The 57671-nt window shown below is 63.1% G+C and carries 49 protein-coding genes (2 of these 49 running past the window's edge); 26 read left to right on the top strand and 23 right to left on the bottom strand.

The window, feature by feature from the left end; genetic code table 11:
* The 12 genes in view from tssM to tssA are tightly spaced (at most 47 nt apart) and all read right to left on the bottom strand, a layout consistent with a single transcriptional unit that may run on beyond the window.
* A protein-coding gene (tssM, locus tag GA829_RS29625) for a type VI secretion system membrane subunit TssM (RefSeq protein WP_195176092.1) crosses the window boundary here: on the bottom strand, positions 1-3438 show its 5' portion. It extends 99 nt beyond the left edge of the window; 3438 of the gene's 3537 nt are visible here — the first part of the coding sequence; the start codon lies at positions 3436-3438; its stop codon lies beyond the left edge, outside the window.
* A 1-nt stretch (position 3439) separates the two neighbouring features.
* Positions 3440-4765, bottom strand: a complete 1326-nt coding sequence (icmH, locus tag GA829_RS29620) for a type IVB secretion system protein IcmH/DotU (protein ID WP_195176091.1) — start codon at positions 4763-4765, stop codon at positions 3440-3442.
* Between the two features lie 4 nt (positions 4766-4769).
* Entirely contained in the window at positions 4770-6104 is a 1335-nt protein-coding gene (gene tssK / locus GA829_RS29615; protein WP_195176090.1) for a type VI secretion system baseplate subunit TssK, read from the bottom strand.
* A 39-nt stretch (positions 6105-6143) separates the two neighbouring features.
* Positions 6144-6596: a type VI secretion system lipoprotein TssJ gene (gene tssJ, locus GA829_RS29610; RefSeq protein WP_195176089.1), complete on the bottom strand. Its 453-nt coding sequence runs from the start codon at positions 6594-6596 to the stop codon at positions 6144-6146.
* Between the two features lie 3 nt (positions 6597-6599).
* A complete protein-coding gene (gene tagH / locus GA829_RS29605) occupies positions 6600-8045 on the bottom strand; it encodes a type VI secretion system-associated FHA domain protein TagH (RefSeq protein ID WP_195176088.1) in 1446 nt (481 codons plus the stop codon).
* Positions 8042-9109 (bottom strand): type VI secretion system baseplate subunit TssG, encoded by a 1068-nt coding sequence (gene tssG, locus GA829_RS29600; protein WP_195176087.1) that lies wholly within the window; start codon positions 9107-9109, stop codon positions 8042-8044. Before tssG ends, tagH begins: the two co-directional genes overlap by 4 nt.
* Entirely contained in the window at positions 9073-10938 is a 1866-nt protein-coding gene (tssF, locus tag GA829_RS29595; RefSeq protein WP_195176086.1) for a type VI secretion system baseplate subunit TssF, read from the bottom strand. The genes tssG and tssF overlap by 37 nt, the downstream gene beginning before the upstream one ends.
* Position 10939: 1 nt before the next feature.
* Complete coding sequence (tssE, locus tag GA829_RS29590; protein WP_195176085.1) at positions 10940-11695, bottom strand: type VI secretion system baseplate subunit TssE; 756 nt, start codon at positions 11693-11695, stop codon at positions 10940-10942.
* Positions 11682-12143: an Hcp family type VI secretion system effector gene (locus GA829_RS29585; RefSeq protein WP_258052011.1), complete on the bottom strand. Its 462-nt coding sequence runs from the start codon at positions 12141-12143 to the stop codon at positions 11682-11684. Before GA829_RS29585 ends, tssE begins: the two co-directional genes overlap by 14 nt.
* 47 nt (positions 12144-12190) lie before the next feature.
* Complete coding sequence (gene tssC, locus GA829_RS29580) at positions 12191-13696, bottom strand: type VI secretion system contractile sheath large subunit (RefSeq protein ID WP_195176084.1); 1506 nt, start codon at positions 13694-13696, stop codon at positions 12191-12193.
* A gap of 10 nt (positions 13697-13706) precedes the next feature.
* Entirely contained in the window at positions 13707-14240 is a 534-nt protein-coding gene (gene tssB, locus GA829_RS29575; RefSeq protein ID WP_195176083.1) for a type VI secretion system contractile sheath small subunit, read from the bottom strand.
* Positions 14241-14246: 6 nt separating this feature from the next.
* Positions 14247-15413: a type VI secretion system protein TssA gene (gene tssA / locus GA829_RS29570; RefSeq protein ID WP_195176082.1), complete on the bottom strand. Its 1167-nt coding sequence runs from the start codon at positions 15411-15413 to the stop codon at positions 14247-14249.
* A gap of 339 nt (positions 15414-15752) precedes the next feature.
* Here tssA and tssH point away from each other — a divergent pair, with 339 nt between their 5' ends.
* Complete coding sequence (tssH, locus tag GA829_RS29565; RefSeq protein ID WP_195176081.1) at positions 15753-18518, top strand: type VI secretion system ATPase TssH; 2766 nt, start codon at positions 15753-15755, stop codon at positions 18516-18518.
* 26 nt (positions 18519-18544) lie between these two features.
* Here the strand turns inward: tssH and speB are convergent, their stop codons facing one another.
* From speB to GA829_RS29515, 10 genes are all read right to left on the bottom strand, one after another.
* Positions 18545-19528: an agmatinase gene (gene speB, locus GA829_RS29560; RefSeq protein WP_195176080.1), complete on the bottom strand. Its 984-nt coding sequence runs from the start codon at positions 19526-19528 to the stop codon at positions 18545-18547.
* 70 nt (positions 19529-19598) lie between these two features.
* Positions 19599-20543, bottom strand: a complete 945-nt coding sequence (locus tag GA829_RS29555; RefSeq protein ID WP_195176079.1) for an ABC transporter permease — start codon at positions 20541-20543, stop codon at positions 19599-19601.
* On the bottom strand, positions 20536-21645 hold the full coding sequence (locus GA829_RS29550) for an ABC transporter permease (RefSeq protein WP_195176078.1): 1110 nt from the start codon (positions 21643-21645) through the stop codon (positions 20536-20538). Before GA829_RS29550 ends, GA829_RS29555 begins: the two co-directional genes overlap by 8 nt.
* Entirely contained in the window at positions 21645-23156 is a 1512-nt protein-coding gene (locus GA829_RS29545; RefSeq protein ID WP_195176077.1) for an ABC transporter ATP-binding protein, read from the bottom strand. The genes GA829_RS29550 and GA829_RS29545 overlap by 1 nt, the downstream gene beginning before the upstream one ends.
* A gap of 53 nt (positions 23157-23209) precedes the next feature.
* Positions 23210-24163, bottom strand: a complete 954-nt coding sequence (locus GA829_RS29540; protein ID WP_195176076.1) for a BMP family protein — start codon at positions 24161-24163, stop codon at positions 23210-23212.
* Between the two features lie 259 nt (positions 24164-24422).
* Positions 24423-25349: a LysR family transcriptional regulator gene (locus GA829_RS29535; protein ID WP_195176075.1), complete on the bottom strand. Its 927-nt coding sequence runs from the start codon at positions 25347-25349 to the stop codon at positions 24423-24425.
* A gap of 302 nt (positions 25350-25651) precedes the next feature.
* Positions 25652-26344 carry an RraA family protein gene (locus GA829_RS29530; protein WP_195176074.1) on the bottom strand — a complete coding sequence of 231 codons (693 nt, stop codon included), beginning with the start codon at positions 26342-26344 and terminating at the stop codon, positions 25652-25654.
* Between the two features lie 94 nt (positions 26345-26438).
* A complete protein-coding gene (locus GA829_RS29525; protein ID WP_195176073.1) occupies positions 26439-27548 on the bottom strand; it encodes a mannonate dehydratase in 1110 nt (369 codons plus the stop codon).
* A 10-nt stretch (positions 27549-27558) separates the two neighbouring features.
* Entirely contained in the window at positions 27559-28344 is a 786-nt protein-coding gene (locus GA829_RS29520; RefSeq protein WP_195176072.1) for an SDR family NAD(P)-dependent oxidoreductase, read from the bottom strand.
* Positions 28337-29122, bottom strand: coding sequence for a FadR/GntR family transcriptional regulator (locus GA829_RS29515; RefSeq protein ID WP_195176071.1), 786 nt, complete (start codon positions 29120-29122; stop codon positions 28337-28339). Before GA829_RS29515 ends, GA829_RS29520 begins: the two co-directional genes overlap by 8 nt.
* A gap of 167 nt (positions 29123-29289) precedes the next feature.
* On the opposite strand from GA829_RS29515, the gene uxuA reads away from it, so the two are divergent.
* From uxuA to GA829_RS29450, 13 genes are all read left to right on the top strand, one after another.
* Positions 29290-30474, top strand: coding sequence for a mannonate dehydratase (uxuA, locus tag GA829_RS29510; RefSeq protein ID WP_195176070.1), 1185 nt, complete (start codon positions 29290-29292; stop codon positions 30472-30474).
* Between the two features lie 133 nt (positions 30475-30607).
* Positions 30608-31762, top strand: a complete 1155-nt coding sequence (locus GA829_RS29505) for an extracellular solute-binding protein (protein WP_195176069.1) — start codon at positions 30608-30610, stop codon at positions 31760-31762.
* The gene (locus GA829_RS29500; protein WP_195176068.1) at positions 31762-32565 is read left to right on the top strand and encodes an IclR family transcriptional regulator; all 804 of its coding nucleotides are present in this window, start codon (positions 31762-31764) and stop codon (positions 32563-32565) included. The genes GA829_RS29505 and GA829_RS29500 overlap by 1 nt, the downstream gene beginning before the upstream one ends.
* Before the next feature lie 74 nt (positions 32566-32639).
* Complete coding sequence (locus GA829_RS29495) at positions 32640-33668, top strand: sugar ABC transporter substrate-binding protein (RefSeq protein WP_195176067.1); 1029 nt, start codon at positions 32640-32642, stop codon at positions 33666-33668.
* A gap of 169 nt (positions 33669-33837) precedes the next feature.
* Positions 33838-34821, top strand: coding sequence for an ABC transporter permease (locus tag GA829_RS29490; protein ID WP_195176066.1), 984 nt, complete (start codon positions 33838-33840; stop codon positions 34819-34821).
* Positions 34811-36346, top strand: coding sequence for a sugar ABC transporter ATP-binding protein (locus GA829_RS29485; protein WP_195176065.1), 1536 nt, complete (start codon positions 34811-34813; stop codon positions 36344-36346). The genes GA829_RS29490 and GA829_RS29485 overlap by 11 nt, the downstream gene beginning before the upstream one ends.
* Positions 36347-36415: 69 nt before the next feature.
* On the top strand, positions 36416-37414 hold the full coding sequence (locus GA829_RS29480) for an ABC transporter permease (RefSeq protein ID WP_195176064.1): 999 nt from the start codon (positions 36416-36418) through the stop codon (positions 37412-37414).
* A gap of 1 nt (position 37415) precedes the next feature.
* Positions 37416-38201, top strand: coding sequence for an SDR family NAD(P)-dependent oxidoreductase (locus GA829_RS29475; protein ID WP_195176063.1), 786 nt, complete (start codon positions 37416-37418; stop codon positions 38199-38201).
* A gap of 21 nt (positions 38202-38222) precedes the next feature.
* Positions 38223-39428: a CaiB/BaiF CoA transferase family protein gene (locus GA829_RS29470; protein ID WP_195176062.1), complete on the top strand. Its 1206-nt coding sequence runs from the start codon at positions 38223-38225 to the stop codon at positions 39426-39428.
* A gap of 2 nt (positions 39429-39430) precedes the next feature.
* Positions 39431-40213: an enoyl-CoA hydratase/isomerase family protein gene (locus GA829_RS29465; protein ID WP_195176061.1), complete on the top strand. Its 783-nt coding sequence runs from the start codon at positions 39431-39433 to the stop codon at positions 40211-40213.
* Positions 40210-41226, top strand: a complete 1017-nt coding sequence (locus tag GA829_RS29460; RefSeq protein WP_195176060.1) for a hypothetical protein — start codon at positions 40210-40212, stop codon at positions 41224-41226. The genes GA829_RS29465 and GA829_RS29460 overlap by 4 nt, the downstream gene beginning before the upstream one ends.
* 14 nt (positions 41227-41240) lie before the next feature.
* Positions 41241-43016 (top strand): CoA-transferase, encoded by a 1776-nt coding sequence (locus tag GA829_RS29455; RefSeq protein WP_195176059.1) that lies wholly within the window; start codon positions 41241-41243, stop codon positions 43014-43016.
* Between the two features lie 3 nt (positions 43017-43019).
* Entirely contained in the window at positions 43020-43850 is an 831-nt protein-coding gene (locus GA829_RS29450) for an SMP-30/gluconolactonase/LRE family protein (protein ID WP_195176058.1), read from the top strand.
* Positions 43851-43914: 64 nt separating this feature from the next.
* Here the strand turns inward: GA829_RS29450 and GA829_RS29445 are convergent, their stop codons facing one another.
* The gene (locus GA829_RS29445; protein ID WP_195176057.1) at positions 43915-44778 is read right to left on the bottom strand and encodes a helix-turn-helix domain-containing protein; all 864 of its coding nucleotides are present in this window, start codon (positions 44776-44778) and stop codon (positions 43915-43917) included.
* Between the two features lie 335 nt (positions 44779-45113).
* Between GA829_RS29445 and GA829_RS29440 the strand changes: the two genes are divergently transcribed.
* The 12 genes from GA829_RS29440 to GA829_RS29385 form a co-directional block, all read left to right on the top strand.
* Entirely contained in the window at positions 45114-46103 is a 990-nt protein-coding gene (locus tag GA829_RS29440) for an amidohydrolase family protein (protein WP_195176056.1), read from the top strand.
* Between the two features lie 9 nt (positions 46104-46112).
* Positions 46113-47171, top strand: a complete 1059-nt coding sequence (locus tag GA829_RS29435) for a maleylacetate reductase (RefSeq protein ID WP_195176055.1) — start codon at positions 46113-46115, stop codon at positions 47169-47171.
* Positions 47172-47367: 196 nt separating this feature from the next.
* On the top strand, positions 47368-48309 hold the full coding sequence (locus GA829_RS29430; protein WP_195176054.1) for a ring-cleaving dioxygenase: 942 nt from the start codon (positions 47368-47370) through the stop codon (positions 48307-48309).
* 78 nt (positions 48310-48387) lie between these two features.
* A complete protein-coding gene (locus GA829_RS29425; protein WP_195176053.1) occupies positions 48388-49029 on the top strand; it encodes an alpha/beta hydrolase in 642 nt (213 codons plus the stop codon).
* 105 nt (positions 49030-49134) lie between these two features.
* Positions 49135-49593 carry a hypothetical protein gene (locus GA829_RS29420; RefSeq protein WP_195176052.1) on the top strand — a complete coding sequence of 153 codons (459 nt, stop codon included), beginning with the start codon at positions 49135-49137 and terminating at the stop codon, positions 49591-49593.
* Positions 49590-51179: an ABC transporter substrate-binding protein gene (locus GA829_RS29415; protein ID WP_195176051.1), complete on the top strand. Its 1590-nt coding sequence runs from the start codon at positions 49590-49592 to the stop codon at positions 51177-51179. The genes GA829_RS29420 and GA829_RS29415 overlap by 4 nt, the downstream gene beginning before the upstream one ends.
* Entirely contained in the window at positions 51176-52204 is a 1029-nt protein-coding gene (locus GA829_RS29410) for an ABC transporter permease (RefSeq protein WP_195176050.1), read from the top strand. The genes GA829_RS29415 and GA829_RS29410 overlap by 4 nt, the downstream gene beginning before the upstream one ends.
* 9 nt (positions 52205-52213) lie before the next feature.
* Positions 52214-53047, top strand: a complete 834-nt coding sequence (locus GA829_RS29405; RefSeq protein WP_195179860.1) for an ABC transporter permease — start codon at positions 52214-52216, stop codon at positions 53045-53047.
* Position 53048: 1 nt separating this feature from the next.
* On the top strand, positions 53049-54032 hold the full coding sequence (locus GA829_RS29400) for an ABC transporter ATP-binding protein (RefSeq protein WP_195176049.1): 984 nt from the start codon (positions 53049-53051) through the stop codon (positions 54030-54032).
* A complete protein-coding gene (locus GA829_RS29395) occupies positions 54029-55060 on the top strand; it encodes an ABC transporter ATP-binding protein (RefSeq protein ID WP_195176048.1) in 1032 nt (343 codons plus the stop codon). The genes GA829_RS29400 and GA829_RS29395 overlap by 4 nt, the downstream gene beginning before the upstream one ends.
* Positions 55061-55079: 19 nt before the next feature.
* Positions 55080-57170 carry a C45 family peptidase gene (locus tag GA829_RS29390; RefSeq protein WP_195176047.1) on the top strand — a complete coding sequence of 697 codons (2091 nt, stop codon included), beginning with the start codon at positions 55080-55082 and terminating at the stop codon, positions 57168-57170.
* Between the two features lie 441 nt (positions 57171-57611).
* Positions 57612-57671, top strand: partial view of a porin gene (locus GA829_RS29385; protein WP_195176046.1) — the 5' portion only. Its footprint extends 1089 nt past the window's final position; 60 of the gene's 1149 nt are visible here — the first part of the coding sequence; its start codon is at positions 57612-57614; its stop codon lies beyond the right edge, outside the window.

Here is a 57671-nt window from a genome sequence, read left to right as displayed (position 1 = left end):
GGTTCCCAGCCGCAGGCTGTAGACGTCCGAAAGCGAGGTGCTGCTGAAGCGGCCGGCGCGCAACATCCTGAGCCAGGCCCAGCTGCCTGTTTCGTTGAGCATGATTTCGGGCGAACCGTCGATCGGCTGGAAGGCAAGCGAGATGAAGCCGGTGCCGTCCTTGCCGGGCCATGTCATCGGCTGAGGCCGCGTCGCGTTGTTGTAATAGACGAGGTTCTGGCCATCGAGATTGAGTGTCACGCGGGTGACGTTTGGCGACAGGTCCTTTGGTTCGAGCGTGAAGCTCATCACCGGTCCGGTGCCGCCTGGGAACAGGTCGTCGCGGATATGTCTGGCCTGCTCGAACGCCGCCAGCGCCGAAGGGTCGAGGCCAAAATCGGCGCGCCATTTCCAGGGCTGGCCGGTGGTGTCGACATAGCTGATCAAATGGTCGTTGATGAAACCGTCGATCAGCCCGGCCGGGCCGAACAGGCGGGCGAAGTCGCGCACATTGACGTCCACCGCGCTGTCGGCGCTGAACGGATAGCGGTCGTTGAGCGCTGCCTGGCAGAAGGGCAGGATGTCGGCCCGCCAGATGGCGTTGAGCTCCGAGGTGACCGCCTTCTGCGTCAGGTTGCTGGTGTCGCCGGCAATGCCGCCAAGCCAGGCATTGATCGGGTCGGGCAGGATCTGTGCCTGCCTGGCGACCGCGCCGGTCAATTCGGCGAGGCCACCCTGCTTCTTGATGGCGTCCTGCGGATTGGGGTTGGCGGTGACCGTCTGGAGCACGTTCGAGAGTGCCGTCAGCGCTACCACGGCGGCGTCAAGCGCCGGCGGCTGGCCGTCGACCTCGGCGATGGTGCTCTTGAGCGGTTTGAAATGCACGGCCACCAGATTGCCGGTGAGATCCACTTCGCTGGCGGAGCCGGCGCGGGGCAAAAGCTTGGCGCCTGAAGTTGCCAGCTTGCCGAGTTTGCCAAGCTTGCCGAGCAGTTTCGACGCGCCCTTGGCCGCCGCCTTGTCGTCGGCCGGCGCTTCATCGGAGCGTGTCAGCTCTGTCTCCTGAACGACCGCCGTCAGTAGCCGTTTCAGCGCTGAATCCGCGCTCGACAGGTCTTTCAGGTTTTCGCTGGCAACGTTGAGATCGGTCAGCGGCGCTAGCCGCATGTCGCGCAGGAAACTGTCCCATTGCGCGATATAGTCGTCGTAATAGAGCTTCAGGATATCCTCGGACAGCGCGGAAACAGAGGTTTCGGAGTTTTCCGAACAGCCGCCGGCAAACACCGCGCGGTCAAGCGCCGCCTGGCCGGCGACGTCATCGAGCCGGTCGAGAATGGCATCGTGAAAGCCGGTATAGGTGAAGGCGCCGGAAATGCCGACACGAAGCGTCTTGTCGGAACGGCGGGCAAAGACCTTGGCGCCGTTCGGGCCGGCGAAGTTCGCCGGGATCCATTCCTTGAGTGCGGTGACCGCCGGGTCGGCCAGCAACTGCTTGTAGGCGCGCGCCGGCAGCGAAATCGTGCACACCGTCTTAAGCGCTTCGGCAACCAGTGCCTGGTCGGGCGCGACGTAGCTCTCGTCGACAGCCATGCGGCGGATGGCGGCCAGTTGATGCTCTTCCGCATCGGCGGTCGGGAACGGGGCGGCGGCGGCGAATTCAGGCAGACTGTTCACCCACCAGTTCTGGGCGAAATCAGGATCCATCTGCGACAGGCCTGTCATCATGCGGTAGGTCTTCAACGCACCGAGCATGAAATCCGGATCGCGGATCTGCCGCCACATGGTCGCTTCGAGCAAGGCGACCATCCGCGGCTCGAGTACGTTGCGCAAGGCATGGTCATACGTGTCGGTCTGCGCCCGTACCAGTTCGGCGGAGGCCGATGGCCCAAGCAGATCCTGGGCGCCGCCCGGCGGCGTGGTGCGGGCACCGACAACTTCGGCCATCGCGTTGAGCGCGCCGTCGATCTCAGGCTGTTCGACCGAGGCCGGGCTCGCGGCCGCCGAGGTCAGCGGCGCCTGCAGCGCCTCGAACTGGCTTGCCTGCGCGGTGATCGCATTGCGGTTGTCGTAGTAAGACCAGGTGAACAGCCCGCCCGCCAGCAGGGCCGCGGCCGTACAAGCCGCCGCCGCACCGCGCCAGATCCAGGTGCGCCGGCGCTGCGCCAACGGATCGAACGTACCAAGGCCGGCTTCCTTGAAGATGACCTCGGTCAGAAGATTCCTCAGGAAGAAGCTGCGCTTTTCGACGCGCTGCGCCGGCAATGCGCGGCGCGGCGGCAGGCCGAAGGACGAAGAAAGGGCCGCGGTCAGCCGGTCGATCGGCGCGCCTTCTTGCGTCGCCGAGGTCAGATAGAGGCCGCGCAGCCAGGCAGCCTCTTCGTAGCGGCTCTCGCCGAACATCGCCTCGATCAGCACCTGGATCGGCTCGGACAGGCTTGCCAGCTGGGCGGGGAACCGGAAGATTTCCGCGCGCGTAGCGAGCTTGTCCTCGTCTTCGAGGCGTGGCACCAGCCGCCGTTCAAGTTCGCCCGCCAGGATCGACAGTTCGCGCTCGATGGTCTTGGCATCGACGCGCGCGTCAAGCGCGAAGGTCGTCCCCCAGACCTGCTCGCGCGCCGCCGTCGACAGGCCGCCGAAGAATGCCTCAAAACCCTTGATCAGATCGGCCTTGGTCAGCATCAGATAGACGGGGAGGCGGATTTCGAGCCGGTCGTTGAGCTCGGCCAAGCGGCGGCGGATCTTGCGGCCATGCGCCTTGATGGCCTCGTCACCCTCCAGCAGCGCGTCGATCGACAGCGTGACGATGACGCCATTGAGCGCGCGCCGGCCACGATGCTTCTTGAGGAGGTCGAGGAAACCCAGCCATTCCGCCGCATCGACGTCAGGCTGGCTCTCCTGCTGGACATAGCGGCCAGCGGTGTCGATCAGCACCGCGTTTTCGGAAAAGAACCAGTCGCAATTGCGGGTGCCGCCAACCCCTTGGAGGTCGTCGGTGAGGTCGATCGGAAAGTTCAGTCCGGACTGCCGCAGGGCGGTGGTCTTGCCGGTCGCCGGCGGCCCGACGATGACATACCAGGGCATTTCGCGCAGGAACTTGCGACCGCCCAGCTTGCGGCGCTTCAGCTCGGCCATCACCTCGCTGAATTTGGCACCGACCGCGGCGACATTCTCTTCGCCGGGGCTGAGTGGTTTCTCCGCCACCGGAGCAGCGATCTCGGCGACGAACATCCGGTTGGCGAGGATCGCCCGGCGCTGGGCGACGATCAGCCAGATCAGCCAGAAGATCACCAGCAGAGCGATGATGACGATGCGGACGTTTTCCGAGGCGAAGGGATCGTAGGGGCCAACCCTGACAATCGGCCCGAACACCCAGATAACAAGCGCAAGCAGCGTCAGGCCGATCAGCGTCCACAGCCAGCGTGACGTCAGAACCGCCCAGAGGAAGCGCAGGATGAACATGTCACAGCCTCTTTTCGACGAGCACCTCGACGCGGCGGTTCAAGGCCCGGCCCTCGCGTGTGCTGTCATCGGCGACTGGATCTGTGGCTGCGCGGCCTTCGGAGTGGACACGGTCCTGCGGCACGCCGTTCTGCACCAGCATTTCGGCGATGGTCGCGGCACGCGCCTCCGACAGCCGCTGATTGGTGGAGAGCGGGTTGGTCTTCTGCAAGGGAACGCTGTCGGTGTGGCCGACCACGGTGATGTTTCCGATCAACTCCTGATTGGCGAGGATCACCTTGGCGATCGAGCTGATCAGCGGCTCGAACCCCTCCGTCAACTGCGGCCGCGACGACTGAAACAGTTCGGGGTTGGAAGCCTGGATGATCAGCTTGGCCAGCGAAACGCTCTCGGTGCCGCTGAGCGCCTGCTTGAGATCGGTTGGCGCCCCGGCCTGGAATTCCGGCAACAGTGCGAAATCCACCTTTTCGGGCGGAGGCGGCGGCACATCGCTTTTCGGCTTGGCGCGGGTGACATCGGTGCGGTTGGGCGGCGGCAGCGCGCGCACCAGCGCCGACAGCTCGACCGCCTGGCTGCTCAGCCCCATCGAGAGGCCAATGTGGATCGCGGTGGCGACAACGGCCGCAGCCAGCACCATCACCCAGATCGGCACGATGAAGCGCTGCGGCGCGTCGGAGGCGATCACGCCTTTCCAGTTTGGCGACAGCGGTGCGCCTTCGGCGTCGGCATCGCGCAGGAAGCGCGCAGCCGCCACGCGCACGGCATTGAGCGAGCGGTCACCCGAGCGGCCGGGGACGCGATATTTGCCGCGGAAGCCGAGCGCCAGGCAACTGTATTGCAGCTCCAGCAATTCGCGATCCCGGTTCGGGTGACGCTCCAGCTCGTCGAGGCGCGTGAAGAACTGCGTGCCGGCATCGACATCGCCGCGCAGCATGACCACGAGCGGCTGGCGCGGCCACGCGCTGGCGCCGCCCCATGGCGTGTTCAAGGCGAGATCGTCGAGCAGCGCGGCCACCACCCATGCCGCCTGATCGGCTCTCTCCATGGAGGAGCCAGCCGACATTGCCGTGTCGCGGGCCCGCACCAGTTCATCGAGCAGCCGTGTGCGCAGCACTTCCGGATTTTCCGGCGGCAGCGCGCTCTCAAGCTCTGGCGCGAATTCCAGCAGGGGCGCGAAGGCATTGACCAGCGCGTTCGGATGCGCCCGCGTACGCTTCACCGGGGCACCCGTCGCCAACGGCGTCATCGGGCGCGGCTGCGCCCCGGTCAGCCGTATGCGAGTGCGTTCGCGATCCTCCGACAGTCCGAAAGGATCATCCCGGCTCATGATCTCACCTGTTCACCGAATAGCAGTCCACTTGCGGCTCGCTCGGCAACACGCCGGACACGCCGATGACGAAGCCGGGAGCGTCGAGCAGCGAGGCCCAGTGCTCGCTTTTCTGATCGAGTTCGAGACACAGCCGATCGCCGTCATAGGGAATCTCGCGCGGCTGCGAATGCAGCGGCTTTAGCGGAATGCCGGGCAGGCGGGATTTCCACAGGCCTTCGAATTGATCGGCAGAGCCAACAGTCGCCTGGTTGACGAAGATCTTGCGCAGCGCGTCTTCCGACAGTTCGGAGCCGACGCGGATGACGATGCGGCTGGCCACCAGCAGCTTCGGGTTGTCGATGCGGATCTTCCAGACATTGGTCGAATGCCGCATGACAGGCAGCGCGCGCGACTTGGGCTCGATGTAGCGCAGGCTGAGGATCAGCGAGCGCAAGGCATCCGCCAGCGCCATGTAGGCAGGGCCCGGCGCCATGTGATCATAAGCCGGCAACTCGCCCAGCCGCCGCGCGCTCGAACCATAGGTCGCCATCGAGCCGGCAAGCCCAGCAAGCTCAAGATAGAGTTCAGCCGGATGGAAAACGTCCTGCGCCAGCATGTGAGCAAGCCGTGGGCGCGCCGCGTTGGCGAGGTTGAGCATCAAGAGGTCTTCGACGCTGCGGCCCGGCCCGCCCATCACCATCTTGCCATGCGCTTCGGCGATCTGGTCGAGGCCGGTGATAACTTCCTGGAGCAATTGGCGATACCAGGCGACCACACCTGTCACCAGTCCGGGCGGCAGGAATGTCTCGTCCAGGGAGACGCCTCCATCGGCGCGAATTCCCTTGATATCGGCTATCGGCAGAGCGGTGTAGCCGCCGACCGACTTGCCTGGAGCAAGCAGCAAGGCCTGCGGACGGGCGATTTCGATCTCTTCCGCGTCCGAGCCGCCCTGCACGGCGTCGCGGATCGTAACGATCTTGCCGTGATAGCGCGCGCCGGTCGAACCCGCATGGGCGGGATCGAAGCCGACGCCGCCGGGCGGCTCGAGCGGCAGTGCGATCAGCACCGCGCCCGCACCCATGTCCGGTGTGATCGACAACGGCCTTGGCGCATCCATCATTTCTGGAATGGCAAAGGGCGTCCCGTCAGGAAATATGCCGCGCGCCGAGAGGATGGAAATCTGACCGGCCTCGAGCTGTGACTGGTCCAGCGTCAGCTGTTGAAAGCCGAACGTGTGGAGTTGCCCGGCCTGCAACACGCCGCGCGCCGTCGCTTCGAAAAAGCGATCCTGCTGCTGGAAATGCTGGGTCCGCAGGAACAGTCCTTCGGACCACAGCACCCTGTTTGCATCGCTCATGCCATCACTCTCTGCATCAGGCGCTCCTTGGCTTGGCGGCTAAGCGGAAATACCGCCGCTGCCAAGCGTGACATTGACCGTGAAACTCGACCCCGGCGAAACCGACTTGGTTGTCCGCCAGTTTCGACCGCCAGGTTCGCGGATCAGCGCCACGAAGCCCAGCGCGGTTGCGTCCGGCTCGACGGTGATGGTCTTGGATCCGGTCTTTCCTGGTCCGACGGCGATCTGGTCGGAGCCGATGAGATCGCCTGCCAACGCGGTGCCGGCGTCCCCTTGCAGCGCGAAATAGTCGGCCGAATTGAATTTGCCGGTGCTGCGCAACCGCATGACCAGGACCGTCACCGGCCTGTCACCGCCGCCAGGGCCTGGGTTCATGCCGGCCCCGCCGGATACCTTGACGGTGATGACCGACGGTTTTGGCGGGCCGCTCTGGCAAGCTGTCAGCAATCCAGTTGCACCCAGGGCAATGATGAATTCGCGTCTATGGATCATGTCTCACTCCTCCTCATATGCGTCCCTAAAATCGGCGCCGATTTCGCCAAGGAAGGTTGTTTCCGCGCTCCTGGCGATGTCGCGGTGGCGTTTCTGGTAAAGCTCCCACAGCTTGGCGCCGCGCCCGCCCGAAAGCAGCGTGCCAATCGCGGAACTGGATTTCAGCTCTTTCTCGAGCGCGACCGGATCAAAACGATCGATCATGCGCCGCAATGCGCTTTGCACACCGCGCCAGGCCCGGACGTGATGCTGTGCGAGATCGCGGACCGCGTCCTTGATCGCCGGCTCGCCTGCCAGGAAACCAGGGCTGCGCTCGGCGATGATGGTCACCAGAACATCGTCGACCGACGGCAGGAACTTGAGCGGATTGACCTCCGAGGCGCCGACCATGGTCTGGGCGACGCGGGCGTTTCCCTTTTCCTCGGCCCGCTTGCGCAGAAGCTGCATCAGGCCGTCCATCATCAAGCGATACTCGCGGCCGAATTTCTCCATTTCCGCGATCGTGTCGCGCCCGGGGAAATCCGCTTCCTCGATGCCCATTCCGCGCAGGAACGCGCTGCGCAGCGCCATATCGGTGGGCGCCGCCGCTGCCGGGCTGCGTGCCGGCCTTGCGGCGATGCTCTGCCGGGGTGGGGCAGGGGCCTCGGGGACAGGCAAATCCCAGGGATTGGCGGTTCGCGGCTTCTCGGCAGCGCGCTCTCGCGGGCTGGGAGCGGCGTCTTTGACAGATGCCGGCGTTGGGGCAGGGCCGAAGCCAAAGCCGTCATCGAATTCGGACGGCCTGTCCGGTTTCGCGCGCCCATTCGGAGAGGATGGCAGCGGTTCGAGGCCGAACGGGTCGTTGGCCGGAGGCGTGTCGCGCTGTTCGGCGGAGGGGGCGGTTTCTGAAACCGGGTCGAGGCTGAATGGATCGTCGAAAGCCGGCGAACTGCGCTCGCTGGAGCGCACGCGCTCGAAGGCGCCGGGAGCCGGCTGCTCGAAGGGGTTCGGCAGATCGGCTGGACGTGGCCGCCTCGGTTCTTCTTCCGTCCTAGCCGAAAAGAAATCATCGCGGCCAATGCTCACCGGCGCGCGTGACGCAAGCGGCGAGCGTGCCGGCGCGGCTTGGCTGGCTGCCGGCGCCTGGGCTTTTTGTGCCTCGAGTTCGACCCACACCACATAGTCGCCCAGCCGCAGCCGCATGCCGTTTTGCAGGCGCATGGAATTGCCGGTACCGAGCGGATTCTCCGCATCGTTTACAAACAGTCCGCTGCTCGACGTGTCGGTGACGAAATATCCGTCCTGTCCGCCTGATATCTTGCAGTGGGCGCGTGACACGAACATGTCGGGATCGTCGATCTGCCAGCCCGCTTCCGCGCTGCGGCCGATCACCAACTCGCCCTCGTCCAGCCGGGCCTGACGCACCGCCTGGGTGCGTGGTCCTTGCTCCAGTGTCAGCAGCAGGCTCATGCCGAGACCCCCGCCATTTCCGACCGCCATCCGACGATGGTCCGCAGTCGCAAGTCGTCAGCATCGCCCCTTTCAGCAGGCCGCGCAAGCCATGCGGTCCGGGCAAGCTGCACTGTTCCGAGGCGCGGTGGCGGCACCGCTTCCCGCGCCAGCACGATACGCAGGTCGACATCAAGGGATTCACCCACCATGTCGCGAACCGCGTGCTTGAACAGCTTCAGACGCGGGCCGCCGGGAAGGAAGGCCTTGAACTCCTCAAGCCCCACCGGACCGACGCGAAGTTCGATCCTGCTTTGCCGGCTGAAGGTGCGCGGGCCGATTGTCGCGCCACGGCCGAGCACCGCATAGGCTTTGGCCAGGCTGGTCTGCAGTGCGGCAGGTATTGTCATCCAGGCGGCGACGAACTCCTTGAGCTGGACCGGTACCTTGAACGCCTCCGCCAGGAACAATGTCAGCCGCTCCGGGCCGTCGACCTGGCTCGCAAGCGCCGCCGCCTGGCGCAGCTTCACGGTGTCCAGTTCCGGGTTCTGGGTGCCGGGCAGGCCGATCCCCGCCAAGGCTTCAAGCATGGCGCGGACACGGCCGCCGACCGCGCGCTCGACCTGAACCGCCGGATGCGCATCCGCCCAGGCTCGGTAGTACAGGGCAATCATGCGGTGCTGAAGGACGTTGACGAAATCCACGAACGTCGTGTCGCTGGTCTGCTGCGCATCGGCGCCGCCGAACCAGCGCTGCGACAAGCGGTCGAGCACCCAGCGCGTCAGATGCAGCGGCATCGGCCCCTCGGGTCCGAGCAGGCCGATATTCGCGGCTGTGACGCGGGCCGGCGTCTTGTCGCTGGCTTCGCGGAATTGGACAAGGTCCCGCGCCGAAAAGGCGAGGCGCACATGCTGGCCGAGCCTTGCCGGCTCGCGGTCGGGGCGGCCGGAATGGCCGAACCGGCCACCTCGCTGTTCAAGGCGGCGCAGCAGCTCGAAAAAATCGAACGCCTCGGACAGGTCCCCGGCCGGTTCCGGGCGGGACGCGTCTAGATCAGGTAGCGATTGCCGGGCGTCATCGGCCATGGCACATCCTCCTGCTTCTGCAGCAGCCGCGTGCGCGTTCGCACGAAGCCGTTTATTCCGGCGTGGCGGGCAAACAGCCGCGCCAGCAAGGCCGAAAGCAGCAATGTGCTTTGCCCGGCCAACACCGACTGGTCGACATGCAGCGTCACTTCGGTGCCGCGCCCGAAGCACATCGGCCCGTCGATCTGCAGCCGCTCGATCACCGAACGCGAGTCGATGCGCACGATGGAATGCACATTGCGGGCAAGGCTCGGATCGCCGCGGCCGGCATAGAGATCGAGCAGCGCATGCAGAGGGTCGACGCCACGGCCCTCCTTGGCGAGGCTGAGAAAATTGAGCGCCAGCTGCGCCACCAGCCGCCAGGCCAGATCGTCGGCACGCGATTCACCGTCGGCGCCGGCGGGCAGCGCGGCGGGAATGGCCGGCTGCGGCGGGCGCAATGCACCGAGAAGCCTGACTGCCTCGACCGGATCACCTGCCTCCAGCGTCAAGGTCGGGCTGTCGTCGAGGATCGGCAGATCACGGTTGGTGCAAAGCGCCATGATGTCGAGGCGCTTCAGTGGCCGGTTCGCCGGCACTCCGAGCGGCCGCGAGACGGCCAGGAAAACGTCGTCCCCGGTGTAGGAGGTGCGGGTCAGGCCTTCGCGCCGCTCATCCTCTGTTGCCCGGCGCGGGCGCCGCTCCGTCGAGTAGACCCAGCCACTGCCACGGTTCTGCCCCAGGCTGAAGAGTTCCGGGATCTCGGCATCGGAGCCTTCACTGTCGGCGTCCTCGACGCGGATGACACGGTAGATTTCGAAGTCCCGCGCCCGCGTGCGATCGGCGTGCAGCACTTGCCGCGTCTTGCGTTGGTCGAGCTCGACGACATTGCACTCGCGTTCGAAGAGATTGATGATCGGCGTTGCGAAGAGTTCGAAATCCGCCGGCGTCAGGTCGGCAAGTTCCGGCACCGGGCGGCGAAACAGAAAGATGACCTCAAGCCCCGCCTCGCATTTGCGCACCACCGGCTGCAGGCCAGAGACGCGCACATAGTGAAAACGCTCTGGCATCACGAAATACTCGCGCAGCAGGCGGTATCCTTCGAATGTCGGGCGGGTCCGCGGCATCAATGCTTCGTCGTCGCTGATGCCGATCATTTCAGGCCCCGGCAGGGGTGACAGCGGATTGGTCTTGCCTTCGGCCCGGGCGCCAATGGACGCGCAGGCGCCGAAAATCGCGTCGAACAAAAGCGGCGCCTTGGTACGCCCGGCAAAATAGAGATCAAGCCGGTCGAGCGCCAATTCGCTGAGCTTGCCCTTTCCGGTCCGTGCCAGTGTGAGGCGCAGCGCCGCCTCGCCGCCGTTGGGCGCGATACCGGCCGCCGCCAACGCACTGCGATCCTGGAAATAGCTGACCGAAGTGATTGCGATCGGCCACAGCGTTATTTCCTGCGCGGTGGAAAAAGTGCTGCGCGTAGACAGGCCTGGCTGCAGGCTGGAGACCAGCCGTGTGTTGCGCTTGACGACATGGCCAGCGAGCATCGTTTGCACCTGCTGGCCAGGCTTCAGCACCACCATCGCTGTTGCCGGTGCCGGTGTGACCAGGTCGGGATAAAGCACATCGAGCACGCTGCGCGAAAATCGCGAGCGCTCGGCATCGATTTTCAGCCGGGTCCGCGCGGCGAGGAATGCGACGCCATCCAGCAGCCGCTCGACATAAGGATCCGGACAGGGGACGGTATCGAGCGACAGGTTGCGCGCCACCGCCGGGTGCATGTCGGCGAATTCCGCCGCGAGGCCGCGGATATGGGTCAGTTCCTCTTCGTAATATTCGACGAAGACCCGATCCATCTCAGGCTTCCCTAATTTCGGTCCGTGCCAGGCCGTTATCGAGATTGATCGTGGTGCGAAGCCGCATGCGTTCTGGCGTGGGCGTCATGATCAGCACGGCGTCTATCTCGATCTTCAGGCCCATGGTCTTGTCGCCAAGGGTGACCGTAACCTTCGTTGCACTCTCCTTGAGGCGCGGTTCGAAAGTGGCAAGCACCGAACGGATTTCGCGCGCCAGCACGTCGCGGTCAAAATCACGTGAGGAGCGGCCCGAGAACGACGGCACGCCGTAATTGACCACGCTTCGGCGGACCTCCGGAAAATCGGCGAGCGATGGCGGATTGTCCGCCATCTGCTCGTTCTCAACATCGGTAAGAAGTGGTGTGGCTTCGAAGCGCTCGGTGTTGAAAAGCGCCTCGATATCACGCCGCACGGCTTCGCGAAGCACGCGAGCCGACACGACCACGCCGCGGCTTTCGATCTCGACGCGGTGCTCGGTCTGAAACGCCAGCCGGTGCAGGCGCCGTTTCTGATCAGGCGTAAGCTCCATGTCGGCGTCAATGAGCCGCGAACTGCCGGCGACAAGGGTGTCGAGACGGTCCGCGCCAAGCTCGTCCTGCAAGACATGGCGCAGGCCGTCTATTTCCGACGTCAGGCCCGGCAAGTCATTGACGAGCCGGTCCCAAAGCGAAGGCTGGATCGCCTCGCTTTTTGCCCGCAAGCTGCCAGTGACCTGTTGCCTGCCCGCGCCGGATCGTCGAGCCTCACTTGCCGACATAAACATCCATTTCGGCTTCGTCATTGCCGTCATAGACGAACTTGATCTTCTTGTAGGCGAAGCTGACCTCTTCCTGGATCAGGTCGGCCTCGTCCTCGGCCTGAGACATGTCGTATTCCATGATCGAGGCATCGGTCAGGGTAACGACCAGATAGTCCTTGCTTTCGCCGTCGATCGTCCGGCGTGCGGAGAACACCACCTCATCCAGGGCCTTGTTCTCGAACAGTGCCTTCGCCAGATAGGGCGAAGACTTATCGTAGTGCTTGGTGAACTTGATCATGCCCATCGACACGCGACCGCGCCGCGAGAGCGAATTCGGGTCATAGGGGGCGACCATCTTGTAGTCGACGCCATGGATCTCGATCTCGTCCGCGTGGCCGTCGCGGGTGCTGGGGCCTTTGATGTCCGGAACCTTTAGAAAACCATCGATCTTCATAGTTGTTGGCATTGTCTTTCTCCACCGCTTTGAAACAAATCAAGACGTTAAGGATGCAATCAAGCCTTTACGGACGGCAGCTCCGACACCAGCCGGAGCGAGGCATTGATGCCTTCCAACTGGTAATGCGGACGCAGGTAGAAGCGGGCATTGTAGTAGCCTGGCCGTCCCTCCACGCTGTCCACCTGGACTTCCGCCGCTGCCAGCGGACGCTTGGCCCGCGCCTTGTCATCGGCGAAAGCCGGGTTGGCCAGCACGTAGCGGTTGATCCACTCGGTCAGCCATATCTGCATGTCGGAACGCTCCTTGAACGAGCCGACCTTGTCGCGCGCAATGGCCTTCAGATAGTGAGCAAAGCGCGAGACCGGGAACAGGTAAGGCAGATTGGCGCTTAGCCGCTCGTTCGACTGTGCATCGGGGTCGACCAGCCGGCCGGCGCGTGTCTCGTCGTCCTGCAGCGAGTGCGCCCCGATAAAGGCCGCGAGATCGGTGTTTTTCCGGTGCAGGATCGGCATCAGGCCGAGCTTCGCCAGTTCGGCTTCACGCCGGTCGTCGATGGCGACTTCCGTCGGGCATTTCATCGCGATCGATCCATCGTCGGTAGGGAAGCTGTGCACCGGCAGGTTGAGCACGGTGCCGCCATTCTCGACGCCGCGGATCTGCGTGCCCCAGCCAAACAGCTTGTGGCTGCGGTTGATGTTGACGCCCATCGGGAAGGCGGCGTTCATCCAGACATATTTGTTATGGTCGCCCTGTACCTCTTCCTCGAAGGTGAAGCCTTTGACCGGAACGGTGTCGGTGCCATAGGGCAGCCGCGCCAGCACGCGTGGCATGGTCAGGCCGACATAGCGCGCATCCTCGCTCTCGCGCAGCGATTGCCACGAGGCATAGGCAGGGTTCGAGACGATCTGCTGCAGGTCCTGCGGGTTGGGCAGTTCCTGCCAGCTGTCCATGCGGAACAGGCGCGGCGAGGCGGCGGCGATGAACGGTGTATGGGCCGAGGCGCAGATGCCAGAGATGTTGCGCAGCAGGCCGACGTCGCGCGGGTGGTTCGAGAACTCGTAGGCGCCGACCAGGCAACCGATCGGCTCGCCACCGAGCATCGAATACTCGTCGGTATAGACCTTCTTGAAGATCGGGCTTTGATCCCACATTTGGCCTTCGTAATCTTCAAGCGTATCGGCCAGCTGTTCCTTGGAGATGTTCATCACCCGGATCTTGAGCTTCTGATCCGTCTCGGTGTTGTTGACGAGATACCAAAGGCCGCGCCATGTGCCTTCCATCTCGCGGACTTCCGGCGCGTGCAGGATCTCGTTGACCTGCGCCGACAGCATCTTGTCGATGCCTGCGATCAGCGACTTGATCGACTTGATCGCATTGGACGAGATGGTCGTGGTGTCGGAGCGCGATTGAGCAGCCAGCGCCAGATTGCGCACCAGTTGCTGGAGCTTCTCGCTGTCGTCTTTCTTGACCTTGAAATCCTTTTCAAGGAGCCCGCTGAATTCGCCGAGATCAATGGCTTCCGCCTCGGCGGCGGCGGTGGCGGTCTTTTGCTGTTCGGCCATGATCTATCCCTCAACCCTTGTCGTCGTCGGACAATGCCTGGCTGGCGATCTTGCCAAGCAGCGGCTCGTTGTTCAGCAGCTGCGCGATGCGCTTTTCAGCATCGACACGGCCGTCCATGAAGCCGAGCAGTTCCTCCAGCTGGCGGCGCATCTTGAGAATCTCAGCCAGTTGCGGCACCTGAGCGGCGATCTTGTCGGGCGCGAAATCGCCCATCTTGGAGAAGGTAAGGTCAAGCGCCAGTTCCTCGTCCCGCTCGGCGCCTTCAGCCTGGGGCAGCGTGTTCTTCACCCGCGCCTTCACGCGTGGTCCAAGCGCTTCCATGAATTTGGGGAACCGGTTGGCATCGGTCTCGACGAAGGCGCGGTCGAGCACCGATTTTGACGCCTCCTTGGTCTGTGAAGCGCCGGAGAGGTCGGCCAGCACACCCATCACGAACGGCAGTTCGATCGTCGTCGGGCTGCCGTAGGTTTCAACGTCGTAGGCGATCTGCACGCGTGGCGCGCGATTTCGCTCGATGACCTTCGCTTTGCTTTCGGCTGGCATGCTTTGCTACCTTTCATCTTTCTGAGCGGCCTTCTTGGCATCGGGAACGCCGGCGAGAAGCCGGAATTCCTTCAGCCCCGAGGGGGCGAGATCTTCCATCAGTTCAACAAAATCCATGTGCACCATCCGGCGCACGCGGCGGGCGAGATGCGGTATCGGGCTCGATGGTTCGGTGCGATCGTAGAAAGCGACGACCAGATCGAGGCATTTGACGACGTCGTCGCGCGAGGAAATCCGATCGGGAAGCCCCGTGCCCGTTTCCGCATGGCTTGCCATCGTATCCACTCCATGGCCGTTTCGGGCCGGGGCCTCCGCTGATGCCGGCGCAGGGGCGGGCTTCGTCGCGCCGTTTGCCGCAATGCGCACAGCCGATCCGCGCTCCAGCGTCGCCAAGAGGCGCTCCAGGAACCGCTTCAGGTCGGGAACAGCAGCCCCTGTGCTCTCAAGGCGTTTGTTCAACGCTGTGTCGACCGTGTCGAGCGCCGCGATCGCGGCACGGTTGTCGGCGATGAGCGAGGTCATTTGGTCCTCGGCCTGATCGACCTGTGCCGCGCAGCCGCTTCGCACCCGAGACAGGAGTTGCCCATGCGCCGCTGACAGCGCCGCTCTTTCGGCATTGTTCAGGCCGGATGCGGCTTCCTGCAGCATGACACGGTCATCAAGGGCGCTCTGCTCCAGATCACGGCCGGTAATCGGACCGATGCCGCGCGGCGAGAAGAAAACCATCTTCCGCAGGTTCGCCAGCAAGCCGTCCTGGCCGTTTTGCAGATCGAGCATTGCGTTGATGCGGCGCAAGGCGGCTTCGCGCGGCGAGGCCCCGGGCCGCAATGCCGGATGCATGGTTTCCCAATGGGTCTCGAAAGTCTGGGCGATCAGGCCGAGGCCTTGGGCAAGCCCGCCAAGCCCGTCCTCGTTGGCCAGCGCGCGTGTGACAAGAACGAGAAGGCGCAGATCGCGACCGTGCGTACGCAATTCCTCGGCCTTTGCAAGAACCGAGGGCCAATCGGTCGGCATGTCTATCTGCGAGGACGGCTTGTTGCGGTCGTCATGGACGACCTTGACCTGCGGTTCCGTCAGGCGTTCGAGCTCGTGAAAGCGCGGATCATTGCGCAAATCTTCCCCGGACGGATTTTCACCGTCGATCGGACTGAGCCAGAGTGCGAGATCAATCACACAAACCCCCAGGGAACGGCCTCAGAGGCCGTGCGCGACGAACGTTTATCACACGGGTTCACATTACCACAATTCAGTTGCTGCTCAAACTTAACGGAAGGTTCGCAACTTGTGGGTCCGGCCCCTGTCGCGCCGACGGAATCCGGCTCGTGAAATGCATTGCCCAAGCACTGCAAGTCGGCTGCAGTCGCCAAGACCTTGAGTTCAAAATGTTGGAAAGTCCACATCTTTATCTATGTAGGTTGCACAAGCCATAACGCTCTTTCCGAAGTCGCTTTGTCAAGTCGCTGCATATGTGGCAGGTTGCCAATCAGACAGTCCGACCTGGGGGAAGATCCTATGGAGCCAGCCAGTGCGCCGCGGCGGAAATCGTCGCAGAGCTTCAAACGCAAGGAATTGGTCGACAAGCTGAATTCGACGGGCAAGCGAGCCTTCGCGGCTGCTGCTGGGGCCGCGAAGCTTCGCGGCAACCCTTATGTCGAACTCGTCCACTTCCTTGAGCAATTGGTGCTTTCGGACCGGTCGGACGTCCAGATGATTCTTGCTGATGCCGGCATCGACGCAGGCCGGCTGACCGGGGACATGACGCGCGCACTGGACAAGCTGCCCTATGGCGCGACTTCGATCGAGGAATTCTCCGACCACATCTTCCATGCCATTCAGGAGGCGTGGAGCCTGGCGACGCTTGAATTCGGCGCTGAGGAAGTGCGCAGCGCGCATGTCATCCTTGCCTGCCTGAAAACGCCGGTTCTGGAAGGCCTGGTTTCAAAAATCAGCGCCGAGTTCGACAAGATCGATGCCGATGGCGTCATCTCTCGTCTGGCGGACGTGCTGGAGGGTTCGCTCGAAGGCGGTGCCGCTGATGCGCCGGCTGCCGCCGCTGAAACCCCGCGACGGTCTCCAGGCGGGGATTCTGCACTGGCGAAATATGCCACCGACCTGACCCAGCGAGCGCGCGACGGCAAGATCGATCCGGTCGTCGGCCGTGATCCGGAGATCAGGCAGATCGTCGATATCCTGATGCGGCGCCGGCAGAACAACCCGATCCTGACCGGCGAGGCCGGCGTCGGAAAGACCGCCGTGGTCGAGGGCTTTGCCTTGCGCATCGCCGAGGGCGACGTACCGCCGACACTGCAGGATGTCAGCGTCCGCATGCTCGATGTCGGATTGATGCAGGCGGGCGCCAGTGTGAAAGGCGAATTCGAGAAACGGCTGAAGGCGGTCATCGACGAGGTTCAGTCGTCCGAGATCCCGGTCATTCTGTTTATCGATGAAGCTCACACCCTGATCGGTGCAGGCGGCGCCGCCGGCACCGGCGATGCGGCCAATCTTCTGAAGCCCGCGCTGGCGCGCGGCGAACTTCGCACGATCGCGGCAACCACCTGGGCCGAATACAAGCAGCATATCGAGAAAGACCCCGCGCTCACCCGCCGCTTCCAGGTGGTGAAGATCGACGAACCGTCGGAGGCGGTCGCCGTTCTCATGCTGCGCGGGGTTGCCGGCGTCTTGGAACAGCATCACCAGGTGCAGATACTGGACGAGGCGATCGAGGCGGCCGTTGGCCTGTCGCATCGCTATATCCCGGCGCGGCAATTGCCGGACAAGGCCGTGAGTCTGCTCGACACCGCTTGCGCCCGCGTCGCCATTTCACAGCACGCCACGCCGGCCGAGGTCGAGGATATTCTGCGCCGGCGCCAGGCACTGGAGGTCGAACAAGGCATCATCGGCCGTGAGGCGGTGATTGGCATAGAGGTGACCGACCGGCAGGCTCGGGTCGAGGCCGGGCTGGCGGAGACCGAAACCACGCTTGCGGCCGCGCAGGCGCGCTGGGATCGCGAAAAGGCGTTGGTGGCCGAGGTCCTCGACCTGCGCGCGAAACTGCGCGGCGAGGGCGTTCCGCTCGACGAGGCCGGCAAGCAGGAAGAAGGTTCGCCGGAAGCCGGCCCTGATGCGCCAAAGGACGTATCAGTGGCAAGCGAAGTTGCCGCGCCTGATGCCGCGGCTGCCGAAGCCGAAGCGGCGGCCAATCTTGCGCGGCTGCGGGAACTGATGGCCGAATTGGCCGAGGCACAAGGCGAGACACCGCTTATCTTGCCTTCGGTCGACCGAAACGCGGTGGCGGCGGTGGTGCAGGACTGGACCGGCATTCCGACCGGCAGGATGCTGTCGAGCCAGACCGAGAAAGCTCTCAAACTCGCCGGCACCTTGTCGGAACGCGTGGTTGGCCAGGACCATGCGATGGAGATGATTGCCAAGCGCGTGCAAACCAGCCGCGCCGGGCTTGGTGCGCCGGAAAAACCGGTCGGGGTCTTTTTGCTTTGCGGTCCGTCGGGCGTCGGCAAGACAGAGACAGCGCTGGCCCTCGCCGAGACGCTCTATGGCGGCGAGCAGAACCTGATCTCGATCAACATGTCAGAGTTTCAGGAGGCACACACAGTGTCGACGCTGAAGGGCGCACCGCCCGGATATGTCGGCTACGGCAAGGGCGGAATCCTGACCGAGGCGGTGCGGCGCAAACCGTACTCCGTGATCCTTCTCGATGAAGTCGAAAAGGCGCATCCGGATGTGCACGAAATCTTTTTCCAGGTCTTCGACAAGGGAATGATGGACGACAGTGAAGGCCGTCGCATCGACTTCAAGAACACGCTGATCCTGCTGACCTCCAATGTTGGATCCGAGGTCATCATGGACCAGACACGAAATGGCACCGTGCGCGCCGGCCTCGACGATCTCGACACCGCGTTGCGCGGCCCGCTGCTGAAAGTCTTTCCGGCGGCCTTCCTCGGCCGCGTGGTGACCATTCCTTACTACCCGCTGTCGGATTCCATGATCGAGGCGATCACCCGTCATCAGTTCACAAAGATAGCGCGCCGGCTGCGCGCGACCCATGACGCGGAACTGGTCATCGGCGACGGTGTGCTGGACCTGGTCAAGGCGCGTTGCACCGAGATCGAATCCGGTGGCCGGATGATCGATGCGATCTTGACCAACACGCTTCTGCCGGAGTTGAGCCGAAGCGTGCTGAACCGGTCGCTCGAGGGCGAAAAGATGACGAAGGTGACTGTCGGCGCCTCGAAGGAAGGGTTCACCTACACTTTCGAATAGCGGCGGCCGGCCAACCCGCTTGAAGGCTACAGCGTCCGGGCGTGAAAAATCCGGCCGATGAAGTTCATCAGGATCTGCGCCGCAAGGATGGCGGTGGTTCCGGTATGATCGTAGTCGGGCGCCACCTCGACCAGGTCGATGCCAACCACTTCACCGCGTTTGGCAAGGCCGGCGAGCAGCTCCAGCACCTCGTAATAGATGAAGCCGCCATGCGACGGCGTGCCGGTGCCCGGCGCGATCGAGGGGTCGAAGCCATCGATGTCGATGGTCACGTAGTAGCGCTTGCCAGCTGGTATCCGCGCAAGGACACCGTCGACGCCAAGCTTGCGCAACTGGCGCACCGACAGGATGTCGGATCCCATGCTGCGCGCTGCCTCGTAGCCTTCCTTGGCCGTCGACGACACGTTGCGGATACCGATCTGCGACAGGCCGGTAACGTAAGGCTTCTCCGCCGCGCGGCGCATCGGGTTGCCGTGGCCGTAACGGACGCCGTGCCGTTCATCGACGAAGTCGAGATGCGCGTCGATCTGCACCAGGTGAATGTCGCCATGGCCGTCGAAGGCGTTGATGCAGGGGATATTGATCGAATGGTCGCCGCCCAGCACCACCGGCAGCGCGCCGGCCTCCAGGCATTTGCGCACGCCATATTCAATGTTGGCGTGGCTGTTGATGGTGTCGGTGTGGATGATGTCGGCGTCGCCGAGATCGACCATGCGCACGCTCGTCGGCAGGTAGGTGACGTCGTCCTCGTGGTCGTAGGCGCCGCCATGGCCGAAGGAAAACAGCGTCGATGCCTCGCGGATGGCGCGCGGCCCGAGCCGGGCGCCTGCTCGCCACTGCGTACCGAAATCATAGGGCGCGCCGAGAATGGCAACGTCGGCGTTGATCGCGTCCCAGTCGGCGACGTAGGGCGACTTGGCGAAGGTGCAGATGCCGACGAATGGCAGGTTGAGGCGGCCGCTCTCGTAGCCATGTCCGGTGTTTTTCGCCTTGGGGTCGATGTCTGTCATGGCAAGGGTTCCAGTCTGTTGTGAAATGCCGTCTGCTCTAAACGAGAGACAGGAGAGTTAGCGGGAAGCATCAGATCTTGGTTTCGCGACGGTAGGGAAGCCCGACGGCGGCCGGCGGCTTTACGCGCCCGTACAGTCCGACAAGCGCCAGGATCGAGGCGATGTAGGGCAGCGCGATGAATATCTGGTAGGGCACTGTCGGGTTGGCGAATTGCAGCCGCAACTGCAGCGCGTCGCAGAAGCCGAAAAACAGCGAGGCGATGACTGCCCACAGCGGATCCCACCGGCCGAGGATAACCGCCGCGAGTGCAATGAAACCCTTGCCGGCGCTCATATGTTCCGTGAACACGAAGACTTGCGACAAAACAATATAGGCACCGCCGAGCCCGGCGAGGCCGCCGCTGGCCAGCACACAGAAGAAGCGCACCCAATAGACCGGCACGCCGGCCGAATCCGCCGCTGCCGGGTTCTCGCCCGTGGCCCGGATTTCAAGCCCCCAGGCGCTTCGATACAAGAGCCAGTAGACCAGCGGCACGATCAGGTAGAGTGCGTAAACCAGCGGGTCCTGGTCGAAGAAAACCGGCCCGATCAACGGGATCGACGACAACCCGGGAATGGCGATCGGCGAAAAGCCAGGCAGCGCCTTGGTGGTTCCGTCCATGCCGAAGGCCAGCCGCGCCAGAAACGCCGTCAGCCCGCCGGCGACCAGATTGATGGCGATGCCGCAGACGATCTGGTTGACGTTGAGGCGGATAGACAGCATCGCCAGCACCGCGCCGCCCGACGCACCAAAGGCTATGCCGAGAAGCACGCCGGCCATCGGATTGCCGGTGAGGAATGAGCCGAGCGCGCCGCCGAAGGCGCCGAACAGCATCATGCCTTCGAGGCCGACATTGTAGATGCCGCCGCGCTCGGCGATGACGCCGCCCAATGCGGCGAACGCGATCGGCACAGTCAGGCGCAGGCTGGTCTGCAGCAGGTCGGTCGACGAGGTGATATCCAGCCATTCAGGCATTCTGCTTCTCCTCATTCTGCTTGCCACGCGCCGCAATCAGCTCTTCCATCGAGCGCCGCTGCGCCAGCATCCGTCCCCAGCGGGAATCGGAGAACCGGATCGACAGGCTGGCAGCGACGAACATGACGATCAGTCCCTGGATCGCATCGACGACAGTGCTGTCGACACCAACGGCACGCTGCATGAACTGGGCGCCGGAGCGAAGGCCGGCGAAGAACAGCGCCGCGACGACGACAAGGATGGGATTGGCGGCCGCCATGAAGGCAACGACGATGCCGTCAAAGCCGTAGCCGGGGCTGAAACTCTGAAACAGGCGGTACTTGACCCCCAGCACTTCCAGCCCGCCGGCAAGACCGGCCAGGGCGCCGCCCAGCATCATCGACACGACGATCTGGCGCCGCACATTGATGCCGGCATAGCGCGCCGCCCGGGGATTGTGCCCCACCGTGACCATGGCAAAACCGAAGGTCGTGTATTTGAGGCAAAACGCCAGGATGAGGGCGAGGCCAATGCCGAACAGCGCACCGGCATGGGCGTCGGTCGGCGGCATGATGGGCGGCATGAACAGGCTGGACGGGATTTCAGGCGAATAGGGGTAGGGCGCTCCCTCCTCCATCATCGGGCCGCTCGCCGCGTAGCTGACGATGTTCATCCCGACATAGTTGAGCAGCAAGGTGACGATGACCTCGTTGATGCCGCGATAGGCCTTGAGGACACCGGCGATCGCTGCCCAAAGCGCGCCGCCGAGCATGGCGGCGGCGATGCAGACCGCCATGTGCAGAGGCCAGTAAAACTCAGGCAGGTAGAGCGCGGCGGCGGTGCAAAACAGTGCGCCGAGATAGATCTGGCCTTCGGCGCCGACATTGAACAGACCGGCCCGCAGCGGTATCGCAACCGCCAGTCCGGCCAGCACGATGGGCGAGAACTTCACCAGTGTGGCGCCGAAACCGAAATAGTCGAAGAACGCTTCGCCAAACAGCGCCCGGTAGGCCTGCAGCGGATTGGCCCCGGCGATGAGAAACAACACCGAACCGACCAGCAGTGCCAGCACCACCGCCCACAGCGTTCTCGTCGCGAACACGGCACGCATGATATTGTCCATTACGCCGCGCTCCTCACACCTGCCATCAGTTCCCCAAGCCGCTCCGGCGTTGCCTCTTCAGGGGCCAGCACGCCGGTGATGGCGCCGGCGCACATCACGGCTATGCGGTCGGAGACGTCCAGCACATGCTCCAGTTCCGTCGAGACATAGAGGACGGCGACGCCGGCCTTCTTCAGGTCGAAGATCATGTTCTGGACGAACTCGATGGCGCCGACATCAAGACCCTTGCAGGCTTGCATGATGATCAGGATGCGCGGCTTCGCTTCGATCTCGCGGGCCAGGATGACTTTTTGCTGATTGCCCCCGGACAGAAAGCGGGCCGGCTGTTGTGGCGAGCGCAGCCGCACATCGTAGCGCTTGACGAGATCAACCGCGTTGCGGGCGATGTAGCCCAGGTTCAGCATGCCATTGCGCGAGGCCGGCGGGCGGTCGTAGTCGCGCAGGATAAGGTTCGTCGCCACCGGATAGTCGAGGACGAGGCCTGTGTGCTGCCTGTCTTCGGGAATGAAGCCGATGCCGGCCTGGTTCTTGCGCGCCCGCACGTCGAGCGCGGCGATATCCTTGCCTTCGACCATGATGGTGCCGGCTTCCAGCGTTCGCAGTCCGGCGATCACCTCGCCCAGTTCGCGCTGGCCGTTGCCGTCGACACCGGTGACGCCCAGCACCTCGCCGGCCCGCAATGTCAGGCCAAGGTCGTTCAGCGCGCGCGTACCCTGGTCGTTACGGGCGGTCAGCCCGCTCGCTTCGAGCACGATCTCGCCGGGCGGAGATTTCACCCGGTTGAGGTTGAGCACGATATCGCGCCCGACCATACGCCGCGCGAGATCGCGTGGCGTCGTCTCGCCGGAATCGCTTTCATAGGTCACCTTGCCGTGGCGCATCACGGTGATGCGGTCGGCGACGCCCATGACTTCGTCGAGCTTGTGGGTGATCAGGAGGATCGTATGGTTGGCGGCGCGCAGCGCCCGCAGCGAATCCAGGAACGATGCGATCTCGGTCGGCGCCAGCACGCTGGTCGGCTCGTCGAGGATCAGCACCTCGGCCTTGCGGTAAAGCGCCTTGAGGATTTCGACGCGCTGGCGCATGCCCATCGGCAGCGACCAGATCGGCGCGGTGGCATCGATATCGAAAGCGAGCTTGCGGCTGAGCTCGCGGATGTTGGCTTCATGTGTCCGCAGGGGAATGGTGCGGGGGCCGCGCTCCAGCCCGAGCACGATGTTCTCGGTCACCGACAGCGAATCCACCAGCATGAAATGCTGGTGGATCATGCCGATCCCGTTGGCGATGGCGTCGCGCGGCGAGGCCATGCGCAACGGTTTGCCGTCGAGAATGATCTGCCCCGCGTCAGGCCGGTAAAGCCCGTAGAGGACGTTCATCAGCGTCGTCTTGCCGGCGCCGTTCTCACCCAGGATGGCGTGGATGGCACCCCTGGCGATGCGGATGCCGACATTGTCGAGGGCTTTGAAGCCGGCGAATGACTTCGAGATGCCGTCTATATGGATATGATCCATGGCGGTGCTGCACCAGATTGAAGAGTTGGGATGAAGAGATGGCGGCGCGCCGCTCAGACCTTCAGCTCACCGGACTTCATCTTGTCGGACAGCGCCAGGATCTCGTTCTTGATGGCCTCCGGCACCGAAGCGTGGAAGGTGCCGATGCGGCAGGCTTCAGGCACCTTCAGATCGAAATGATAGTTCTTGCCTTCAAGCTTGCCGTCCTTGCCGTAGGCAACATAGTCGAGCATGGCTCCCTTGATGTCGAAGATGGCCGATTGAGCCACCGTGTCCGGCCAGTCGGCGATCGCGTCGTAATAGATGCCCATGCCCCAGGCGCCCTTTTCCTTGCACGCCTGCAGGCTGCCGATGACGGCGTTGTCCATGGTCGGGAAGACGAAATCGGCGCCCTGTGAAATCTGGTTGAGCGCGGCTTCCTTGCCCTTGGCGATGTCATCCCAGTCGTTGGTATAGGCGGTGAAGACGTCCTTGCCGCCGGCTGCCTTGAAGCCTGCTTCGAAACTGGAGTTCAGGTCGAGCGAGAACTTGATCTTCTGGCCGCCGATGAAGCCGGCCTTGCCGGTCTTGGACATCTTGCCGGCCATGTAGCCGAGCAGATAGCCGGGTTGTGCGTAATAGAAGTCCGCGGAGGCGAGATTGCCGCCGCCCTGCTGGCCGTTGTTCACCAGGAAGATCGTTTCGGGGTATTTGGACGCGACGCGCTTGGCCGCGTCCTGGAACTCGCCGCCATGGCCGATAACCAGCTGGTAGCCGCGCCGTGCGTAGTCGGCCATGGCCTCGGCCTGATCGGCTTGCGCGACCTTCTCGCTATAGGCGATCTCGACGCCGAGCTTGTCCTTGACTTGCTGGATGCCTTCGTAGCCGGACTGGCTCCACGACTTGTCGGTGATGTTGCCGGGCATGATGATGGCGACTTTGTAGCCTTGCGCCCATGCCGGACGCAGCGCGGCCAGGGCAAGCGTGGCTCCGCTCAGCACAATGAAATTCCGTCTGTGGATTGTCATGACCATTCCCCATTTCGCGGCTGTTCTTGCGGAGCCGTCGGTTCAATTTTCGCGCCGATCCGGAGCCTTGGCTTCGGCTGCGCAGGGGTATCCTCGACCCTGAATTGCTTCAGATCGATCTAAAATGAATGAACTTCATTTTAGATTTTCTTTCGCTAAAAGCAGTTGTATCGAGCTGAAATTGGCGGCGGACCCGTCCCGTTTCGACCGGGGCCACCAGCTTTTCGGGCGCCTTCCAGACCGCCTTGAATGTCGGGGCTCAGCGCGGCTCGGCGGCGGGTGCGTTGCGCAGCAATTCGCCGAGGAAAGCCTTGGTCAGGCGCTCGTTCATGCGGTCGCGCTTCACCGCCACCTCGAAATGCGAGACATGGCGGATGCGGCTGGGAAGCAGCGGCCGGATCTGGTCGGAAGCGGTCCAGAAGCGGGCGAAATGCATGGGCAGGAAACCGACAAAGCGGCCCGACAGGATGAGATGCATCATCGCTTCCATGTCGATGACGGACGCCGAGTCGACGATGCGTTCCGAGGCCAGTTCGATGTTTGCCGGGACATGGCCGCGAATGACGTATTTGCTGCGCGCGATCGCCTCGATATCGACATTGTCGGGCGCCTGCTCGAACAGCGGGTGGCCCCTGGCGCAATGCAGCAGGTGCACCTCGTCGACGAATGGCTGGTAGTGCAAGCCGGGGACGCGATGGTAGAAGGGCGCCACCGCGAGATGCAGACTGCCTTCGAGCAACCCTCTTTCAAGCTGCGCCGGCTCCATGATCTGCATGGTCAGATAGACATCGCTGTACTTGTCATGGAAGCGCGCAATGGCCGAGGACAGCGGCATTTGCGGGTTGCTCACCGTCGTGTCGACGACGCCGATGCTGAGCCTGCCGGTCAAATTCTTGCGCAGTTCACCGACATCGCGCACGAACGAATTGTGCGACTGGAAAATGACGGCGGCGGCCTCGTAGACATTCTGGCCTTCGGCCGTCAGCTTGAAGCCGGCACGGCCGCGCCGGCAGAGTTTCAGCCCGAGGCGCGATTCCAGGGTCGACATCTTGCTGCTGATCGAAGCGGCGCTGATGTTCGTGCGGGCCTGTGCCGCCGAGAAGCCGTTGCATTCGACAATGATACAGAACAGCCGCAAGAGGTTGATGTCGAGGCCGTCGAGCGGAAATTTCGAATTCTTGCTCACACTTCTCCAAACTGGACCGGCCGTCCGATACTGCTTTCGAGAATTGCTCCGTCGTTCCTTGCTGTCCAGCCGGCGGTGCCCGCCCGTCAGGCCACACGGCTTGCATCAGCAACCTGAAATGCGTGAGCTTTCCGCGAAGTGGATCGCTTTTCAAGATGCGGATTCCGCAATGTGGAAAATCTTTCGCATTTCTCACGACCTCCGCGACTGGGCGACAGACGCCATGCCGCCTGCGTGGCCCAGTGCTCTCATGAACCGCTGATCTGCTACGCACCCAGCCGCCGGGTTCAGGCCGGTAACTGTCACATGATACCGAAGGTTCGGTAGGCATCGACAGCGCTCATGCCATTTTGGATCGCCTTTGCCACGCGTTTTTCGCCGCGAACCTTCTCGATCGCCAAACGCACCACCTCCTGCTCGGCGTCGCGTGGAATGACGAGGACGCCTTCCTTGTCGCCGAACAGCAGGGTTCCAGGCTCGATGCGCACGCCGCCGATTTCCAGCGCGCAGCGATAGTCGATCACCTTGCCGCGTACGCCCTGGTCCTGAGCGTAGTAGCCGGTACAGAAGCAGGGGAAGTCGAGTGCGCGGATGCCGTCTATGTCACGGGCGAATCCATTCAGCAGCGCGCCACGCGCACCGAGAATTCTGGCGCGCGTCGACATCAGCTCTCCCCACAAGGCATAGCGAGGGGAAGACCCGCTCGCGACATAGATCTCGCCCGGCTTCAAATCGTCCAGCGCTTCGAACATCAAGCCGAACGCCTTGCTCATCACCGGGTTTTTCGGCGCACCGCCCTCGGACGCGAAGATGTCTGTCTCCAGCACAGGCATGGCGCGGCCGATCAGCCGTGTCTTCTCGTCGACCGGTTTGAACACCGGCGGCAGGAATTGATGCTGGAGGCCGATCGTGTCCATGACGTCGCCGACAACGGCAACGAAGAGTTCGGTCTCCAGCAGTCGGAACAGTTCGGCGTCGTTGGGATAGGATGTCATGGTCGTTGCGAGCCTCTGTTGTCGGGTCAATTCGAATTGTTGATGCCGCATGCGGGGACCATGCGGCCATCGGCCGGGCATTGCCGTCCGTAGGCTACTCGGCCGCCATGCCAAATGCCGCGCTGCGTGCCGGACCCAGCGCCTCGGCGTTCTGCACCAGGGCGCGCATGTAGCCGAGTGCGAAGGCCTTGCCGGCGTGCCAGGGGGCGTCGCACGTCATCTCCGGCGTGTGGTCGGGGATCATGACGCCTTGATAATTCTCATCGCGCAGTATGCGTATGATCTCGGCCATGTCGATGTCGCCATCGTCGACGAAGGTCTCGTGATATCGAGGCACCTTGCCGCGCACATTGCGGAAATGGATGTAGCCGATGCGGCCACGCCGCGCGAAACGCCTGACATGGCTGTAGATCTCTTCGGGTTGCGGCATCTCCTGAAGCGAGCCGAGGCAGAGTTCCAGCCCATTGGCTGGCGAGTCGACGATGTCCATCAGCCGGTCGTATTTTTGCGGCCGGTTGACCAGGCGAGCGGTGCCGCGCAACGCCTCGGCGGGTGGGTCGTCCGGATGCGCGGCCATCACGACGCCGGCCTCTTCGGCGACCGGAACGATCTCGCGCAGGAAGACGCCGAGCCGCTCCCACAGTTCCTCCTGCGAGACCGTGACCGGCACGGCGTCGGCCCGGCCTGCCCGATAGCGCATGTTCCACACGACCCCGTCGGGCAGCGGCAGATCAGGATCGATGCGGGACAGGTCCAGCCCGACGGACATGGCGTCGCCGCGCGCGAATGGCCCACGCGTCCAGCCCCACACGCCGGCGATGGAAAAATTGTAGCCGATGCAGGGAATACCGGCGCGGCCGGCGTCACGCACCAGGCGCTTCAAGCCCTCGATCTGTCTGGCGCGGTCGGGGCCATCGAGCAGCACATCGGACCAGAAGCGCGGCGACAGGTTCTCGATGCCGGCGATCTCCATGCCATTGTCGCGGATGGTTTTCACCAGCCCGGCGAAATCCTCGTAGCTCCACAATTCGTCGGTGGAGCAGTCACCCCAGCCGTCGGTTTGCGTACCGGCCGACAGTGACGGATCGCGCCCGCGAAAATAGTTGGTCAGATGCGCAACGACATGCGTGGCGCCAGCCTGCCGCGCGAAGCGGAAATTATCCGGGGTCAGTGAATCGCGGTAAAGTCCAAGTCCGATCTTCATCGTCGCGGTCCTACTTGACGCCGATGCCGGCGGTCAGGCCGCCGTCGATCTTGTAGTCGGCGCCGGTGCAGAAGCTGGCCTTCGACGAGCACAGGAAAGCGATGAGCTCGGCCACTTCCTCGGGCTCGCCGATGCGGCCAAGTGGGTGGGCCGCGCCGAAGCGCCTGTAGGCGTCCTCGACATCGGCGTCGCTGCCATTGTCGCCACGCGCCGCCTTTTCGAGGATCGGCGTGCGGATCGAGCCCGGGCTGACCGAATTGACCCGAATGCCTGATGCCGCGTAGTCGAGCGCCAGCGAGCGCGTCAGCGTGTGAATAGCCCCCTTGGTCGTGGCATAGGCGGCGACGTTCTGCTGGCAGGCGAAACCCTGTACCGAGGAGACGTTGACGATTGCGCCGCCGCCGCGCTTGATCATTTCCGGGATGCCGAAATGCGCGGTCAGGTAGATTGATCCGACATTGACCGTCATCGCCCGGTTCCAGGTTTCCAAGTCGGTCGTTGTCGCCGTGCCATAGGGATGGACAGCCGCTGAATTGACGATGACATCGATGCCGCCGAATTTCGCGACGCCGGCATCGACTGCCTCGCGCACCTGATCGGCGACGGAGACATCCACTGTCCGCACCAGCGCCCTGGCGCCGGCCTGGTCGAGGCTATCCTGCATGGCGATGTTGGCTGCCCGGTCGATGCCGCAGGCGATGATCGCCGCACCTCCTTGCGCCAGCCGCCTTGCGGTGGCGAGTGCAATGCCGGTCGTGCCGGTAATCAGCGCAACCTTGTTGTCGAAATCAAGCATGGGGCAAATCCTTGGAAGGTGTCATCTCTTGCGACGGCATTGTCGGCGCGCGCGCGTTTTCGAGATCGTCGGGAACGAAGCGCAAGCCGAAATCGAGATGCCGGCTCATCAGGTAGCTGTAGGCAATGCGGTCGCGCGCACGCAGCGCCGCGATGATCTCGCCATGGGCGCGGCGTGTTTCACCAAGCACCGGCCGGATGGATTTGCCGACGGTCATGATGTGTTGGATGACAGGTGAAAGGAACTGGTAGGTCTGCACCAGCATGCGGTTGCCGGCGAGCTTCATCAGCGCCAGATGGAAATCGAAATCGCGCTGCGCCGCCTCCTGAACATCCCTGGCGGTCTCGATCAGGTCATTGGCCGCGTCCAGGGCATCGAGTTCGGCAGCGCTCGCATTGAGAATGATGTGATCGCCGACGCTCACTTCGATGATGCGGCGAAATCCCTGGATGTCGTTGAAGGACGTTTTCGAAATGTCCATTTGCGCGGCGAAGAAATTCTGGATCGCGACGTTCTGGCGATCGGCCAGCACCGCGCCGACACGCGGCTTGGGATCGATCAGGCCGTAGGTCCGGATGGTGCGCAGCGCCTCGCGTATAGTGTTGCGGCTGGCGCCGAACAATTCGCCAAGCTCCCGTTCGGTCGGCAGGACATCGCCGACGGACATGGCGCGGTTGCGAATAAGATCGAGGATCTGCCGCACAGTCTGGTCAACCGCCGAGCTGCTGACCCCTGCATCTTCCGTTGCTCCTGCCAGGTCATGCTCAGCTTGTTCCAAGCGCCTATCTCCTCGCTATTTGTTGGACCAGCAATAAAGAGAAGCGACAGTAAAATCAACAGAAAGGTGGCGAAGAGCGAATTTTGCGGTAAATTTCAGCCAAATTCTCTGCGTTGACATATCTGTGGTCCAACAATATGGTTGCCGCCAGACGCATAGGAGGCCTTATGGAACAGTGTTGGCGCTGGTATGGTCCGGACGATCCGGTGACGCTTGACCAAGTCAGGCAGGCTGGCGCCATCGGCGTGGTATCGGCGCTTCACCAGATCTATGACGGCAGGGCCTGGCCTGAAGCAGAGGTGCTTGAGCGCAAGCGGATTATCGAGGCGGCCGGCCTGAAATGGTCGGTGGTCGAGAGCATTCCGGTCCACAATTCCTTCAAGATCGGCGCGCCGGAACGCGAGCGCTATGCCGGCTACTACCGTGACAGCATCCGGTCGCTCGCCAAGGCCGGCATTGAGACCATCTGCTACAATTTCATGCCGGTGGTGGACTGGACCCGCACCGATCTCGCGTATCGTCTGCCGACGACCGGCTACGCGCTGCGCTTCGACGCAATCGATTTCGCCGCCTATGATCTTTTTGTGCTGAAGCGCCGCAATGGCGCGGCCAGCTATACCCCCGCGCGTATCGCCGAGGCCGAGAAGCGCATGGCGACGCTGACGGCAGCGCGGATCGACCAGATAGAGCGCAACCTGATCGCCGGCCTGCCGGCGACGGAGCGCAGCTACGACCGTGAAAGTTTTCGCGAGGCACTGGCAGAATACGATTCGATCGGGCCGAAGGAGTTGCGCGACAATCTTGCCTGGTTCCTGCGCGAGATCATTCCGGTCGCCGAAGAGGAGGGTGTGCGCATGTGCATTCATCCCGACGACCCGCCGTTCTCGCTCTATGGCCTGCCGCGCGTCGTTTCGACCGCCGAGGATGCGCGCTTTATCCTTCGCGCCGTCGACAGCCCCGCCAATGGTCTGACGTTCTGCACTGGCTCTTATGGCACCCGCGCCGACAACAACATTGTCGCCATGGTCAAGGAATTCGCCGACCGGATTCATTTCGTCCATCTGCGCAACATCACCATCGAGGACGACGGTTCGTTTTACGAAGCCGAACACCTGGAGGGCGGCACCGACATGGCGCATGTCATCCTCGCCTTGATGAAGGAAGAGAAACGCCGTCGCAACGAAGGCCGCACCGACTGGCAAATTCCGATGCGTCCGGATCACGGACATCTGCTTGCCGATGACATCGGCAAGCAAAAGATCAACCCCGGCTACTCGCTGATCGGGCGGCTCAAGGGGCTCGCGGAACTGCGCGGCATCATGCGTGCGGTGGAGCGTTTCGACCTGGCTTGAAATGACGCGTCGGTTCGTTGGGAGGGCTTGCATGGTCTTTGTGTAAGTGAAAACAAGTTGCCTATATGAAAATAGGTGCTAGTGTCGAAGGCAGGCCGCCCGTTGTCCGGCCGCCGGGGAGGATTTGAAGAGCATGACGAAGCTGCGCGGATTGGCGTGGGATCATAGACGCTGCTGGGGTCCACTCGACGCCAGCGTCGGGTCGTATTGCGCCGCGCGTCCCGGTCTGGAGATCGCTTGGGATCGCCGCAGCCTCTACGAATTCGGCGAAGGGGCGATCGATGAGGTTCTCGGCACCTATGATCTCGTCGTTTTCGACCATCCGTTCATCGGTGAGATTGCCGCCGGCCGGCTCATGGTCCCGTTCGACCAGCATCTGACCGCCGAGCAGCACCAGTTTTTCGAGCAGGATTCGGTCGGCAAGTCGTGGCAGTCCTATGCAAGGGAAGGGTGCCAATGGGCGCTGCCGATCGATGCCGCCTGCCAGGTGGCGTCCTTCCGGCCGGATTTGATGGCGCTCTATGGCGATGTTGTTCCGCGCTCTCACGGCGAGGTTGTCGATCTCGGCCGCCGCGCCCGGAAGGACGGCAGATGGCTCGGCCTGCCTCTGGTGCCGACCGACGCCATGTGCCTGCTGCTCACGCTCGGCGACCCGCGCGAGGACGCCGACGACTTCATCAGCCGCGACAAGGTCGAGCGGGCCATCGGCCAGTTGCGCGAGCTTTCCGAGTTGTCGCACCCGGGTTCGCACCAATGGAATCCCATCCGCTGCTACGATCACATGATTGCCAATGACGATGTCGTCTATGTCCCCTTCGCTTTCGGCTATGTGAACTATGCCGCGCGCGGCGAGGAACGGAAGCTGCGCTTCGCCGACGCGCCGACAACGGGGTCGGCGGGCGCGCTGCTTGGCGGCGCGGGCATCGGCGTCAGCGCCCAGTCGAAAAGCATCCAGGCAGCGATCGACTATGCCTTGTTTCTATGCTCGCCGGACACCCAGCGTGGCCAATATGTCAGCGCCGGCGGGCAGCCCGGCTCGCTGTCGGCCTGGCAGGACAAGGCGGTCAACGCCGCCACCGGCGACTTCTTCGCCGATACGCTGAAGACGATCCAGTCGTCCTATCTGCGCCCTACCCATGCCGGCTTCATAACGTTCTTCCGTGAGACCGCGCCGCGCGTCGCGGCGGCCGTAGCTGGCGAACTGTCGGTCGCCGAACTGGCTGCGTGGGTAAACCGGCGCTACCGCGAGACGCGGCCCTCGACGGCGTCGGTACGGAGCGTCGCGTGATGGCCACAGTCACCAAGGCATTCGATGACGGCGAGGGCGGGCGCGGCGAATATCGCGCGCCGGCAGCCGAGAAGGCGCTCGACATCCTGGAGTTCATGGCCACCCAAGGTGAAGCACTGACCCAGACCGAAATCGCCAACGGCCTCGACCGCTCCATTCACGAAATCTACCGCATCCTTCTGTTGCTGGAAAAGCGTGGCTTCATTCTGCGCACGGGCAGTGACCGTTTCCGTCTCTCGCTCAAGCTCTTCGAGCTGGCGCATATGCATCCTCCCGTGAACCGGCTGGTGGAATGCGCATTGCCGGTCATGCGCGACCTCGCGGCCAATGCGGATCAGAGCTGCCATCTTGTGGTGCGGGAAGGTCAGAATGTGCTGGTCGTCCTGCAAATCGATTCACCTCTGCCGATGCGTTACTCGGTGGCACTGGGCTCACACTTTCCCATCATGGAGACGAGTTCGGGCGCGGTGCTGCTGGCTCACCAGGGTCCGGCCGATCGCGACGCTATCGTCGAGCGTATCGTCACCGCCGGCGAAGGGCAGGGATCGCGTGCGGACATCGAGGCGCGGCTCGCGGCGGCATTGGATCATGGCTACGAGATGCGCCCATCCCTGGCCGTCGATGGCTGCATCAACATTTCAATGCCGGTGCGCGACCACACAGGCGCGGTGATCGCGGCGTTGACCGTTCCATTCCTGCCGCAGAAAGCCGCCCGCTTCGACCGCGAGACGGTTTTTGATCGCACGATGGCGGCCGCCAACAAGGTTTCCGCCGCGCTTGGCGCCGGCGACGCCGCGACCTGACTTTAACTGCAACCCGAGACGGCGGGACCACCGTTCGAAGACTGAACCGTACTGATGAAAATTGGGAGAAGAGTATGAACTGGTCTAAAACAATGCTGTTTGCCTCGGCGGCCGCGGTCGCCTTCGCTGCCTCCGCGCAGGCGCAGAACATGCCGAAGAAAATCGGCTACGTCACCAACTACGCCACCCATGAATGGTACCAGAATGTCATCAAGGGCATGAAGGCGCATGGCAAGGATCTCGGCATCGAGGTCGAGGTGCAGGACGCCAATCTCGATATCGCAAAGCAGGTGGCCGCAGCCGAGGACTTTATCGCCAAGGGCGTCGACGTTTTGATCATCACGCCGGTCAATGAAGAAGGCGTGGTGCCGCTGCTGCGCCAGGCCAAGGCAGCCAACATCCCTGTCGTGCTGGAAGGCAATCCGGTCAAGGGCATGACCACCATGGTCGCCATCTGCGACTACGACACCGGCTATTTCTCAGGTGTCGAGGCCGGCAAATATGCCAAGGAAAAGCTTGGCGGCACAGCCAAGGTGATGAATGTCGGCTTGCCGCTCCTGTCCGCCACCGTGCTGCGCTCGAATGGCTTCATGGATGGACTGAAGACGGTCATCCCCGATGCCGTCATGGTGCACGACCTCGATGGCGGCGGCAATCCGGACCGCGCGCTCGAAGTCTCCTCGGCGGCGCTCGCCAAGAATGCCGACATCAACATCATCTACGGCATCAATGACTCGTCCTCGCTCGGCGGCCTGCAGGCATGGAAGGCGGCTGGAAAGTCGCAGGACAATCTGCTGACCGTCGGCACCGGCGGCGAAGGCCTCGCCTTCATCAATGCCATCGAGAAGGAGCCGTCCTATCGCATCGAAGCGGCAATGTTCCCCGAGAAGGAGGGTTTCACGGCCATCGACGCGGCGGTGAAGCTGTTCAACCACGAGGACGTGCCGCCGCACATCGTCAGCCCAACCGCGCCAATGATCGGCGACGATTGGAAGAAATACTATGACTATGACGGCACCACCCGCACCATCAAGTGGGACGCCGTCAATGCGCTGACGCCGCCGGCCAAGTGCATGAAGACCGCAGCCGATCTGAAGAAGTAGCATCCTCCCAGGACGCTCCCTCTCGCCACGCGGCGGGAGGGAGCGACGCGGACCATGACAAAGCAGAGCAGGCACCGACCCGCGCAACCGCGCGATACCGTCAAGAATGCGCCGGGCAAGGCAGCCGAGCGTTTGCTTGCCTGCACGCCATCGCGCGGAGCCGAGTGACATGACAGACATATCTCAGCATTCGGCGGCGCGGCGCCCGCTCTCGGTGCGGTTCGGCGCGTCGGGTTCGCTGGTGCTGGCGCTTATTTTGGCGGTGCTTTGCATCGCCATCTCGATCGCCGAGCCGCAATTCTATTCCGAGGCCAACATCATCGCCATTCTGCGCCAATGCGCGTTGGTGCTGATCGTCGCCTGCGGCATGACCATGCTGATCATCACGGCCGAGGTCGATCTGTCGGTCGGCGCCTCGCTCGCCTTTGTCGGCTGCATCGGCATGTCGGTTCTGAATTCGACGCATAGTCTTGCGCTCGGCATGCTGGCGGGCCTTGCCTTTGCCGGGGCGGTTGGCCTCGCCAACGGTTTGATCGTCACCCGCCTGAAGGTGAATTCGCTGATCGCCACGATCGGCACGATGATGATGCTGCAAGGTGGCGTCTACCTCTTCACCCGCGAGGCTGTGCAGAACCATCACCAGCTGGTTGGTTTCACCGATCTCGGCGCTGGTTATGTCGGGCCGATCCCGATCCCGGTCATCTTCGCCGCGGTCATTTTCCTCCTCGCCTGGATCGCGCTGCGCTTCACGGTGCTTGGCCGGTTCATCTACGCTGTCGGCGCCAACGAGAAGGCGGTTCGCCTGTCGGGTGTCCGCTCCGAGCGGCTGAAGCTGTTCGCCTTCGTTCTCACGGGCCTCTGCGTCGGCATTGCCGGCATGATCCTGTCGTCGCTGATGAATGCGGGACAGCCAACCGCCGGACGTGGTTTCGAACTCACTGTCATCGCCGCGGTCATCCTGGGCGGAACCAGTCTGACCGGCGGCCGCGGCACTCTTTTCGGCACGCTGCTTGGCGTTCTGGTGCTGAAGGTCATCGACAACGGCATCATCATCCTCGGCTGGAACCAGGACCTGCAGATGATTGTACCGGGCGTCGTCATCATCCTGGCCACCTATCTCGACATTGTGCGGAGCAAAGCCAATGCCCGCTGACCTCAATCAAGACGCCGCCAGCAACATCGCCATCGACGCCAGCCAGCCGGCGCTCGAAATGTCCGGCATCGGCAAGCGCTTCCCGGGTGTGATGGCGCTTGAAAATGTCGACCTGACGCTTGTGCCCGGCAAGGTGCACGCGCTGATGGGGGAAAACGGCGCCGGCAAATCGACGCTGATCAAGATCATGGCGGGCGTCTACGCCAAGGATGCCGGTACGATCCGGATGCAGGGCCGTGACGTCGAGATCAAGTCGCCGCGCGACAGCCTGAAGCAAGGCATCAAGGTCGTGTTCCAGGAGATCGCGCTGATCTCGGAATTCACGGTCGCGGAAAACATCTTCCTGGAGGGCTATCCGACCGGCAAGGCAGGCTCGATCGATTGGAAGAAGATCCGCGCCGACGCGGCTGCCTTGTTCCAGCGCATCGGCTTCAATGTCGACCCGGCGGCGCGCACGGGCTCGCTGCCTGTCAGCCAGCAGCAGATGGTCGAGATTGCCCGCGCGCTGGCGCATGAAGCGCGTGTCGTCGTCATGGACGAGCCGACCTCGTCGCTGACCCCGAACGAGGTGGCGTTGCTGTTCACCGTCATCCGCAGGCTGACCGCGCTCGGCATTGCCGTCGTCTATGTCAGCCACAAGCTCGACGAGGTTTTCGAGATCGCCGACACGGTGACCGTGCTGCGCGACGGCAAGCACATTTCGACCAAACCCATCGGCGAGCACACTAACGACACGCTGATCCAGGACATGATCGGCCGGCGTATCGACAACCTATTTCCCCGTCAGCGCGGCCCGGCGGGTACGCGCGTCGCGCTTTCCGTCGAGGGTCTGTCGACGGCACGCAAATTGAAGGATGTCAGCTTCGAGGCCCGCTCCGGCGAGGTTCTGGGCTTTTTCGGCCTGATGGGCGCGGGACGCACCGAGCTTGCGAAAGCGATCGTCGGCTACGACCCGATCACCGCGGGCACGATCACGATCGATGGCCAGACCCTCTCGCCGCACGACACCACGTCGGGCGTGCGCCTCGGCATCGGCCTGCTGACGGAGGACCGCAAGAGCGAAGGCCTGATGGGCGATCTGCCCGTGTACCAGAATGCCAGCCTCGCCTCGCTGAAGCGCTTCGCCAAGATGGGCTTCGTCGACACCGCCCGGGAGCGCGCCGCGGTTCAGGACTATGTTGACCGTTTCCGGGTCAAGACGCCCAGCCTGTTCCAGCAGATCAAGAACCTGTCGGGCGGCAACCAGCAGAAGGTGCTGATCTCCCGCTGGCTCATGCGCGGACTGAAAGTCATCGTTGTCGACGAGCCGACGCGCGGCATCGATGTCGGCGCCAAGTCGGAGATATTCGCGCTCATCGACCGCCTCGCCGGCGAAGGTCTGGCGGTAGTGATGATGACCTCCGAAATGCCAGAACTGCTCGGCCTGGCCGACCGTGTCGCGGTCATGGCCGAAGGCCGCATTTCCGCGACCTTTTTGCGCGCCGACGCCACGCAGGAAAGGATCCTCAATGCCGCTATCGGGTGAGATCGCCATGTTGGCGCATGTCGGGATGCATCTCGAACAGATCGATGTTGAAGCAGAGGCGGCCAGACCATGAGCAACGCCTCGCTGTCAGCCGATCCGCATGCGCAACCGTCGCTCCTCGCGCGCCTGTTGCGGCGCCAGGAAGTGGCGCTGCTGGTTTGCCTCGTGCTGATCATCGCCTTCTTCTCCGTCACGGCGGAGAACTTCTTTTCCGTGCGCAACATCACCAATGTGCTCGGCCAGGCGTCGCTGCCGCTGATCGCCGGCACAGGCTGCGCCATCGTCTTCATTTCCGGCGAAGTCGATATTTCGATCGGCTCGCTGCTGGCGACCATTGCGCTGCCGCTAATCATCATCATGAACGACACCAACTCCCTGCTGCTCGGCATCGGCGGCGCGCTGCTGTTCGGCCTGATCATCGGTGTGGTGAACGGCTACCTCACCGCCTATGCCGGCATCAATTCGCTGATCGTGACGCTGGGCACGATGTTCATCATGCGCGGCGGCGTCTATCTCTACACCGGCCAACGCGCGATCCCGGACGACGCCAGCCTCGACAGCTTCATCGCGTTGTCGGATGGCCGGCTGTTCGACATCATCCCGTATTCGGCCGTCATCGCGATCATCCTGCTCGCCGCTTTCGCCTACATGATGCGCCATCGGCCTTTCGGTCGTCAGATCTATGCTGTCGGCGGCAATCAGGAAGTGGCGCGGCTGGCGGGCTACGATGTGCGGCGCGTCAAGTTCATCTGCTTTATCATCAGCTCGCTGCTGGCGACGGTTGCCGGCATCATCCTGGCGGCCCGTGTCGGTTCGGCGCAGCATACGGCAGGGCTCAATTTCGAGTTCCAGGTGGTCGCCGCGACCGTGCTTGGCGGGGTCAGCCTGGCCGGCGGCATCGGCAGCCTGGGCGGCATGGCGCTCGGCGTGCTGATCTTGCAGTTCCTGTCCAACGGCCTGCGCGGGCTTGGCCTGCCGACCGAATGGCAGCTGGTCATCACCGGCATGATCATCATCGCCGCGGTCGCCTTCGACGAGGCGAAACGCCGGCGCGCGACTGGAGGCTGACATGGCTCGTCTCGAAGGAAAAACCGCCGTTATCACCGGCGCCGCCGACGGCATCGGCCACGCGATCGCGCAGGCGATGGCGCGCGAGGGCGCGCATGTCTTCCTCGGCGATATCGCCGATACGGCGGGGGAAGGTTTCGCGGCGGCGCTGCGCGCGGCCGGCTACCTCGCCAACTATGTGCATTGCGACGTTTCGCAGGAGGCGGATATCGTCAGCCTCATCGGCAGCGCCGTCGAAAAGACCGGACATCTCGACGTGCTGGTCAACAACGCAGCCATCGCCATTGGCGGCATGCCGGTGCACGAGATGACCGATGAGCAATGGCACCGGCTGATATTAGTCAACCTGACCAGCGTCTTTCGTGGCTGCAAATATGCGCTGCCGCACATGATCGCGCAAAAGTCCGGCTCGATCATCAACATGGCCTCCGCGCAGGGCCACATCGGGCTGGATGGCTGGACCGCCTATGCCGGCGCCAAGGGCGCGGTGATGGCGATGACGCGGCAGATGGCGGTCGAATTCGGCCCGATGAACATCCGCGTCAATTCGATTTCGCCCGGCACCATCAACACGCCGATGAACGACAGGCTGATCAAGGAGATCGGCGGCAATCTGGCAAAAGCCTGGGTCAAGATGCATCCGCTTGGCCGTATCGGCGAGCCCTCCGAAGTGGCCGAAGCCGCCATTTATCTCGCCTCAGACGCCGCGGGCTTTACCACCGGCACCGATCTGCGCGTCGACGGCGGGCTGACCGCGGCACCGCGCTACGTCCCCGAACTGCTTTGAAAACACGAAACGAGACATGACATGAACAAGGCCCTCGAAGGCGTACGCATCCTCGATTTCAGCCATCTGCTGCAGGGGCCGTTCGCCACGCAATTGCTGGGCGACATGGGCGCCGATGTGATCAAGGTCGAGCGCGCCGGGGCCGGCGACATGTTTCGCGGCATGACCTTTTTCGCCAAATGGGTGGGCGGCTCCGAGAGCCCGAATTTCCTCGCCTGGAACCGCAACAAGCGCTCGATCGCTCTCAACCTAAAGAGCCGCAAGGTGCATGCCATCATCATGGAGATGGCGAAGACCGCCGACGTGGTGGTGCAGAATTTTCGCCCCGGCGTGCTGGCCAAGCTCGGCTATGGCTACGAGGACTTCAAGGCCGTCAATCCGCGCGTCATCTATTGCTCGGGTTCTGGCTACGGCGAGGAAGGCCCCTATGTCGAGCGCCCCGGCCAGGACATGCTGATCCAGGGGCTCGCCGGGCTGATTGCCAACACCGGCCGTGGCGACCAGGCCCCGGTTCCCGCCGGCGCCGGCCTCGCCGATCAGATCGGCGCCATGAACATGGTCTACGGCATCCTGTCGGCACTCTACTATCGCGAGAAGACTGGCAAAGGCCAGAAGATCGAGGTCAACCTGCTGGCCGGTCTGATGGCGCACCTCAACCAGGAATATGTCGCCGTGCTCAATCTCGGCGAGGACTTCGTGCGGCCCAATTCCGGCATCGGCCATCCCGGCATGCAGGCGCCGTTCGGCATCTACGAGACCAAGGACGGCGGCTACATATCGATCGCCATGAGCCCGTTCAAGACGCTCTACGAGGTGCTGGAAGCGCCACAGCTGGACGTCTACGACGACCTGAAAACCCTGTTCGACAGGCGTGACGAGGTCTTCGAGAAGGTCAATGCGGAGACCAAAAAATTCGCTACGCAGGATCTGCTGGCACGGCTGCTGGCGGTCGACATCTGGTGCGCCGAGGTGAAGGACATCCGCCGCGCGGCGGAGGACCCGCAGGTCAAGCACATGGGGATGATCACCAGCTATGATCATCCGCGCGGCGGCAAGGTGCGGGTGGTCGGGCCGGCGGTCAAGATGAGCGAGACGCCGGCGACCATCGAACGGCCGGCACCGCTGGTCGGCCAGCATGGCCGCGAGATCCTGGCCGAGTTCGGCTTCTCCAAGGACGAGATCGCGGCACTTGAGGCGTCAGGCGACATGACCGTGGACGCGGCCTGACGATGAAAGCCTACCAGACACTGACGGTCGAAACCTCGGGCCGCGTCGCGATCGTCACCTTCCGGCGCGCCGACCAGCTCAATGCCATGAACCGGCTGATGCAAGGCGAGATCACCGAGGCTTTCGAGGCGCTGTCCAGCGATGCAGGCATCGGTGCGATCGTGGTGACCGGCGAGGGGCGCGGCTTCATGGCTGGCGCCGACATCAAGGAATATGCCGCGCAGAGCGGGCCGGAGTTCGACACGTTCCAGGGCGCCGGCACCCGCATGTACGCGGCGATCGAGAACAATACGAAGCCGGTGATCGCGGCGGTCAACGGCTTCGCTCTGGGCGGCGGCATGGAACTGGTGCTGTGCTGCGACATCGTCATCGCCCACCAATTCGCCAAGCTCGGCCTGCCGGAGATCAAGCTCGGGCTGATCCCTGGCGGTGGCGGCACGCAGCGCAGCGTTGCCAGGCTTGGCCGCAACCGCGCCAACCTCTTGCTGATGACCGGCGCCATCGTGCCGGCTTCCCAATTCGTCGATGCCGGGCTGGTCAACGAAATCGTCGATGTCGACAGGTTGATGCCGCGCGCGCTGGAGCTGGCACAGATGATCGCCGCCGAGCCCGCCGCCGCTATCGAAGGCCTGAAGACGCTGACGGCGCATGCTGTGTCGGGCGATCTGGCCGAAGGTCTCGCCATGGAGCGCGATATTCTGGGCGGCCTCTACCGCAGCGAGATCGGCCAGCGGCGCGTCAGGGAGTTCGCTGACAGGAGTGCGGTCAAGAAGGCGGGTCCATGAAGGACGGCGACGACTATCGCGGATTGGGCTGGGCGCATGGTGCGCTGACTGTCCAGCGGCTTGGCGCGATGCTGGCTCCCGTTACGTTCCTGCTTGCCGATGGCCGGCAGGTCTCGCCGATGCACATCGCCCCGTGGTCGCACGAACCCGGCGCGGCAGCGCTGCCAGGAATATTGCGCAAGTTGCGTGGCGAATGGCCCTGCGTGCCCTTCGGCTACTCGGTATCCGCCGACGGATGGCCGGAGACCTGGGCGCGCGTGATGGGTCCGCCTCAGCCAGATGAAGAGGTCCATGGCCATGCCTCAAACCATGACTGGACATGGCGCGACAGCGGCAAGGGATCATTGTCGCTGTCGCTTGCCTATCCTCAGGGAAGCCCGGTCGAGTGCGTTGAACGTACGATAGTACCCGATCCTTCGGCGCCGGCCATCGACATCGAGTTCAAGGTTCTGGTTCGCCGTCCCTGCCGCTTGCCCATTGGGCTGCATCCAGTGTTCCGGCTGCCGTTGGAGACCGGCGCCGCCACGCTGGAACTCGGCCGCTTCGATCAAGGCCGCACCTATCCACACGATGTCGAGCCCGGCGCGGAGCTGTTCGCCCGCGACAGGTCATTCACCGAACTGACCAGCGTGCCGGCGCGCCCCGGCGGCGTGGCTGACGCCTCGCGCCTGCCTCTGGCCGCCGATACCGAGGAGTTGCTGCAGATTGAGGGTCTCGACGGCACGGCGGCGCTCGCCAACCACGCGGACGGCTATCGGGTAAAACTCTCGTGGCGGAAGGAACACTTCCCGAGCCTTCTGCTCTGGTACTCCAATCGCGGCCGCAAGGCAGCGCCGTGGAACGGGCGTCATGTCGCCATCGGTATCGAGCCGGTCTGCTCGCCCTTCGGGCTCGGCCCGGCGACCGCGTTGGCCGACAATCCGATCACACAATCCGGCATCGCAACGGCGCTGGAATTCTCACCCGAAACACCCTTCGTCACCCGTTACCGTATTGAGGCATCCGCGCTGTGACTGATCGCCTGGCAATGTCTCTGGTCAAACCGAACCGGCCGCGCTTCACCGATGTTGATGGGCTTGCCGCCATGGTTGGCCAGGGGGATGTCTTCGGCGTTGGCGGCCATCATTTCGCCCGGCTGCCCATCGCATTGCTGGGCGCGATCGCCAGTTCCGGCGTCGGGGACCTGCGCTACGTCTGCTGGGCCGGCGGCTTGCCGCTCGAACTGCTGCTCGAGGCGGAGGCCGTAGCGGAAATTGATCTCTGCTTTTCCAGCCTCGACATTTTTGGCCTTCCGCCGCGTTTTCGTGCCGCCGCTGAGACCGGCATGATTCAGGTCCGTGACTGGACGGCGCTGGCCATGATCCAGGCCTTGCGGGCAGCACAGCAGAACCTGCCGTCGATGCCGTTCCAGCTCCCGCAAGGGTCCGACATGCTGGCGCGCGTGCCCCGCGCGATCGCCGCGCCTGATCCCATCGGCGGGACCGTTACGGGTTTCATACCACCTCTGCGCCTTGATACATTCGTCGTCCATGCCCAGCGCGCCGATGAAAGCGGCAATGTGCAGATCATAGGCCCCCGCGCACTCGACTTCGCCATGGCGGGCGCGGCGCGCAAGGTTCTGGTCACGGTCGAGGAAATCGTCCCGGTCGGGGCGCTTCGGCAGGACGGGCGCCAGAGCATTCTTACCCGCAACCATGTTTCGGCCATAGCGCTGGCGCCGGGCGGCGCCTATCCGGCATCGTGCCTGCCATTCCATGTGACGGATTATCAGGCGTTGTCGGAGGCGTTCGCGACAAGGGAAACGCCTTTGGCGGACACTTTGCGCCTGCCGTCTGAAGGCATGCCGGATCTGCTCCGGCAAGCCGCCAAGGTCCGCGCTGAAACGGTTGTCGCCATGCCGACACTTGCGCCTGGCGAAAAGAAAGCCGCCGTCGACGAGATCATCGCCGTACGCATCGCCGCCGAACTCGGCAATGAGAGTTTTGCCAGCGCCGGCGCGGTGTCGCCGCTGGCCAATGTCGCCTACAGGCTGGCCAAGGCAACGCACGCGCCGGACATGATCATCGCGACCATGAGTTGCGGTCACCTCGACATCGCGCCAAGCCCGATGATCCTGTCACTGATCGAAAGCTTGGATTGCGAGACGGCAGTGGCGCATGCTGGTGGCGACGACACTTACTCGACCTACTACCAGGCAGGTGCTGTAACGCATGAGATCGTCGGCGCCGCGCAGGTCGATCGATGTGGCCGTGTCAACACCATCGCACTGCGCAAACCAAGCGGCGGCCTTATCCGGTTGCCCGGTCAGGGCGGCATGGCCGACGTCGCCAACATGCATCGCGACTACCTGCTCTACATTCCCCGCCATTCGGTGCAGTCCCTGGTGGATCAGGTCGAGATCGTCAGCTCCGCCCGTGGGCTCCTGACGCCCGCCGAGCGCGAGCCGATGGGCTATCGCACCGGCAGTGCACTGGTCTTCACCAATCTTTGCGTCTTTCGGCTCGATCAAACATCCCGGGAATTGACCGTCATCGAGACCATGCCCGGCGTCACGCACGAGCAGATCCGTAATGCCACCGGATTTGCAGTGACGTTCGATGCCGGTTGCAAGGAGGTCCCACTGCCTTCCGGCGATACGCTCGCTGTCCTGCGAAACCGCATCGATCCGCTGGGCCTTCGCCGTCTCGAGTTCGTCAGCGCCAAGGAGCGTGGTGCGCTCATCGCCGAGATCCTCGCGGCCGACCGCGCAGTGGTCGAAAGATGCATCGCGCTACAGCAAAGACGGGACGTCGCAAGGAGCTGATTCATGGCCAAGCCGCTGCTCGACATCTCCGCCGCGCGGGTCTTCTTCGACGGGATCTTCACCAGTCCACGCGTCGCGCATCCGGAGGGCGTGGCCGTCCACCGCGACGGGTCGGTCTGGTGCGGCACCGAAACCGGCGACCTCTTGCGGCTGGCTGCCGATGGCAGCTCGGTCGAGCGCATGGGTGGCACCGATGGCTTCCTGCTCGGCATTGCTTTCGACAGCACGGGGAACTGTTTTGCCTGCGACTTGAAGCACGCCGCGATCTTCCGCTGGGATGCCGTGACGGCTCGCATGGAACGTTTCGCTTCGGCGGGAATACGCGTGCCGAACTACCCAGTCGTCGACGAGGCCAGAGGCTGGCTCTACGTGTCGGACAGTGTTGGTGAAGACAAACGCTCGGGGATTTTCCGCTTTGACCTGAAGACAGGCGAGGGCGGCCTATGGTGCCGGGAGGCGATGTCATTTGCCAACGGCATGGCCATGGCGCCGGATGGCAACGGTCTCTACGTCGTGGAAAGCGACGCGCCATGCATCAGCTGTGTGCCGATCCTTGCCGACGGGACGGCGGGGCGGCGGCGGGTCGTCATCGAAGGCGTCCACAATGTTCCGGATGGCGTGGCTTTCGCGCCCGACGGGTCGCTGTTCATTTCATGCTACGAGCCAAGCCGGATCTATCGCTGGCGAGAAGACAGAGGCCTCGAAGTGCTGATCGAGGATCAAGCGGCGACCATTTTGGCGCATCCCACCAATATCGCCTTCAAGGGGGACAAGCTCTACACCGCCAATCTGGGACGCTGGCACATCACCGAGATTGACTTGAGCCTTCTTTAAAGGCGTCGGATATCCGTTGCGATCAGGGCGTCTTGCAGCGCCAGGTCTCTCGGCCAGCGTATTCTCATATGCGCTTTGACTTGTAGCGAAATTCGCCCGGCGTGCTCTTAAAATTGACCCGAAACACAGAGTGAAAATACTGGACGCTCTGGAATCCGACAACTCCGGCGATCTCCTTCAAGGAGAGGTCGCTCTCCTGCAGAAGTTTCTTAGCGGCATTCAGGCGGTACTGAATGAGATATTTTTTCGGTCCGACACCGACATGCAGCCTGAATAGTTTTCGAAACTGGACAAGGCTGAGCTTGCTCTCGCCGGCGAGGCTATCGACCGAGATATCCTGGCTGTAGAAATCATGGATCTTCAGCAGCGACTTGCTGATGCGATGGTCGAGATGATCGTCTCTCGGAAGCAGTTGGGCGCCATCGAGAATTTCATGGATCAGCAGGCTTTTCAAGAAGGCGCTGCCCCAGTTCTGTCCCGACTGGCTGTCGGTATTGAACACCGACACGAAGCTTCGCAATTCAGCCATATCCGCGACGGGACCACGCAGACGTCCCGTCGGCTGGACGAAGAAATTGAGCAGCGGCACTTTCCAGACATTCTTGATGTGGCAATGGACCGCAATCATGTCGAGCTCGGTGCAGCCGTCGCCCAGCTCCACCATGTGTTCGACATTGTCCCTGAGCATGATGAACTGGCCGGGCGCGGCGCTGTAGACCGTGCCTTCGCTGGTGACTTTCACCACTCCCTTGGCCGGAAACAGGAAGAAACTGTCGTTGACCCGGCGCGAAGCCAGTGACCATGGCGCGGCGATGCGCCAGTTGATCGCGGTCAGAATATCGACCTTGAACTCGCTGACTATCCATTTGATCCGCTCGCTCAGTTCGGGCGCAAGCGCTGTCGTCAATGTGTCCGGCTGTTCGCTCATGGCAGTACCCTTGGGTGCCGAAAATCGTAATGATGTGCCGTTTATCAATCTAGTCCCGGTTCCCGGGGCTCGTTAGCTTGCCGGCATCAACGAAACATCGACCGCTCTAAAACGCGACATTCATAAAACAGTCTCGAACGAACACAAGCCCGGCAATTATGCTTTACGCAACCGAAGTATATCGAAATTTATCCGGGATTGTTCGACCTCGATCGTTTGCTCGTCGCCGCGATATGCAGCTGGGAAAGTGTCCGTTCTAAATTCGCGGTGCGTCACCGGCTCGGATCGCCGCACCGCCGTGGCGTGTATTATTTTCAGAGTCGAGGACTGACAGAATGAATACTGATTTGCCGCGCTCGCATGGGCAATCCCGATGCGCGTCAGACTCGGCCAAGGCGACAGGCAACGATAGCCGCATCGACACCCATCATCATATTCTCCCCCCGCAATATGCCGCCTGGCTCGACAGCCGAGGCATCGCCGATGGAGACCGGCCGCTTCCCAAATGGAGCCTTGAGGGCGCTCTCGACCTGATGAATGAAAACGGCATTGCCGCCAGCGTTCTCTCGGTCTCGACGCCAGGCGTCTACCTCGATGCGGATGCCGATGTGCGCGGGATGGCCCGGGCGGTCAATGAGTTTGCCGCCGACATTGTCTCGAGATATCCGAAGCGGTTCGGCTTCCTTGCGACGCTGCCTTTGCCGGATCTCGATGGCGCGCTGGCCGAGACGGCCCATGCGTTCGATACGCTGCAGGCCGATGGCATTATCCTGCTCAGCAACATCGGCGGCACCTATCTTGGCGATGCATCTTGGGACCCGCTGATGGCGGAGCTGGATCGCCGTGGGGCGACAATCCTTATCCATCCCTGCGCGCTTCCCAGCGACGAAGTGCCGGGCATCCCTTCCTATGCCGCCGATTTCCTGCTCGACACGACGCGGGCGGCGATCAACATCGCAAAGTCAGGCTGCCTCGAACGCTTTCCACGCCTGCGGATAATCCTGTCACATGCCGGCGGATTCCTGCCTTACGCGGCGCAGCGCTTTGCCAATCTGTGTTCGGCCGACGGCAGCAGCGAAAGCGGCATCAACCGGTTGCGACGATTCTATTTCGATACAGCCTTGTCCAGCACGCCCTATGCGTTGCCAAGCCTGCTTTCCTTCGCGGAACCGACGCACATCACGTTCGGCAGCGACTGGCCGTTCGCGGCGAAGGAGCGCTCGGCGTATTACCGGCAACTGCTGGATGATTTCCCTTTGACCGATGAACAGCGCCACGCCATCGCCAGGGGCAATGCGCAGGCCTTGTTTCCCCGCTTTGCCTGAAGCCTGACGATGCATGGCTTTGTCTACAACGCCAATCCGGCCCGCGTGCTCTTCGGATCGGGAACGCTGGCGCAATTGCCTTCGGAGGCCCAGCGACTGGGTTTGAACCGTGTTCTGATCCTGTCGACGCCACGGCAGCGGCTAGCGGGGCAGGTGGCTGCTCTCTTGGGCGATCGCGCGGCGGGCATCTTCGCCGAAGCCGCCATGCACACGCCATTGCACACTACGCGGGCGGCAATGGCCGTGGTTGCCGATCTTCGGATCGACGGTGTTGTCGCCGTCGGCGGCGGGTCGACAATCGGCCTTGGCAAAGCCATAGCGCTTCGCACGGATCTGCCCCAGATCGTCATCCCCACCACCTATGCCGGCTCGGAAATGACATCGGTTCTCGGTGAGACGGTTGACGGCGCGAAAATCACGCAAACCGACCGCAAGATATTGCCCGAAGCCGTGATCTATGACGTCGATCTGACGCTTGCCTTGCCGACATTGATATCCGGTACCAGCGGCATCAACGCCATCGCACACGCGGTCGAGGCGCTGTATGCGCGTAACCGCAATCCGGTGGTCGACCTGATGGCCGCCGAAGGCATAGGCGCGCTGGCCAGGGCCTTGCCTCGGATTGTCGAGAAGCCCGGCGACCAGGAAGCGCGATCCCTGGCGCTATACGGCGCTTGGCTGTGCGGCATGTGCCTCGGCGCGGTCGGCATGGCGCTGCACCACAAGCTCTGCCACACACTGGGAGGCTTGCTCGGCTTGCCGCATGCGGAAACGCATACGATCGTCCTGCCGCATGCCCTTGCCTACAATGCAGGAGCGGCGCCGCAAGCCGTCGCCAAGATCGCGGCGGCACTCGGCGTCCGCGACGCCGCGCTTGGCCTCTACGACCTTGCCGGTGCTGTTGGCGCCAGGCGCGCGCTCAAGGACATCGGCATGTCGCGGCCGCATATCGAGGAGGCTGTCGGCCGCGCGCTGGAAAACCCCTACTGGAATCCGCGGCCGCTCGAACAAGACGCACTGCGCGCGCTGGTGACGAGAGCCTATGAAGGCGTTGCTCCACAGGAATAGGGCAGGCCGTCAACGAAAAGCTCGGCACGCCGAAAACTGTAATACTCCATCGTTTATCAAACTACACACGATCCCGGCCGCTTGTTACGTATCTCCAGCCCTTGTGCGGCAAGCATTTTCGGGCGCCGCACCGTGGCAGCGGCTGCGATCGATGCCCGGCGCATCCGCGCGATCAACATCAACACGCAGAGAAAGAATGGTACTGGCCGTGGGTAGTTATGGGATCCATCATGTGACGATTTTTTGCGGGCCCGCCCGTCAAAACGTCGAATTTTACACGGCCATTCTGGGGCTGCGCTTCGTCAAGAAGACCGTCAATTTCGATGACCCCGAAGTCTATCATTTCTACTATGGCGATGGCGCTGGCCAGCCCGGCACCATCATAACCTTCTTCCCTTCGCAGAAGGAGCCGGGTCGGCTCGGCGCCGGGCAAGCGCAGGAAACCACCTATCGTGTGCCGGCCAACGCAATCGACTACTGGGCCGCGCGCTTTGCCGAGAAGGGGGTGGTCCAGCAGCCGCGCTTCAAGCGTTTTGGCGAGACGGTGCTGCCCTTCCAGGATGCCGATGGCGTCAGGCTGGCACTCGTGGGTGTTCATGGGGCTGAAGCAGAGCCTGCCTTCGCCGGTGGCGATGTGCCGGAGGCGTATGCGCTGCGCGGCTTCCACGGCATCAGCCTGCTGGAGCGGGCCGCCACCCCGACCGCCGCGATCCTGAGCGGGGTGCTTGGGTTCACACCCATCGCGTTCGAGGGCAACGTGACGCGGTTCCAGGCTGGCGACACGACGCTTGGCGGCATTGTCGACATCCACGTGGACAAGGATGCTCCTGAAGGCCGCCTCGGCCCCGGCTCGATACATCACGTCGCCTTCCGTGCCGCCAATGACGCCGTCCAGGCCGAGATGGCCGGGAAACTCGCCGAGGCGCATTCCATTCCCGTCACCCAGCAGTTGAACCGGAACTACTTTCGCTCGGTCTATTTCAGCGAGCCGGGCGGAGTTCGCTTCGAGATCGCCACCGACGAGCCAGGCTTCACCGTGGACGAGCCGTCAGCGGATCTTGGCCGGAATCTGAAACTGCCGCCCTGGCTCGAAGCGCGCCGCGCCATGATCGAGGCAGTCCTGCCCGCGCTTGGCTGACGCAGGTCAACGCTCCGCGCGGCTGCCGCCAGGCGGCCGCGCTCGGCTCGATGTCTCTCCCACTCTCAGGACATGCTCATGGCCGCTCCCGAACTCTCTTTCATTCATCACTTCGAACCGGGGCCGGCTGACGCCATTCCGGTTCTGCTTCTGCATGGTACCGGCGGAGATGAGAACGCGCTGTTGCCCTTCGGCCGTCTGGTCGCACCCGGCCATGCGCTGCTGTCGCCGCGTGGAAAGGTGCTGGAGCAAGGCAAGGCGCGATATTTTCGCCGCTTCGCCGAAGGCATCCTGGACGAAGACGACGTGCGAAGGCGCGCTGGGGAGCTCGCCGATTTCGTGGCGGCGGCGCAGGCGGTCCACGATCTGCCGCCGCCCATCGCGATCGGCTTTTCCAACGGCGCCAACATCGCCGCCGCCATGCTGTTCCTGCGTCCCGCCGCGCTTGCCGGGGCGGCGTTGCTGCGGCCGATGATGCCGCTGGCGAAGCCACCCGTTTCCGATCTTGGTGGCAAGCGTGTCCTGATCGTCTCCGGCGCGGATGATCCGGTCATGCCCGCCGGCGACGATGAACGCCTGGCGCGGCAGCTGCGATTGTCCGGCGCCGTGGTTCGCACTGAGATCCTGCCCCGCGGCGGGCATGACATATGTGCCGAGGACGAGGACGTTGTCGCGGCGTGGATGGCCAGGCTGTCCCACGCGGCGTCCGGCCGATCCTGAACTGGCGCATATCCCCGGCGCGTATTCGCCCTGGGTCCGGATATGAAACCACCGGCAAACCGGATGCGGTCTTCGGTTCGCCGCCGCTGTCCGCGAGCCATGGCCTTGCGGCTGTTGACAGGCTTCCCGCAAGAGCACCGCACCCACGCACCTCGTCGTATCGTTCCTTCAGCGTTGTTCTGCGTCGCCAGCCATGGCGCGCCGGACGGGCGCTCGGTCGGCCATTCGTGGCATGTCAGAGGCGTGCCCAGCTCGCTGTCGGCGGCGCCGGCGGGGTCTTTCTCGGTGACCGTCCGTCGAGTATCGAAAACTGCAATACTCCGCCGGTTGTTGGACTATGTGCGCGCACGGCATCCTGTCACCAATGTAGCAGCACAAATCCAGCGCTCATGCGGCGTGCCGAAAGCGGCGTACCGAGGAAAGAAGCGCGGATACCAAGGGGTGGGTCTTTCAGATTTTTTCGCCTGCGATCTTGCCGGCATTCGTTCGACGGCGAAGACAACCGCCGGCTTTTCAGTTGCAATAGGGCGCCTTGCGAAGGCGCCGATGGGAGGGAAGCAGTGATTACAAGACGAACTGTTCTGGCGATTGGCGGCCTGTCCATGCTGCCATGGGTCGGCAAGCTGGCGGCGCAGGATGCCAAGAAGCCCGCGCCCGGTGGTGTCCTGCGCGTTGCCGTGTATGATGATCCGAGAAGCATTTTCTCGCCGATCGAGACCGGCGACCTCGAGCTGACCATCGGTTCGAAGATCTTCGAATCGCTGCTGCGGCTGAAGGCCGACAACACGTTCGAAGGCGTGCTGGCGGAATCCTGGAAGTACTCGCCGGACGGCAAGGAGTATGAATTCAAGCTGCGCGACAACACGCGCTTCCATGACGGGCAGCCGCTGACTTCGGAGGATATCGCGTTCTCCATCATGGAACTGGGCAAGAAGCACAACGCATTTGGCAGCACGTTGTTCGCCAATGTCATCGCCGCCGACCTGCCGGATGCCAAAACCGTGGTGTTCAAGTTGAGCAAGCCGATGCCGCCTTTCCCGTTCCTGGGTACGCTCGCCGCCTTCGCGCCGATCGCGCCCAAGCACATCTACGGCACCGGCGACATCCTGAAGAATCCCAAGAACAACACCCCGATCGGCACCGGCCCGTTCCGCTTCAAGGAATGGAACCGTGGCTCGTCGATCGTCCTCGATCGCAATCCCGACTATCGGGAAAAGTCGGAACCGTATCTGGATCAGGTCGTGTTCCGCATCATCACCGATCCCGGCGCACGCGCGGCGGCTTTCGAGGCCGACGAGGTCGATGCCGGCGTCAACAGCCCGGTCAGCAAGGCGGATCTCAAGCGTCTTGCCGAGCTTCCCTTCATTGCCATCGACGCATCCGGCAACAAGGCGACCGAAGGCGTCAACGCGATCGAAGTGAACCTGCGCCGCAAGGAACTATCCGACGTTCGCGTTCGCCGTGCCATCAGCATGTCGATCGATCGCAACTTCATCTGCAAGGCTGTCTATGAGGGCATGGCGGCCCCGGCTCATGGGCCTATCCGCTCCGACAGTTTCCTGTTCGATGCAGAGCTGCCGCAACTGGCCTTCAATGTCGAGGAGGCAAACAAGCTGCTCGACGATGCCGGCTATCCGAAAGGCGCCGACGGCTGGCGCTTCAACCTGAACATCGATCCGAACGGCGACGACCTCAACGTCATCGGCGACTACATCAAGCAGGCGCTTGCCGGCATCGGCATCAACGGGACCATCATCGTGTCCGACTATGCCACGCACAATGCCCGTATCTACACCGACTATGATTTCGACCTGTCGGTTCAGGTGATCAGCACGCTCGTCGATCCGCAAATCTCCGTCTTCGACTATTACTGGTCCAAGGCAATCAGCAAGGGACGCTGGCAGACCAACGCCACCGACTACCGCAACGAGGAAATGGACAAGGCGATCGAGGACGCGGAGTCAGCGATTGAAGCCGATCAGCGCCTCGCGGCGTTGAAACAGTTCCAGAAGATTGCCGCCCGCGACCTGCCCTTGATTCCGCTGGTCGAATACGAGAGCCACAACGTCTTCAACAAGCGGGTTCAACTGGGCTCGTTGGGCCCGGTTTGGCCGCTGCAGACCTGGGCCGATGCATGGCTTGAGAAATGACGGACGTGACTTCAACCTCCGGAGCCGTGCGCAAGCATAGGAAAACGGCTCCGCGTGCCTTGCAAGTCATAGCCAACCGGTTGGCGCAGGCGATCCCCACGATCGCCTGCGTCCTGGTTGTCAACTTCTTCCTGGTCCGGCTCATCCCTGGCGACCCTGTCGATGCCTTCGTGGCCAAGGCACAGGCCGCTGATGCGCTGTTCAAGGAAAACCTGCGGCACGAGATGGGTCTCGACCAGCCGATCTGGGTTCAGTTCGGCATCTACCTCTGGAAGATCGTGCACCTGGATTTCGGCTGGTCGTTTCAAAACTCCGCACCAGTCCTCGAGGTTATCCTGTCGCGGCTCTGGCCGACCGTATTGCTGGTTGTCGTCAGCATCGCCCTGTCCCTGATTGGCGGCGTGGTGCTGGGTGTGACCGCCGCGCGCTACTTCCTGACCTGGAAAGATCGGGCGATCGCGATCATGTCGATGATCCTCTATGCCATGCCGGCCTTCTGGATCGGGCTCAGCCTTATCGTGGTGTTCTCGGTCAAGCTGCGCCTTGTGCCGGTCGGCGGCTTTGACACGATTGGCTCCGGCAAGACCGGCTTGGCATACGCGCTCGATGTCGCACGCCACATGGTGCTGCCGGCGGTGACGCTGGGCTTGTTTTACCTCGCCGTCTACACGCGGCTGGTCAGGGCCTCCATGCTGGAACTGCTCGACAGCGACTTCGTGCGTACCGCGCGGGCGAAAGGCCTGTCGGAGAGCACGGTGCTCTGGCGGCACATGCTGCCCCACGCGCTGCTTCCCGTTCTGACCATGGTTGGCGTTCAGCTTGGGTCGCTGCTCAGCGGCGCCATTGTCATCGAAACCGTATTCAGCTGGCCCGGTCTTGGCCGGCTGACCTTTCAGGCGGCGCTGCAGCGGGACTACAACACCTTGCTCGCCATCCTGCTGATGAGCACCGTGGTGGTCGTCACCGCGAATTTGATTGTCGATCTTGTGTCCGCATGGATCGACCGGCGTATGGACGTGAACTAGATGGCGTCGTTGCGAGAGTTCTGGCGCCGTTACCGGCAAAACCCAGGCGCTGTCCTGGGCCTGATAATCGTCCTGGGAGCCATAGCGATGGCGCTCCTGGCGCCGTGGATTTTTCCGGGCGATCCGCGCCGCATTGCCGGCGCTCCCTATATCGCACCTTTTGTCACCTGGCAGTTTCCGCTGGGGACCGACCAGCTTGGGCGTGACCTCCTTGCCCAGCTTTTCTACGGCGCGCGCGTCTCGCTGCTCGTCGGCATTGTTGCTGCCCTTGGCGCCGCCCTCATCGGCTGCACCATAGGCGCGCTGGCCGGCTTCTACGGCGGGCGGCTGGGCGCGCTGCTGATGCGCGGAACCGAGATGTTCCAGACGATCCCTGATATCATGCTGGCGCTGGTGCTGGTGACCATCCTGCAAGCGTCGCTCACCAGCGTCATCATCTCGATCGCCATCGTCAGCTGGACCACCGTCGCGCGTGTGACGCGTGCCGAATTCCTGAAACTGCGCAGCCAGGATTTCGTCCTCGCCTGTATCGTCATGGGCATGCCGAGTTGGCGCATCATCGTCAGCCAGATTTTCCCCAACGTGCTGCCGCCGATCATGGTGATGACCTCGATCATCGCCGCCGGCGCCATCCTGGCAGAATCGTCACTGTCGTTTCTCGGGCTTGGCGACCCGAACTCGGTCAGCTGGGGCATGATGACCGGCGTCGGGCGAAGTGTCTTCCGAAACGCCTGGTATGTGTCGGGCATTCCCGGACTGGCAATCCTGATCGCCGTTCTCGGCATAAACCTTGTGTCGGACGGATTGAACGATGCTCTTAATCCCAAGCGGCGGGAGCGCTGAGATGGCGATCCTGAGAGTTGAAGACCTGGCGGTGAAGTTCAGGACCAGTCACGGCGCCGTGTGCGCCGTGGACGGCCTGAGCTTCGAAATCGCCGCCGGCGAAACCCTGGCTGTCGTCGGCGAATCCGGATCAGGCAAGTCGGTAACGGCGCTGGCGATCATGCGGCTGCTGCCGAGGCAGACCGGCGTCGGCATTTCCGGCCAGATCCGTCTGGGCGACAGGAACCTCACCGCGCTTTCGGAAGCCGAGATGCAGGACGTGCGCGGCAATCAGGTATCGATGGTGTTCCAGGAGCCGATGACCTCGCTCAACCCGCTGATGCGGGTTGGCGAACAGATCCAGGAAAGCATCCGTCACCACCAGAAGATTTCCGCCGCCGCCAGTCGCCGGCGCGCCATCGAACTGCTTGACCAGGTTCGTATCGCCGACCCGCATCGCCGCATCGACGAATTTCCGCACACGCTCTCAGGCGGCATGCGCCAGCGGGTGATGATCGCCATGGCGCTTGCCTGTGAGCCGAAACTGCTGATCGCCGACGAACCGACGACGGCGCTCGACGTCACCGTTCAGGCACAGATTCTCGAACTGCTGGCCAATCTGCGCGAGACCATGGGCATGGCGATGCTGCTGATCACGCACGACCTGTCGATCGTGGCCGATACCGCCGACCGTACCCTGGTCATGTATGCAGGCCGCATGGTCGAGCAGGCGCCGACCGGCGATCTGCTCGCCCGGCCCACCCACCCCTACACGAAGGGGTTGATGGGATCGTTGCCTAAGGCGCGGCAGCCAGGCCAGCCGCGCCAGCGCCTGACGGAAATCCCCGGCACGGTGCCGCCCCTGCACGCGCTGCCCGCCGGCTGTTCGTTCGCGCAACGATGCCATCTCGCGGCCGAGATTTGCGGTGTCGACCGGCCGGTTGCGCATGCGGTGGCGCGAGAGCGGCTGGCCGCATGCCATTTTGCCAAGTTGGAGGCCCTATGACCCCGCTGCTTTCGGTCGAGGACCTTCACAAGCATTTTCCCGATCGTATCGGCGCGTTGCGCGCCGTCGATGGCGTCTCATTCTCGATCCGTCCGGGCGAAACACTTGGGCTGGTCGGTGAGTCCGGATGCGGTAAGTCCACGGTTGGGCGGACCATTTTGCGGCTCTACAAGCCGACCAGTGGCCGCATCGTCCTGGACGGCAAGGACATAGCGTCCTTGCCGGAAAGCGAGTTGCGGCCGCTGCGACGTGACATCCAGATTGTGTTCCAGGACCCTTACGGCAGCCTCAACCCGCGATCCAAGATCGGCCGGATTCTCGAAGAGCCGCTGATTGTCTGGGGCAAGGGGCGCGGCGGCCAGCGCCGGGACTATGTTGTTTCCCTGCTTGAAAAGGTGGGGCTGAGGGCGGACGCCGTGGACAGATACCCGCATGAGCTGTCAGGCGGGCAACGGCAGCGCGTGGGCATCGCACGCGCGCTCGCGCTCGACCCGAAGCTGATCGTCTGCGACGAAGCCGTCTCGGCTCTCGATGTGTCGGTGCGCGCCCAGATCATCAATCTGCTTGTCGACCTGCAGCAGACGATGGGGATTTCATATCTGTTCATCTCGCACGACCTGGCGGTCGTCGAGCACATATCCGACCGTGTCGCCGTCATGTATCTCGGGCGCATCGTCGAGACGGCCAGCGCAGACGACCTCTGGGCGAACCCGGTTCACCCCTATACGCGGGCGCTGTTTGACGCATCGCCAAAGATACTCGCGCCCGGCGAGCGCAAGCGCAACTTGCTCGAAGGCGATTTGCCCAGCCCCGTCAATCCGCCGGATGGCTGCCGGTTCAATACGCGCTGTCCTTTCGCGACGAAAATATGCCGGGAGGTCGAGCCGCCGGACTGGCAAGCTTCGCCCGGACATTCGGTTTCTTGCCATCACGCCGAGGCTCTGTCCGAGGCTGGGCCATTCACCACGCACACGCACAGCGATCGCATTCCAAAAGGGAAGAGGCATGACAACGCATCCGTTATCTGACGTGCAGATGAACGCCGCCATGAAAGCACAGACAGAGGCGCAGTACGCGGTTCACTTCGCCAACCGCGAACTGGTGAGGCGCGACTGGCGCGACCCTGTCTATGTCGCGGCGCGTCAGGCGCTGGAGAGCGTCAATGTCGATCTCTACAAGGCGAAATGGCAACTCGGCAGGATGGACGGCACCTATGCCGACTTCGCCTTGCCATTGGATCCGGCCGACAATCTGGCTGCCACATGCGAGGTGTTCCAGAGCATTGTCGAGGCCGCCAACAGGATCGCCGATGCCTGCCGCAACGATGAGGTTGTCGCCGCCAGTCCGCCCGCTGTCTCCAGGCGGCCAGGCACCGAAACAAACTTCTCCGACGATATCCCGCTGGTTCCGGCCATCTGCCCGGTGGTGGTCCTGCAAGGCTCGAACCGCGACATGGGACGCCAGTATGCGCAGCAGGTGATCGAGATCTATGGCAACTGGGTTTTCGCGCGGCAGGCCGAGCGGGTGCTGACCGAAGCCGAGCTTGTCGAGATGCGCAAGTGGGAAGCCGAGCTGCGGCGCTATATGCCGGAAGTGCTAGACTTCGTGCAGGGCTGGGCCGACGGAGCGACGGCGGCTGGAGCAACGATCGCTTACGACAACGTGCTGGCGATCTGGACCGGCACGCGACCATTCTCGAAGGAGATACGGCCGTTCGCTTTTGCCGATTCCGACAAGGTCAACGACAAGACGATAGCGGCCTATCTGGGCGTCGGAACCGAAGCCGGCCAGCCAAGAGGCGAGATCACCGACATGTGCAGCGGCGTCTGTGCCTGGGGCGGCGCGACGACGGATGGAAAGCTGGTGGCCGCCGCCACGACGGACCATGACTGCACCTTCCAGGCGACGATTGTCGCGTTTCCGGACCAGGGCAACAATTTCATCTACACGCCCTTTTCGGTGAAGGGATCGATCCCGGTGATCGGTCGCGATTTCATGGGCGGTCATCCCGGCATGAACAGCAAGGGTGTCGCCTACGTCCACCACGGCGGCGCCAGCACCGGCGAGCCGCGTGACCAATGGGGCTACGGCGTTCGCAGGGGACCGGCGACCTTCCACACGCTGCAGTTTGCCAACACGGCCGTGGAAGCGCGCGACATGCAGCTGTCCTGGCCGGTGGGCGATGCCGGCATCACGCTTGGAACGGCGGGCGGAATGTATGCCGACAGCACGCATGCCTTCAGTTTCGAGGCGCGCAGCGGAAGCCCCGACAAGCCCAACCCGATCATTCGTGAGGCGACATACGATGCCTTGGGCAAGCCGCACGACTTTCTTTACGCGAACAACAATGCGCTCAGTCCGCGCTCTGCGCATCTCAACGCGGCGCCGGCCTATGGCTACCAGTATTCGCTGGCCGGCGGCTGGTTCACCTTCGACCCCAAGGTCATCTACGAAGAGCCCGGCGGCATCGCGATCCGGCGGCTGCTGACCAAGGAGAGCGAGGGCCGGAACCGCTTCCACTACCGCATCATGATGGAAGGCTATGGCCGGGTCGACTTCGACTACCTTACGGCGCTCTACCGCACCAGCGGCGAAATCCCGGCCGGTGATTTCAAGGATGTCAGCGCCCGTTGGGACGCTGGCGAACAGTGGAATTGCTCGCCGGCGCATCGATCGATCGCCAGCACCTTCGTCATCCGGCCTGACGCCGAAAACACCGGGACTTACCAGGCATGCATTGGGCCTGCCGAGCGCAGCCTCAATTGCCGCGACCCGGGCCATGGCTACTACTACTATGACGAGACGAACGCGTTCTGGGAGCTGACGCTGGCGGCGTCGCCTGAAGAGGTATCAGCGCTCGCCAGGAACAAGGCCAAAGCCCATGTCGAGGCGGCAACGGAGGCGCTGCGAGGCTTCGATGGCTGCCAGTCGGGCAGGGCGGAACTTCAACGCCTGCTGAGATCGGCCGAGGTTGAACTGACCGAGGCCGGCGGACATCAGCCCGATCAGGATGTCAGCGATGCCCGGCTTGCGGCGCTCGCGCGAAGCGTTCGTGCTTCGACGCGCTCGCAGGTGCGGGCAAGGCAAGTGAGCGAAGCGGTCACCCGGCCCAAGGGGCTCGACGTGGCAAAGGCCTGATCACCGGGCTCGCGGGCATCCCCTATTTCGTTCGGCGTGTCCGAACCAACTGTTGCGTTCCCCAAGAGCGACTGGCGGCCTTGTCTGACAAGGCCGCTATTTTTTTTGCAAGCATAAGCGCAGCGGAATCCAGGCAACGTCTTACCAACCGGGAGTGCCGGCTCCCGCCGTTCGCAGAGTATCGAAAAGTGCAATACTCTGTCGGTTGTCGGACTATTTGCCGCCCCTTCTGCCTGCCACCAATGAACCGTCAATAAAACAGCGCTCACGGGGGCGTTCTCAAGCAGAGTCTTGAGATGTTGGAAAAAGAAGCGCGATTTCTTCAAAGCTATTTTCAGATTTTTGCTGCCGATCGACCGCTTTCCTTGCTGGAGGCGCGGGGAGGTTTTGTCGTTGGCAGACAGCGAACATGTTCATTCCAATTCTTGACTGGGGGTCACTATGCCTATCAACAAACTGCTTCTTTGCTCCGCTGCGGCACTTGTCGCGGCAACCGGCGCG

The sequence above is a fragment of the Mesorhizobium sp. INR15 genome (assembly GCF_015500075.1).
Taxonomy (GTDB): domain Bacteria; phylum Pseudomonadota; class Alphaproteobacteria; order Rhizobiales; family Rhizobiaceae; genus Mesorhizobium.
The sequence above is the reverse complement of the archived record's forward strand: the minus strand, read 5'-3'. Positions and strand labels throughout refer to the sequence as shown.

What these genes read in the sequence shown, in the direction of transcription:
- icmH (WP_195176091.1), bottom strand. Translation starts at nt 4,765, where the DNA reads ATGAGCCGGGATGATCCTTTCGGACTGTCGGAGGATCGCGAACGCACT.
- tssK (WP_195176090.1), bottom strand. Translation starts at nt 6,104, where the DNA reads ATGAGCGATGCAAACAGGGTGCTGTGGTCCGAAGGACTGTTCCTGCGG.
- tssJ (WP_195176089.1), bottom strand. Translation starts at nt 6,596, where the DNA reads ATGATCCATAGACGCGAATTCATCATTGCCCTGGGTGCAACTGGATTG.
- tagH (WP_195176088.1), bottom strand. Translation starts at nt 8,045, where the DNA reads ATGAGCCTGCTGCTGACACTGGAGCAAGGACCACGCACCCAGGCGGTG.
- tssG (WP_195176087.1), bottom strand. Translation starts at nt 9,109, where the DNA reads ATGGCCGATGACGCCCGGCAATCGCTACCTGATCTAGACGCGTCCCGC.
- tssF (WP_195176086.1), bottom strand. Translation starts at nt 10,938, where the DNA reads ATGGATCGGGTCTTCGTCGAATATTACGAAGAGGAACTGACCCATATC.
- tssE (WP_195176085.1), bottom strand. Translation starts at nt 11,695, where the DNA reads ATGTCGGCAAGTGAGGCTCGACGATCCGGCGCGGGCAGGCAACAGGTC.
- GA829_RS29585 (WP_258052011.1), bottom strand. Translation starts at nt 12,143, where the DNA reads ATGCCAACAACTATGAAGATCGATGGTTTTCTAAAGGTTCCGGACATC.
- tssC (WP_195176084.1), bottom strand. Translation starts at nt 13,696, where the DNA reads ATGGCCGAACAGCAAAAGACCGCCACCGCCGCCGCCGAGGCGGAAGCC.
- tssB (WP_195176083.1), bottom strand. Translation starts at nt 14,240, where the DNA reads ATGCCAGCCGAAAGCAAAGCGAAGGTCATCGAGCGAAATCGCGCGCCA.
- tssH (WP_195176081.1), top strand. Translation starts at nt 15,753, where the DNA reads ATGGAGCCAGCCAGTGCGCCGCGGCGGAAATCGTCGCAGAGCTTCAAA.
- speB (WP_195176080.1), bottom strand. Translation starts at nt 19,528, where the DNA reads ATGACAGACATCGACCCCAAGGCGAAAAACACCGGACATGGCTACGAG.
- GA829_RS29555 (WP_195176079.1), bottom strand. Translation starts at nt 20,543, where the DNA reads ATGCCTGAATGGCTGGATATCACCTCGTCGACCGACCTGCTGCAGACC.
- GA829_RS29550 (WP_195176078.1), bottom strand. Translation starts at nt 21,645, where the DNA reads ATGGACAATATCATGCGTGCCGTGTTCGCGACGAGAACGCTGTGGGCG.
- GA829_RS29545 (WP_195176077.1), bottom strand. Translation starts at nt 23,156, where the DNA reads ATGGATCATATCCATATAGACGGCATCTCGAAGTCATTCGCCGGCTTC.
- GA829_RS29540 (WP_195176076.1), bottom strand. Translation starts at nt 24,163, where the DNA reads ATGACAATCCACAGACGGAATTTCATTGTGCTGAGCGGAGCCACGCTT.
- GA829_RS29530 (WP_195176074.1), bottom strand. Translation starts at nt 26,344, where the DNA reads ATGACATCCTATCCCAACGACGCCGAACTGTTCCGACTGCTGGAGACC.
- GA829_RS29525 (WP_195176073.1), bottom strand. Translation starts at nt 27,548, where the DNA reads ATGAAGATCGGACTTGGACTTTACCGCGATTCACTGACCCCGGATAAT.
- GA829_RS29520 (WP_195176072.1), bottom strand. Translation starts at nt 28,344, where the DNA reads ATGCTTGATTTCGACAACAAGGTTGCGCTGATTACCGGCACGACCGGC.
- uxuA (WP_195176070.1), top strand. Translation starts at nt 29,290, where the DNA reads ATGGAACAGTGTTGGCGCTGGTATGGTCCGGACGATCCGGTGACGCTT.
- GA829_RS29505 (WP_195176069.1), top strand. Translation starts at nt 30,608, where the DNA reads ATGACGAAGCTGCGCGGATTGGCGTGGGATCATAGACGCTGCTGGGGT.
- GA829_RS29500 (WP_195176068.1), top strand. Translation starts at nt 31,762, where the DNA reads ATGGCCACAGTCACCAAGGCATTCGATGACGGCGAGGGCGGGCGCGGC.
- GA829_RS29495 (WP_195176067.1), top strand. Translation starts at nt 32,640, where the DNA reads ATGAACTGGTCTAAAACAATGCTGTTTGCCTCGGCGGCCGCGGTCGCC.
- GA829_RS29490 (WP_195176066.1), top strand. Translation starts at nt 33,838, where the DNA reads ATGACAGACATATCTCAGCATTCGGCGGCGCGGCGCCCGCTCTCGGTG.
- GA829_RS29485 (WP_195176065.1), top strand. Translation starts at nt 34,811, where the DNA reads ATGCCCGCTGACCTCAATCAAGACGCCGCCAGCAACATCGCCATCGAC.
- GA829_RS29480 (WP_195176064.1), top strand. Translation starts at nt 36,416, where the DNA reads ATGAGCAACGCCTCGCTGTCAGCCGATCCGCATGCGCAACCGTCGCTC.
- GA829_RS29475 (WP_195176063.1), top strand. Translation starts at nt 37,416, where the DNA reads ATGGCTCGTCTCGAAGGAAAAACCGCCGTTATCACCGGCGCCGCCGAC.
- GA829_RS29470 (WP_195176062.1), top strand. Translation starts at nt 38,223, where the DNA reads ATGAACAAGGCCCTCGAAGGCGTACGCATCCTCGATTTCAGCCATCTG.
- GA829_RS29465 (WP_195176061.1), top strand. Translation starts at nt 39,431, where the DNA reads ATGAAAGCCTACCAGACACTGACGGTCGAAACCTCGGGCCGCGTCGCG.
- GA829_RS29460 (WP_195176060.1), top strand. Translation starts at nt 40,210, where the DNA reads ATGAAGGACGGCGACGACTATCGCGGATTGGGCTGGGCGCATGGTGCG.
- GA829_RS29455 (WP_195176059.1), top strand. Translation starts at nt 41,241, where the DNA reads ATGTCTCTGGTCAAACCGAACCGGCCGCGCTTCACCGATGTTGATGGG.
- GA829_RS29450 (WP_195176058.1), top strand. Translation starts at nt 43,020, where the DNA reads ATGGCCAAGCCGCTGCTCGACATCTCCGCCGCGCGGGTCTTCTTCGAC.
- GA829_RS29445 (WP_195176057.1), bottom strand. Translation starts at nt 44,778, where the DNA reads ATGAGCGAACAGCCGGACACATTGACGACAGCGCTTGCGCCCGAACTG.
- GA829_RS29440 (WP_195176056.1), top strand. Translation starts at nt 45,114, where the DNA reads ATGAATACTGATTTGCCGCGCTCGCATGGGCAATCCCGATGCGCGTCA.
- GA829_RS29435 (WP_195176055.1), top strand. Translation starts at nt 46,113, where the DNA reads ATGCATGGCTTTGTCTACAACGCCAATCCGGCCCGCGTGCTCTTCGGA.
- GA829_RS29430 (WP_195176054.1), top strand. Translation starts at nt 47,368, where the DNA reads ATGGTACTGGCCGTGGGTAGTTATGGGATCCATCATGTGACGATTTTT.
- GA829_RS29425 (WP_195176053.1), top strand. Translation starts at nt 48,388, where the DNA reads ATGGCCGCTCCCGAACTCTCTTTCATTCATCACTTCGAACCGGGGCCG.
- GA829_RS29410 (WP_195176050.1), top strand. Translation starts at nt 51,176, where the DNA reads ATGACGGACGTGACTTCAACCTCCGGAGCCGTGCGCAAGCATAGGAAA.
- GA829_RS29400 (WP_195176049.1), top strand. Translation starts at nt 53,049, where the DNA reads ATGGCGATCCTGAGAGTTGAAGACCTGGCGGTGAAGTTCAGGACCAGT.
- GA829_RS29395 (WP_195176048.1), top strand. Translation starts at nt 54,029, where the DNA reads ATGACCCCGCTGCTTTCGGTCGAGGACCTTCACAAGCATTTTCCCGAT.
- GA829_RS29390 (WP_195176047.1), top strand. Translation starts at nt 55,080, where the DNA reads ATGAAAGCACAGACAGAGGCGCAGTACGCGGTTCACTTCGCCAACCGC.